Genomic DNA, 42,107 nt, shown 5'->3' on the forward strand with positions numbered 1-42,107 from the left:
CCGCGCAGCTGACCGGCGCGGACCATCCGCCGCCGCTGGAGGCGCTGTGCGACGAGGTGCTATACATGCTCGGCCCGGGCGACCGGGACGACGACATCGCGCTGCTCGCCGCCCGCTTCGACGGAATCGCGCCCAACGACGTGGCGTACTGGTTCCTGGAGCCGGAGGACGCGGCCCCCGGCCGGGCCCGCCGCCTGGCCCGGCGGGCGCTGACCCGCTGGGGCATGGAGGAGCTGAGCGACTCCGTGGAGCTGCTGGTCAGCGAGGTGGTCACGAACGCGGTGCGGTACGCCACGCGGCCGGTCACGCTGCGACTGCTGCGCACGGACGTGCTGCGCTGCGAGGTCGGTGACGACGTGCCGCAGCTGCCGCGGCTGCGGCAGGCACGCGCCACGGACGAGGGAGGGCGCGGACTGTACCTGGTGAACCGGCTGGCCCGGCGCTGGGGCGCGACCCGGCTGAACGCGGGCAAGGTGGTCTGGTTCGAAATCGACCGGGGAAGCGCCGGCTGACGATCTCCGGAGCCGAGCAATTCACCTTCACGGACCTGCCCGTCCTGGCCAGTCGGCTTGGCCTCTCGAATCCCGCGGCGCCGCTCTCGCGCGAGCGCTCATGGCCGCTGACGCGCGACTACACGGCCGCCTTCTTCGACGCGCACCTGCGCGGCAAGGCACGCACCCTGCTCGACGGTCCCGCGGCCGACCGGCCAGAGGTCGAATTTCCCCTGATGTGACAGCAGATGCCAGGGCGGCCTGGTGGAGCGGGCGCCAACCGGCTCTCCTCGACGGGTGGCGCTGCCGGCGTCGGACCTGTCCGTCGCCCAGGCATGCCGGCACGTCAGGGGCGCCTGCCGGGCCGATCAGCCCGGAGCCAGACGGCTGAGGTGCTCCCAGGACCGGTACAGGTCGGCTTGAACCCGGTCCATCTCCAGTACGTGGTCGAAGGACTGGCTGCCGACGATCAGGCGCCGGGGCGGGTCGGCGAGCCGGGCCAACTCCATGAGGACCGGGGCGGCGGTCTCCGGCTCGGGGGCGACGGCGTCGCCCCACATCGCCTCCATCTCGGCACGCAGGTGCTGATACGGCGCCCGGGGTTCGGTGTTCGTGGTGCCGGCGGTGAACAGGCCGGTGTTGTAGCCGCCCATCTGAACGATGGTGACCTTGATGCCGAACCCTTCGACCTCCATGGCGAGCGCCTCGCTGACCGAGTCCAGCGCCGCCTTGCCCGCGCCGTAGAAGCCGACCGTTGCCATACCTCCGCCGCTGCCCATCGAGGTGACCTGCAGGAGGCGCCCCCCGCCCTGGGCGCGCAAGTGAGGCACGACCGCCTGGGCCACCCACACCGCGCCGAAGAAGTTCACATCCATGTGCGCTCGGATCTGCTCCTCCGTGGCTTCCTCCACCATGCCGTAAAGCAGCGCTCCGGCGTTGTTGACGACCACGTCGAGCCTTCCGAAGGCTGCTGCCGCCTGCTCCACGGCCCTGAAGACGCCCTGCCGGTCGGAGACATCCAACCGCAGCGGAACCAACCGGCCTGGGTGCTTTTCAGTGAGGTCCTCGATGGGGTCTACGTTGCGGGCGGCGGCCACCACCCGGTCGCCGTCCGCCAGGGCGGCCTCGGTGAACGCCCGGCCGAGCCCACGGGACGCACCGGTGATGAACCACACCTTGGTCATGCTGTCTCCCTTGCCTCATTCGAAACGAGTCGACTCGTTTCGTTTCAAGAGGATAGGAGAGCCACGCCAGGATCGCAATACGAGTCGTCTCGTTTAGTTTCCAGGTATGCTCGCCCCATGTCCCACCCCACGGGGCCGGATCACTCCCGGCGCAAGGAACGATCGCGGCAGGCCATCTTCGCCGCCACCCGGGCCCTCGTTGCGGAACAGCCGTACAGCGAGGTCACCGTCGGAGCCATCGCGGCCCGCGCCGGCGTCGGCAAACAGACGATCTACCGCCGCTGGCCCTCGAAGAGCGCCGTCGTCTTCGCGGCCCTCCTGGCCCTGAGCGAGAACCCGGACGGACAATCGCTCACCCTGCCGGACACGGGTGACCTCGCCGCAGACCTCAAGCTCGTCATGCGCGCCACAGCAGAGGAGTTCGCGGACCCTTCCTTCGACCGACTCATTCGTGCTCTCAACACCGAGATCACGCACGACCCGGCCCTCGCCGCCGAGTACCACACACGCCTTGCTCAGCCTTTGGAGGAGGCGAAGAGGGCGCGCCTGCGTAGCGCTCAGGAAGCAGGTCAGCTAGGCGCCGAGGCTGACCTGGACCTCGCCCTCGACGTGCTCTACGCACCGCTCTTCCAGCGGTGGCTGCACCGCAGCGGTCCACTCGACGCCGCCTACACGGACTCGCTCGTCGACGCGATGCTGCGCGCCTTCAGCCCTTGACAAGGTGGCGGGACGAAGCCGAGGGGCGCGATCCCGCACCTACCGCACCCTGCTCACGGCCGGGTCCCGCCGCGGCGCCCTTAGGACGACGGTTCCGCGCTGTCGACGCCGTAAGCCGCCGCCTACGAAAACGGGGGCGGACAGGCGGGGCGGGCCCGTCAGCGGAGAAGTGGCGGCGGGCGGTCCTGGCCCTGCGGCCGAGTCCCCGATGTGGGCTGCCGCGTCAGGCGGGGCGCTGGGGTCGCCCTTGCCCGGACTCGGGCGGAGGCTTCGGGAACCTTGGTCAAATCCGAGCGACCGAGACACGGCGCAGCAGGACGGCGGCGGCACGCGCATCGTTTCCCGGCTTCCCGGTCGGCGACCGGCTCGGCCGGTCCGGTCGTTGGGTGCGGGGCGGGATCACGGCGTTGGTGCGCGGCCGACGGTTGACAGGTGCCGGGAGCGGTCGTCGCACCAGTACTCGCCGACCCGCCCCCCGCCCTGCACCGCGCGATGAGGTCGTCGCTCTGGTCACCCCACCAGCCGGAGGCGCTGTGGGCATACCCCGATCCGGACCTGCTGGCCCCAGGTGAGCTCCACCGTGTCCGTCTCGATCCCGTCGCCGAAGGCGACGAGGCGCTCCGACTCGACGGTGAGCGTCAGACGGTCGTCCTCCACCAGCTCGCCCTCCACCAGCGAGGTGCCAGTAGTGGGGGAGGGCCACGCCTCCCGGACGAACCACACCAGCCGCTTCTCCGTGGGGTCGGGCAAGCGCGGGGCGTCGTCCGCCCTGGAGCCGCCCCGCTCCTGCCAGACCGATCGGATCCAGCCGGTGGCCCCAGTGCCGGTGCCCACCAGCACTCCGGAGGAAGCCTGGGCCTCGACGGCGCCCTGGTCGCCGGCCACGCTCAGACGGTAGCGGGAGGTCTGGTGGCTGGGGGCGCCCAGGTAGATCTCGTTGAGCGCCAACAGCCGCTGGGTGTCGTCGGCTACGGCCTCGACCATGGTGAGCTCGGTCGTGCCGGCGCCGGAGGCGAGCGCCGCCGCCAGGGCCTTCCGCGCGTCGGCGGGCCGGTGGCGGACCAGGACGCCCGGGTTACGGCCCGGCTCGGGGTCTATGCCCACCACCGGCTGGCCGGCCAGGTACTTGCTGACGTTCGCCACCAGTCCGTCCTGGCCGACGACGACCACCACGTCCTCGGGGGCGAACAGGAACCGGTCCAGGTCCGCCCGCTCCACTCGGGTCTGGCGCCAAGCGAGCGGAACGGCGGCTGTCACCTCAGCGAGAGCGCGTCTCGTACGCCGGTAACGCTCGACGATCTCGTCGATGGCACGGCCCCGTGAGGAAAGGAAGAAGGCGGCCTGGCCGTGCGTGCCGTGCCGGGAGAGCAACTCCTCGTACTCCGTGGTGCGGTGGACCAGTACGGCCCGCGGGGGCAGGCTCATCCCCGGTCCCCTCCACCGAGTCTCGACAGCAGGCCGGTCACGACGTCCGGCGAGACGGTCACGCTGTCGATGTGCGGAAGGTTCTCCGCGAGCCTCGTTCCGGTGAGCGCGTGCAGCACCTCCACATCCACCTCGCCGTGCACGCGCAACCAGGCCGCCTGCGCCTGCGCCCGCGCCTCGCCGACCTCGCGCGCCGCTTCCGCCTCGGCTTGGGCGAGCTGGACCGTGCGCGCCGCCTCCGCCCGCGCCAGCCGCTCGGTGCGTTGCGCCTCAGCCTCGGCCAGTTTCACCGAGCCTGTGGCCTCCGCCTCCGCGAGCCGCACGGAACGCGTGGCCTCCGCCTCCGCCCGTACCTTGTCCGCGGCCGCGTTCTCCTCCGCCTCGCGCCGGGTGTTCGTACCCCGCTGCTCGACCAGCTGCTCCTCGCGGCGGGCCAGTTCGATCTTGCTTGACAGCTCGTTCTCCGCGATCGTCCGCTCCCGTTCGACCGCCACCGCCCGCCTCTCATAGGTGGCCCGGTCGGCCTCCTGCTGTATCTGCTCACGCGCGGGAGTGCGCAACGCACGCTCCACCTCCGGTTCGGGGCGCAGTGCGACTACCCGGACGGCCACGACCTCGATACCGGTGGCCGGCAGCCGCGGTTCGGCAGCCAGTCCCACTGCGACCCGTTCCCGTACCGCCGTCACACCGTCCGTCAGCGCCGACGCCAGCGACGTGTGGGCGAGGACGTCCAACGCGTGCTGCTGCGCCGCTTCCGTCAGCAGCGTGCCGAGCTGCTCCAGCGGTGCACCACGCCAGACCCCCGTGTCCGGATCGATGGAGAAATCCAGGCGAGCGGAGGCTACGGCAGGGTCGCTGATCCGGTACGTCACCGTGGCCTGCACCGTCACGTCCTGGAAGTCAGCCGTCCGGGCGTGGAAGGTCATGGCCAGCTCCCTGTCGTCGACCGGCACTTCGGAGAGCGCGGCGCTCAGTGAGCGGAACCAGAAGCTGAGCCCCGGTCCGTCGTGCACCAGTTTGCCCGAACGGTGGTGGCGCACATGTGCCGTGGGAGCACCGCGCAGGTGGCGCCAGCCCAGGCGTCGGGTGATGTCGGCCATGCGGACCCTCCTCGATTCTCGTCACTATGACGACAAGCGAAAGATAGGGGGCGCCCCCTCTTGTCGTCAAGTAGACGACAAAGGGGTAGTCGCTGCCCCGATCGGAGCGGGGCAGCAGACGGCTGGAAGGGCGGACGGTCCCACACGGGATCCCACGTCGCCCTAGTGATCACTGATCGGACGAGCATCTCCGATCAACTGATCAGCCCATCGAAGAGGCAGGCGCACCATGCCCAGGGTGCGGAACGCCTGCGTGGGAGCAGGCGTCGCCGACGGGCGCCGGTCACGCGATCATCCCCCGGTGCGCTGCCCCGGCCGCTCCACGGCGATTTCGGCGGGGAGGCCGGTATCTGCTTCGACAGCCGCCGCCCTCAGCTCTTCCGCTCGCTCAGGACGCAGAATTCGTTGCCCTCCGGGTCGAGAAGCGTGACCCAGTGCTGCTCGTCCTGCACGGTGTCGGCGCGCCGGGCACCGAGGGAGAGCAGCCGGGCGACCTCGGCCTCCTGGTCGTTGGGGCGGAAGTCGGGGTGGAGCCGGTTCTTCGACGTCTTGCCCTCAGGGACAGGTACGAAAAGGAGTCCCGGCATCTGGTCCGGCTCGCGCCGTATCTCGATGATCTCCTCGGATTCGTCGACCACTACCCAGCCGAGAGCCTTGGCCCACCAGCGCCCGAGAGCGATGGGGTCGGCGGAGTCAACGATGATCTGTTCCCATTCCAGTGCCATGGGCCTGAGCATAGATAGGCCAGCATGACCAGCGCGGCCAGCCTTCGTCCGGACGAACTCGTCAGCCACGTTTCAAGCTGCCGGCTGTCGGTCTTCGACTGGGGGAGCTTGTATCACCACCCCGGACGACACGGGGTCCCTTTAGTTCGGCTGCTCGTATGCGTCGATCGTCCCGTCTCCGTTGTTGTCGTGCATGTAGGTGTATGCATCGCTGTAATTGTGCATATAGCGCATACATGTGCCCTCGGCGCGCAGTTCGGCCTCGCCGGTGTACGAGTTGAGGTGAAGGGTTACCCGGATGCCGTCGTCGAGGGTGGCGGCGATGCCGTTGTCGACCTTCTCGACGGTGCGGCCCTCCTCACGCCAAGTGGCTCGAAGGGACGCCAGCGCCGCGCGGTAGTCGTCGTCGCCGGCGAAGTCCACCTCCCAGGTGAAGATCGGCTGGTCCCGGCTGACGCCGGTGTCGTCGAAGCCGAAGTCGTCCACGCACGAGGTACTGCCCTCCTGGGATGCGTACGGCTCCTCGGTTGGTGCCGGGGACAGCGCGCGGTATGCATCCTCGCCGGCCCGGGTGGTAGCCCGGACATGGTCACGGAGCTCCTCGATGCCGTGAATGGGCCCGCCGTGCATCGTCTGGCATGCCTTGGCCGTCAGCCCGAGGAGAGCCACCAGGGCGACACCGAGCACGGGGATCACGATCTTCGACTTCATGCTGTTGATCAAAGCCGCCGGGGCGGGACGCGGGGGAGCGCTCTGTTACTCAGTCTGTCTGAGCTGCAGCACCCAGACCGGCGTCCGGTCACTATGGGGAGCTTGTCGTACGTGCCGTCCGAGCGCGGGTGCAGCAGACTCCGGTCAGGAGCACCGCACGACGTCGACTCGATACCGGCCGAGCACCACCGCCTGCAGGAAGGCGGCACGTCCGTCCTCGATCCCGTCGGTACTCCACGATCGTCGGGTGGCAGTGCCCAGGTTTTACCTGGTGAAGTGGTGGGGTGGTTCCGGCCGGCGCCGGTGGCAGGGGTGCGAGCACTACCTGCAGATCAACGACGGGGAAGTCGCCTTCGGTGACACGGGCCGTCGGTGCGGCCGTGGTCGAACCGCGGAGCGCCGCCGCCATCAGCGGCCGGGATGCCGAGGACGGCTGACGGCGCCGCAGTACTCGTTTCACCGTGACGCCCTGGAGGCAGGTCGATGTTCACGGACATATCGTGTCGGGTTTGATCTTATATGCCCGATACCTTATGAGATGTGTTGGGCCAGGTCGGCGTCAGGTCGGCGTGGGGAGGTAAGACCGGAAGGGGCGTTGACCGCCGTGGTTCCGCAGGTCCGCCCTTAGCGATTTCTCGGTCGTATGCCAGTTGCGTGAGCGACAGCGGCGGTTCTGGACTGGGTCGGGTCGGGCCGAGGTTCGGGTCAGGATGGGATTTCGTCATTCGTGTGCACTGAGGACCGGGCTTGTCCGCTTCATCCGCTGAGAGATGTGCAGGTGGTGCACGGACATCAAAGCGAAGGACGGCATCCACAGCGTGGTCCGCAACCGACCGCGCACCGACGGTTCACCGAGTGGAGCCGGGCCCGGGTGGGGGGGCAAGCTCCACCGCCTGGTCGAGACATGACCGGCCCCAACAGCTCAGCCTTCTCTCCAGGCCGTGTGACATTGCAGCACCTCCCGATGTCGGCCGACGAACGGCCGGCATCCGACGAGATGACCTCCTACTGCGATGCGTTCGTCTTGTCGGTGGGCTGGACGACGTCTCCGCGCGGGGTGGCGGTCCGGGTCTGGAACGACCACAGGACGTACAGGGCCAGGCCGTAGCCGAGGAGTTGGACGCAGAGGTAGGTTCCGGTCCCTCCGCTCTCGACGACGGGGAACAGCAGCAGAGGCGCGACGAACATACCGAGGCCGTGCGCGAGCGATGTGGCGGCGGCGTAGCTCTCCACCGCCCCGGGCGGAGCGGTGCGGGTGACGAGTGGCTGGACGCTGGGGGCGATGAGGCACTGCCCGACGGCGAAGACGAGGCCGTACAGGACGCCCAGTAGCAGTTGTCCGCGCGGCGCGGGAACCAGGAGGGCGCCGGTCTGGAAGGCCAGCGCCACCATCCAGGACAGGACGGCCACGCACAGGGCGCCGGTGTAGCCGACACGTTCGACGACACGCAGCGCGAGCCCTTGGAAAGCGATGATCCCGGCGGTGTTGCACGCGATGACGACGCTGATCGCCACCACGGAGAAGTGCGCGTCGCGCATCACGGCGGGTACGACGGACTCGAACTGGCCGAGCCCGAAGATCACGAAGACCGACTGGAGCACCAGCAGGCGCAGGAACACCGGATCGCGCAGGGCGGCGAAGCGCCTGCCCCGCGCGGGGGCGGCTTCGGCCCCGGCGGTGCCGGACGCCGTACCCCGCAGCTCCGCCCGGGTCCGCCCGAAATGGACGAGAACCACTCCGTACGCGAGGTAGCTGGCGGCGTTGGCCGCGAGGCACAGGGTGTAGCCATCGGTACCGAGCCACTGGACGGCCTGGCCGCCCAGCAGAGCACCGGCCGTCATCATCAGCGCGGACACGCGGTGCTGCCCGGACAGGACACGGCTGAGCGCGGCGTCCCCGAACGTCTTGGTCAGCAACGGGGTCTGGACCGCGTAGTAGATGCCCGTGCCCGCACCCGACAGGCAAGCGGCGGGAACCGTGGCCGCCATCGCGTCCGCCGTCGTGAGCCAGGTGGCGCCCGCGGCCTGGAAGACCGTGGCGGCGACGGCGGTCGGGCCAGGGCCCCGGACGCGGCCGATCCAGGCGGCGAACGGGTTGACCACGAGCCCGGAGAGCGCGAACAGGGCGAAGTAGAGGGAGACGCCCGAGGTGGACACGCGCAGCGTCTCTCTCAAGTAGGCCACGATGAGGGGGAGTACCAGACCGCTGCCAAATGCGGTGGCGCCCCAGCCGGTCAGGAACCACCGGTAGCCGGCCGGCGTCGCCCGTGTGGATAAGGGCCCGGGAGCAGAGGGCATGCCGAGATGTCCAAGCGGAGGCAGAAGGGAACAACTGCGATTGTATCTACCCCGTTTGATGGAACGTCAGTCCTGTGTCATCAGATGTCGGGAGAACACCTAAGACGCGTGAGTGAACGGATAAAGACTGACCGGGAGGGTAGCAGGACGCCATAGCGACTCGGCGCCAGCGGGAGAGGCATGAGTGAGCAACTGCGTACACGTTCCCACCAGGGCTTACGGATGCGGGTTTTCGGAACGATGACCGCCTTACACGGGGCACGGGAGCTGTCGCTGGGACCCCCGCGCCACCGGGCGCTTCTGGGCCTCTTGACGGTCCGGCTGAACCAGGTCGTCCCCGTGCCCCAACTCATCGAGGAGCTGTGGGGCGACCGTCCTCCCCGACGCCCGACTGCAGCCCTGCACACCTACATCTCCCACATCCGCCGCGCGCTCAGCAGCGGCGCCGGGCCGGAAGGACCGTCCATGCTGGTGCGCTACCAGGCGCCCGGCTATGTCCTCGCCCTCGACCCGGACCAGGTCGACGCCTACCGGTTCGAGTCCCTGCTGCTCCAAGCGCGGCGCGACCTGGCGGCCGGGGACCACCGGATGGCGCAGGACCGGCTCAGCGACGCCCTGAAGTCATGGCGGGGCACCGCCTACCTGGATCTGGTCGACTACGCGCCGATGGCCGAGGAGAGCGCCCGGTTGGAGCAAGCGCGGCTGACCGCTGTGGAGCTGCACGCCGAGGCGTCCCTCGCTCTCGGTGAGAACGACACCGTCGTGGCGCGGCTCCATCCCGAGGCCCAGCGCTACCCGACGCGTGAGTGCCTGATCGGGTATCTGATGACCGCTCTGTACCGGCTGGGCCGACAGGCCGACGCCCTGTGGCTGTTCGAGCGGACGCGGGCGCAGCTGGCGGAGGAGCTGGGTGTGGACGCCGGCGCCGACCTCCAGCGGATCCACGCCGCCATCCTGCGCCAGGAGCTGCCGTTCGGCGACCGCTCCGCCACGCGTACGGACGTGATCACGGGCGAGGACCGGACCGGCGGGACGGCCTCCCCGCAGCCCGAGGCCCCCGCGGACGGCGACCACAAGGACACGACGGCGCGGACCGGGCCGGCTCCCGCTGGGCTCGGCACGCCCCGGGTCGCGTTCCTGGACACCGCGGGCGTCACGTACGGCATCGCCGTTCCGCGGGCTCCCGAGGTGCCCCGCACCTTGACATCGTTACCATTCGTCGGCCGCACCTACGAGCTGGCCGTTCTCGGCGCCTGGGCGGACGCCGCCCTCTCCGGCGAGGGCGGTCTGGTCGCGGTGACGGGTCGGTCCGGGATCGGCAAGACCGAGTTGACGGTCGAGGTCACGCGTGGCGTGCGGGACGCCGGGCAGGAAGTGGTCAGCGTCTCCTGCCGCGACCAGGACGGTCCGGCGTACGGGGTATGGGCGCGGATACTGCGGGAGCTCTCCCGCACGCGCCCCGAGGAGTTCGGCGCGGTCAGCGCTCGCTACAGCCGTCTGCTCAGCGGCCTGTTGTCCGACGCGCCGTCGGACACGGCGGCGCAGGACGTGCAACCGCTCCTTCGGGCGCCCTTCCTGGTCGAGGACGCGGTGTGCGCGATCCTTGTGGCCCTGGCCCGGCAGAAGCCGTTCCTGCTGGTGCTGGACGACCTCCAGGAGGCCGACCACCCCTCCTTGAGCCTGCTGTACCTGCTCACGTGCCGCTTGCCCGAGGTGCCGCTCGGCGTGCTGGTGACCAGCGCCGACCCGGACCCGGCGTCCGACGGCACGCCTCCCACCGCACTGGACCATCTGCTGAGCAGCGCCCGTACGTTGACCCTGCGGCTGGGCGGCCTCTCCGAGCAGGCGGTCGCCGCGCTGGTGGCCACGCACGTCGACGCGGAGGTCGACGCGGAGGCGGCGCTCGCACTGCACAAGCACAGCGGGGGCAGCCCGGACGCTCTGCGTCGGTTGCTGTCGCTGGCATGAGGACGCCCGCGCCCGGGGCGTGCCACTCGATTCGCTGGGGACGTTCGCGGCACGGGCCGGCACAGCGGGCGCGGGCCGGCCCTCTGGCCTCCGCGCCGACGTGGCGGTGAGGGCGACCAGCGGGGCCGGTACGTACGTCCCGGTCGGCGATCCGGCGGTGTCAGACCACGGGCGAGGCGCCACCGTCCATGTTGATCGCCGTGCCGGTCGTGAATGCCGCCCGGTCCGAGCACAGGAAGCAGGCCATGGCGGCGAACTCCTCGGCCCTGCCCATGCGGCCGACCGGGATGTCGGTCCCGGCCCTGGCGACGTAGTCCTCGAACGACAGGTCCGTTTCCTCGGCTTCGTAGCGTCGCACGATCTGGTCCGACACGATCCGCCCGGCGAGCAGCGCGTTGACCAGGATGCCGTGCGGGGCGCCCTCACCCGCGAGGACCTTCGTCAGCGCCATGCCGGCTGCTCGGGACACCACCGTGGGGGCGCCGTTGGCCTGCGGTGTCTTGGCCCCGGTGTTGAGCACGTTGATGATCCGGCCCCATCTCCGCTGCTTCATGCCGGGCCAGACGAGCCGGGCGAAGCGGATCGCCGCGAAGAGCTTCAGGTCCAGGTCCTCCTGCCAGATGTCATCGGTGATCTGGTCCGACGGCATGGACCGGGTCTGGCCGGCGTTGTTGACCAGGATGTCGATCCGTCCGAACGCGCCGACCACCGCGTCGTGGGCTTCCTGGATGCTCGCGGCCTCGGAGACGTCGCAGCTGAAGGTCTCGACCCGTCCGCGGGCACCGGCCGAGACCACTGCCTTGGCTTCGGCGAGGGTGCCGGGACGGCGGGCCAGGAGGGCCACGTCGGCGCCGGAGGCGGCGAACTCCTGGGCCATCGCGAGCCCGAGCCCCTTGCTGGCACCTGTGATCACGGCGGTGCGGCCGTCCAAGCGGACTTCCATCGGTTTCCTCTCGTGCGGTGGCGACCCGGCCGGTGGGGGCAGCAGGCGCATGCCCTCCGGCTGCGGGCTCGTCAGTCGGTGCGGACGTTCCCGGGGGCCGCGGCGTGCCGAGACGCGTCGCAGCCCGCGGCGAGGAGGCTTTCGCCGAAGTCGTGCGCGGGGCGGCGCCAGACGGAGTGGATGTGGTTGGCCTCGTTGAAGGTGTTGTCGTACTCGATGAGCAGGTGCGGGCCCTGGATGCGGTAGTAGTGGCCGTCTCCGCGGCGCACCGAGCCCTCCCAGGAGAAGTGCAGGCGTTCCTGGTCGATCTGCGCGAACTCGTGGTCGGCGAGTTCGTGCCTGAGCCGGTCGAGGTAGAGGCGGACGAGGTCGGTCAGCAGCTCACCGGCGGGCTTGTCGAGTTGAGCCGGTGTCACGCCGACCGGTTCCGGGGGGACGAGGCGCGGGGAGTTGCTGCTGCGGATGTCCTGTGGCGTCAGGTCCGACACGACGGCGAGGCGGCGGGCGGCGGGGCCCATGCGTTCGAGGAGTTCGCGGGCGAGTTCCTCCTCGAGCTGCAACGGCTGGCTGACGACGCGGCTGCGGTAGGTGACGCGGGCCGGGTTCGCGCCGAGGAAGAACGGCGTCACCGAGACGCGGCCGTCGGCGACGACGAGGTTCACCGACAGGTGGTGGCCTTCGATCCGCCACCCCCACGGCTCGTCGCCGTCCGGGGTGCCGAAGAGGACCGTCCAGTAGTCGCCGCTGTGGCGGTCGCGGTGCCCGCCCTCCTGGCGGTCGAGGACGTCCTCCAGCGCCATGACGGTCGCGGCCTGCGCGTAGGTGTGAGGGCTGAGTACCGTGGCGAGCATGCCGTGCACCGCCTTGCGCTGGTCCCGCCCGAGATCGCCGAGCGCCAGGCCGGGGCGTGGGCCGGGTGCGTACCCCCAGCGGTGCCGGATACCGTCGTCGGTGACCGGGCGCACCGCGAGTTCGAGCTCGTCGGCGGTCAGCAGTGTGATGAACCGACGCGTGGCGTCGGTGACGTCGTTCAGCACGTCTCGATCTCCCCTTCACTCGCTTCCGGGCATGTGCTTCGCCTCGTTCGTCCGCGCGTGCTCGCGGTCGGCCCGGCGGTGGACGCCGGCTGCCGGCCGGCGTCCACCGCCGGGCGGGCCGGCTCAGCCCGCCGGCGCGGACAGCGCGGGTACGGCCGCCTCGTGCCGGGCCGCGCGGTAGATGTCCTGGAGCAGGATCAGGGTGTCCAGTCCGGCCCGGTCGTCGGCGACCATCCGGTGCCCGTCGCGTACGGCCGCCGCGAAGTCCGCGATCTGCGAGCGGTGGGAGATGCCGTAGTAGCCGATGCCGGGCGGGGCCTGCTCCACCTCCGCCGAGGTGAGCGCTGCCGCTGCCGCGCGCAGTTCCTCGTTGCCGTCCGCCAGGTGCAGGGTTCCGGGGTGGTCGAGGTCGAAGAGCACCGACCCCCGGGTGCCGACGAGTTCCACGCGGGTGCGCCAGGTGATGCTGCCGGCCACGGTGACCTGGTAGGTCACGAGCGCGCCCTGCGGGCCGCGCAGCAGCGCCGCGAGGGTGTCCTCGGTCTCCATGCCGCCCCGCGGAGCCGTGTGTCCGGCGGCCGCGCCGACCACCGCGAGCCCCCCGGTCAGCCAGCGGGTCACGTCGAGCGCGTGATAGCCCTGGTTGACCATGGCCGAGCCGCCCTCACCCGCGTAGGTGCCGCGCCAGTCGCTGCCCGCGTAGTACGCGTCGTCGCGGCCGCACTGGAGGCTGACCACGCCCGAGACGAGACTGCCGAGCAAGCCGGCCCCGAGCCAGTCCCGGACGGCGGTGACGACGCGGTCGTAGCGGTGCTGGGAGACGACCGACAGGACCCGTCCGGTGCGCTCGGCGAGCGACGTCAGGGCCATGCCGTCCTCGACGCTCAGGGCGAGAGGCTTCTCCACGAGCACGTGCTTGCCCGCTTCGAGCGCCGCCGCGACCAGCCCGTGGTGCGTGGCGTGTCCGGTCACGACGGAGACGCTGTCCACCTCGGGGTCGGCGAGCACCTCGCCGACGTCCGTCGTGACGCGCGGCAGGCCGTACTCACGAGCCAGCGACTGCGCGGCGGTCGCATCGCGGTCGCAGGCCCAGCGCAACTCCACGTGGGGCAGGGCGGAGAAGCCGTCGACGTGGTTGGGGGCGACACGGCCGCAGCCGACGACGGCATGGACGAGAGGCCTCATGCGGTACTCCTCGCATGGCTCGAAGCAGTGAGGGACGGGGGTGACGGTGCGCCGGCCGCCCGGTCGAGGTGCACCGGGGTCAGCCATTCGTCGTGGTCGCCGGTCACGGCGCGTACGGTGTCGTGGTAGCGGGACTCGATGGCCCGCGTGATCTCGCCCGCCGTCCTGCCGTCGCCGACGGGAAAGCCGTCCACCTCGACGGCGGGCAGCACTTCGGCCGAGGTGCCCATGAGGAAGACCTCGTCGGCGAGGTACAGCTCGGTGCGCTCGACCGGCCTGGTCTCCACGTCGAGACCGAGCTCTTCCCGGGCCAGCTGGACGAGGGTGCGCCGGGTGATGCTGTCCAGCACCCCGTCGGACAGGGGAGGGGTGATCAGTCGACCGCGTTTGACCAGGGCGATGCACGCCCCCGACGACTCGGTGATGTGGCCACTGGCGTTGAGAAAGACCGGCCAGTCGGCCCCGCGTGCGAGGGCGTCGATGTTGCCGAGCCGGCCGTTGTGGTAGTTGGAGAACACCTTCATCGACGCCGGTGAGGCACCGGGGTGGAAACGGGGCCACGAGCTGACCGCGAGCGTGCAGGTACGGCCCTGGCCCAGTTTGCTCTCGAACTCCCAGGTCTCGATGGCGATCTCGGCCGGGGTGCCGCGCGGCACCATCTGCTGGCGGTGCGTTCCGGCGGCGAAGCCCCAAGGGCGAATGTGCAGGTCCTTGCCCGGAGCCTGCCAGGACGCCAGGAGTTCGACCGTCGCGCCGACGAGCGCGTCCGCGTCGAACGCGGACTCCATCCAGCTCATCCGCAGCGAGTCGAGCAGACGCTGCATGTGCTCGCGCAACCGGAAGCCGTGGAGCATCTCCCGCGTACTGCTCCAGTAGGCGTGGACGCCTTCGAACGCCGCCGAGACCGAGGCATGTCCCACCGAAGAGATGTGGACGGTGGCCTCCTCCCACGGCATGAAGACGCCGTCGCGCCAGATCAGCCGCCCGTAGCCAGCAGACATGGATGTTCCTTTCCAGAAGGACCGGGACAGAGGACGTGACTCAATTCCTGGCACATGCCGATCGATTCGCATCGGACCTGTGGTGATCATCGACGCCGTGACCCATGGAAACACGGTGGCCAGGGGCTGTCCACGTTTTCAGGGCGCCGGCAATGCTTCCTTTAGATGAGGTATAGGTCGACGTTTAGAGCGCATTTACATCGCTGGCGACCGGGCGATCCGGTCTGCTACAAAAATGTGGCACGTTCCTTTCGGACCCCGAGAGCTGACCCACGGCATTCCGCACGGAACCTGTGGCGGCTTTCCTGTTCCCGTAATCCGAACGGCTCCCCCCTGCGTTTATCCGGCACATTCCGACCCCGTTCTCGCGAGGAGTTCTCCTTATGTCGAACGCGGACGAACTGGCCAGGCGGGCCCGACTCCGCGTCGTCGAACTGGCGGCTCGCAAGGCCATCCACCTGGGTCCCGCGCTTTCCCTGATCGACGTGCTGGCCGCGCTCTACACCCGGGTCCTGCGTCACGACCCGGCCCGCCCCGACTGGCCCGGCCGTGACCTGCTCGTCCTCAGCAAGGGCCACGGCGCCTACGGCCTGTACGCCGTGCTCGCCGAACTGGGCGTGCTGACCGCCGAACTGGACGACCTCCCGGGGCACCCGTCGGACGGCATCCCCGGGGTCGAGGCGGCCACCGGGGCGCTGGGCCACGGCCTGTCCCTGGCGAGCGGACTGGCGCTGGGCGCGCGGCTCGCGGGCAGCGACCGCCGGGTCTACGTGGTCACGGGCGACGGCGAACTCGACGAGGGCAGCAACTGGGAGGCGGCCCAGTTCGCCGCCCACCACCAGCTCGGCAACCTCGTGGCCGTCGTCGACCGCAACCGCCTCCAGCAGGAGGGCGACACGGAAGACGTCTGCGCGCTGGAACCCCTGGCGGACAAGTGGCGCGCCTTCGGCTGGCGGGTCGGTGAGAGCGACGGCCACGACGTCGCGGCCGTCGCCGAGGCCGTCACCGCGCTGGCAGCCGGGCCCGGGCCGGCGGTGCTGATCGCCCACACCACCAAGGGCAAGGGCGTCCCCTTCGCGGAGGGTGACCCCGCCTGGCACATGGGAGAGCTGGACGCCGCCCAGCACCACACCGCCGTCGCCGCACTGACCGCGAAGGCGTGAGGAGAACGCCATGACCACACCATCCATCGCGCCACGGCCCGCATCCGCCGCACCGCTGAGCATGCGCGCCGCGCTCGCCCCGGTACTGGCCGACGCCGTGGCCGCGGACCCCGGCCTGATCACCGTGGGCGCGGACGGACGGGCCCTGTTCGGCCAGGTCATCGAGCGGGACCCACGCCGCTACGTGGACGTGGGCATCGCCGAGGCCAACATGGTCGGCGTCGCCGCGGGCCTGGCCCGCGCCGGCCTGCGCCCGGTGGCCGCCGCCATGGCGCCGTTCCTGGTACGCCGGGCCTACGAGCAGATCCGGCTGGACGTGTGCGTGCCCGGCCTGCCCGTGGTCCTGCTCGGCGTGGGCGGTGGCCTCGGCTACGGCCCGCTCGGCCCCACCCACCACGCCACGGACGACATCACCCTGATGTCGGCCATGCCCGGCATGGAGGTGTACTGCCCTGCCGACGCCGCCGACGCCGTCCGCGTGGTGCGGACGGTGCTGGCCGGCACCCCCGGACCGGCCTACGTACGGTTGTCGGCGCGCCCTGATCCCGTGCTGTCGCCGGTGGCTTCGGAGGGTGACCCGCGCCGACCCCGGCTGCTGCGGGACGGCGACGACGTCCTGATCCTGGCGGCCGGACGGTGCGTGGCCGAGGCGCTGGACGCCGCCGACGGGCTGGCAGCGGACGGCGTGGCGGCGGCCGTCGCCTCGGTGACCGCCCTGCGCCCCTTTCCCGCCGCCGCGGTCCGGGAGCTCGTCGGCCGTCGGCCGCTGGTCGTGACCGTGGCGGAGTCCCTGCCGCCGGGCGGCCTCGGCCCGTGCACGGCGGAGGCGCTCGGCAGCCGTGGGCCGGCGCTGATCAGCCTGCACACCGACCACCGGTACCCCCCGGTCGCCGCCCACCAGGACCTTCTCCGTTTCTACGGCGTCGATGGCCGAAGCATCCGGTCCGCCGTACTGAGCCACCTCAACCGGAAGACGAGGGAAGCGTGACGATGAGGATCTTCTCCAGCGCCCAGGCCTGCGGCTTCGGCCCCATCTCCAAACTGGCCGCCCTCATACCGCTGTTCAAGGGCGCCACGATCGACTTCACGGGCCGCGACGTAGCGCTGGACTTCGCGCGGCGCCACGTGCACCGCTTCACCCGCATCGACGAGGGGGACACGCAGCGGTACCAGGACGTCGCGGCCGGCTTGGCCGAGGCTGACGTGGTGGTCAGCGTGATGGACGCGGAACTGGTGTTCTGGGCGGTGCGCGCCGAGGTGCCGGTGCTGTTCTTCGACAGTCTGCTGAGCTTCTGGTCCACCGAACGCACCATCGAGGACCTGGCCGCCCGCGCCCAGCTCGTCCGCTGGTCCGACGACGAGACCGCGCGGTTCGTCTTCGACATGCTGACGCCGCACGAGCGCATCCTCGTGGCCCATCTGCTGGCCACCAGGTCGTACGCGCAGAACTTCCCCGGCGTGCCGGCCCGCATCGACTCCCTGACCAGGGCGGGCGCGAGCCACCTCCAGCTGTGCGGTCCCATCGTGGATCGGGACGCCCTGGAGTCCGCGCTGTCCGCGCCCCCACCGGACGACCCTCCCGACCTGCTGATCAACCTGGGCGGCTTCCAGAACTTCTTCCTGGACTACGAGTCGCACAACGCCTATCTCGACCTGCTGCGCCGGTGGGTCACCGAACTCGCTACGGCGCAGCCGGAGTTGCGCCGCATCCTGGTCTGCTGCGGTGCGTTCCGCGAACCGGTGACGGAGACGCACGGGGACGTCCGGATCGAGTACACCATGCTGCCGCACAAGGACTTCCTGCGACACCTGGCCCACGCCCCGCTGTACGCGGTGCCGCCCAGCCTCACCTCCCTGCACGAGGCGGTCATCCTGCGCAGGCTCCCCCTCCTGCTGCCCGAACAGCACTACGGGCACGTCACCAACCTGCGGTCCCTGCGCGGCACGGCGATCGCCGACCACGCGGCGAGCCTCATCGACCTCGGCACCCGGTTCGAAGTGCCGGAGGACGACCTGGGCGGGACGCGGGCGCTGGACCGGCTCACCCGCGAACTCCTCGCGGACGAGGCCGAGTACCGCTCGTTCGCCGACTACCTGAGCAAGCGGCTGGCCGACTACCGGCAGCTGACGGACGAGGAACGCGCCGCCGCCGTCGACGAACTGGGCGAACTCCTCGACGGCCCCACCCCGGCCGGCCTGCTGGAGCACATCGGTGACCGCCTCGTTCCCACCGGGAGGACGTCGTGACCGCCGCCGACCTCGCGGAGCGCACCGTCGACACCGACGAGATCACCCGGCTCATGCTGGCCGCCCACCTGGAACGCACCGGGCAGGCCGAGGTGTCGCCGGAGCGCGTGGAGACCAGCACCTGGACGCCCGCGAGCGCCCGCAAGTCCCGCCGCCGCACGTTCGTCCGTCTCGACATCGACGGCGAGGCCGTGGCGGTGGCCAAGATCCCGCTGTCGCACAGCGACCCCAAGCTCGCCGGCGAGCTGGAGGTCCTGCGCTCCTTCAGGCAGCCGTCGCCCCTGGGCTGCCCGGTTCCGCTCGACGCGCTGGCGGGCGGGTTCACCATGAGCTACCTGCCCGGCGTCGACCTGCCCACCGCCGCCGAGGCCGCGGACACCCCCGACGGCCTGTGGCGGATACTGCGTCCGGCCGTGGACCGCGTCGTCGAACTGCACCGCTCGGGTCCCGCGGTCCCCGCCACGCCGGAACTGGCGCTGGAGACGGCCGCCCACTACGTCCGCACGCCGGAGTTCGGCGTCCGGTACGCCGACGAGGCGCTGCGCTCGGCGCTGCTCGCGCCGACCCACGGCGACCTCGGCCCGTGGAACGTCCGCTGCGACCCGCGTGACGGCACCACCAGGGTGCTGGACTTCGAGGACTACCGCACCACCGGTATCGCTGCCATGGACGTCGTCAACCTCCTCGTCACGACGGCGCTCGCGGTCTTCCCCGACTACCAGGAGCGCGGCTTCGACTGGCTCTACGACCAGGTCTTCGGCGGTGCCCACTGGTTCGGCTCCGTGCTGGCCCGCGGCCTCGACCACTACGGTGCCCGCACCGGCCAGCGGCCCGACCGCGTGCTCGACCTGCTGCCGTTCACCTGCCAGTGGCTGATCGAGCGCATCGAGGCCGAAGGCCGCGACACCAGCCGGCTCTTCTACCGCACGTTCGTCGAGCGCTACCTCGAAAGGCGCCCCACGGTCGACGGGAGCACCCATGTCTGACACCCCTACCGACACCGCACCGCTCCGCACGGACGCCGTGGTCATCGGCGGCGGCCCCGCCGGACTCTTCGCGGCCCTGACCCTGCTACGGGCCGGCCGCCGCGTCGCCCTGCTGGAGGCCGGCGGCGACATGCGGGAGAGCCTGTGCCCCCGCCTGGTGGCCCGCATGGACGGCCGGTCCGTGCGGGACGCCGAGAAATTCCGCCTGCAGTGCCCGCGCTGCACCTGCCTGACGGGTCTGGGCGGGGCCGCCTTCCACTTCGACACCAACCTCGGCTACATCTCCTCGCTCACCCGCTCCAAGATCGAGTCCGCGCCGGACGGCACGGTCCGCTCCTACAGCGGGCTGGAGCGCACCCTCGGCTCGTTCGACCGCGCCGAGGAGCTGATCGCCGAGGTGTACCGCACGTTCTACGAACTGGGCCTGCCGCCCGCCGAGCCCGTCCACGCCGATCGGGACGCCTCCTTCGGCACGGTCTTCCAGCACGTCGACACCGCGCTCTCGCAGAGCGTCACCGTGGACGACTCCCTGGTCGTCATCGCCCGCCTCAAGGCCGAACTGGAGGAGAACGGCGGCCGCGTGCTGCTGCACCACCGCGCCGAGGACATCGAGCCGTTGCGCGGCGGCGGATTCGAGGTACGCGCGGCCACTCCCGGCGGGCCGGCCGTCCTTCGCGCCGACGACGTCGTGGTGGGCGTGGGCAAGCTCGGCCTGCCGTGGGTGCGCGAGCTGATCGACCGGATCGGCGTGCGCCACCGGCCCAGCCGCCGCGTCGATCTCGGTGTCCGCCTGGAGACGCGCAGGGAGGACCTGGCCCGCCTGCTGGACGGCTGCCACAACCCGAAGCTCTCCTTCCTCAACGAGGAGGGCCACTCCGTGCGGACGTTCTGCGTCTGCGGGGGCGGCCGGGTCATGCAGTACGGCTTCCTGGACGCCGTCGCCCTCGACGGGCAGCACTGCCTCAACCAGCCCACCAGCAAGTCCAACCTGGGGGTGCTCACCACCGTCGACCTGCCGGAGGGGACCGACGGCACCGAGTACGCCGCCGCGTTCGCGGCCAGGGTCGCCCACCATGGCGGGGGGCTTCCCGTCGTCTCCACCGTGGACCAACTGGCGGGCCGTCCGGTCCCGGAGGGGCCGCTCGCCACCAGCCTGATCAACTACCACCACGGCGACCTGCGTGAGTGCCTGCCCCCGTGGCTGGTCCGCGACGTACTCGCCATGGTCGAGCGCCTCAACGCCCTGCATCCGGGACTCGTCCCCGGTACGGCGACCGTCGCTGCCCCGGTCGTCGAGCGGCTCTTCCCCGACATCGAGCTCTCCGACGACCTGGAGTCCTCCGTCCCCGGCCTGTACTTCGTCGGCGACAGCTCCTCGAAGATCATCGGCATCACCTACGGCGCCGCGACCGGCATGGCGGCGGCCCGCTCCGTACTGCGCCGCCGGGCCGGCACGGCGGCCCTGACGGGTGGGGGGCTGTGATGATCACCCTTCCGCAGCGTGTTCCCGAGTGCGGCGAGCCGCAGCCCCGGCATGCCACGGCACAGCTGAGCGCTCCGGCCGCAGCCCTGCTGCGGGGACCCGGCGGGGTGGCCCGGCTGGCCGCCCTGAGCCGTCTGCTGCTCCACCGCTACGGCGTCGGCTGGGACGTCGTCGGAGTCGCCGACGACGGCCGCACCGCCGTGTGCCACGACAGCGACGCGGACCAGGAGACCACCCCGCTGGGCGAACTCGCCCACGCCGTGCGGGCGCGGCCCGCCGCGCCGCCCCCCGAGGGCGAACCGTACGCGGCCGTCCTTGCGGCCCCCGCCGAGATGCCGCCGGCCGTGCTCCGCCGGCCGGTCTGGACGCTCTCCGCCGACGGCGGCGTGCTGCACCTGGCGCACGACGCCGCCGTGCTCGACGCCGGCAGCGCCGACCGGATCACGGAACACCTGTCCCTGCTCGCACACGAGACCGCCGAACACCCGGACCGGCCCGCAGGCGACGTGGAACTGTTGCTGCCGGCGGAGCGCACGCTCCTGCTGGAGACGTGGAACGCCCCGCACACCCCGCACGCCGACACCACCCTGCACCGCCTCTTCCGCGAGCAGAGCGCCCATACTCCGGACGCCGTCGCGCTGCGGTACGGCGACACCGACCTCTCCTACGGCCAACTGGACGCCGACTCCGACCGGTTCGCGCACGCCCTGCTCCCGTACCTCGGAGCACCCGGAGAGCTCGTGGTGCTGACCGGAGAGCGCGACCTCGACCTGTTCACCGCCGTCCTGGGCATCTGGAAGGCGGGCGGCGCGTTCGTCTACCTCGACCCGCAGCTGCCCGCACCGCGGGTCGCGGACATCCTGGACCTCACCGACCCGGCGGTCGTGCTCACCACCGCCAGCGGCCACACCGCGGTCGGCGCGCGGGCCCGGAAGGTCGAGGCCCTGCTCGCCCTCGACCAGCCGTCCGGCCCGCCGCCCGACACCGCACGGCCCGACACCACGGCCTACGTCCTCTTCACCTCGGGCAGCAGCGGCATCCCCAAAGCCGTGGTGCGCCCGCACCGGATGCACACCTCCCGCATCCGGCTCGAACAGGACCTCTACGGGCCCGGCCCGACGGAACGGCACTTGCTCAAGTCGCCCATCAGTTTCAGGGAGTTCGTCCGCCCGCTGGCCGGCGGCGGCACCGCGGTGCTGGCCGAGCCCGGCCGCGACCTGGACGACCACTACCTCGCCCGGCTCATCCACGACGAGGGCATCACCACCGTCAGCTTCGTGCCGTCGATGCTGCGGCTCCTGCTGACACAGCCCGCGTTCCGTACCGCGCCCGCGCTGCGGCACGTGTTCGTCGGCGGCGAGGCGCTCCGGGAGGACCTGGAGGACGAACTGCGGTCGCTGGGCTTCGAGGTGCACAACACCTACACGCTCAGCGAGGCCGACTACGTCTGCCACCGCACCGCGGCCCCGGCCGCGCCCGGGAGCGGCGGCCCCGGCACCAACATCGGTGTCCCGCTCGACATGCGCGTGTACCTGTGCGACCCGGCGGGCCGTCTGGTGCCGCCCGGCATCCCCGGTGAGATCCGGACCGGCGGGCCCGGGTTGTCCGACGGCTACCTCGGCCAGCCGGACCTGACCGCCGAGCGGTTCCTGCCCAACCCGCACGATCCCGGTCACCCCCCGGTCGTGTTCCGCACCGGGGACCTCGCCCGCCATCTGCCCACCGGCGAACTGGAGTATCTGGGCCGGATCGACGACCAGGTCAAGGTCCGCGGTCAGCGGGTGGAACCGGCGGAGGTCGAGACCGTGCTGCGGGGACACCCGGGCGTCGCCGACGCCGCCGTCGTCAGCGCTCCGGACCCGGACCAGGGGGCCACCCTCGTCGCCTACGTGGTGCCCGCGGGGGAGGAGATCCCCGTCCAGCGGCTGCGCGAGTACCTGGCCGGGCGGCTGCCGGACTTCATGGTGCCGGCGCGGCTGGCCTCGGTGCCCGCACTGCCCCTGCTGGGCAGCGGCAAGATCGACCGGAAGGCGCTGCGGGTCGTGCCCCGCGGCCGTCCGGAACTCGACGTGCCCTACGTCGCACCGGCGACTCCCGCGCAGCGCACGGCCGCCGAGGCCGCGGCCCGCGTCCTGGGGCTCGACGAGGTCGGCCTCGACGACGACTTCTTCGCCCTCGGCGGCGACTCCCTGCGCCTGATGCTGCTGCGCGGCGCCCTGGAGACCGCGGCGGGCCGGCAGTTCGCGCTGGCGGACGTGTTCGCCGCCGGCACCCCGCGTGGCTACGCCCGTCTGCTGGACACAGGGGAATCCGCCCGCCCACCCGCCCGGCGGCCGTCCGACCGCCGACCGCGTCGAAGGAGGTGATGTGAGGTGTACGAGCTCGACCACGAAGACGCCGTCGCCGTCGTCGGCCTGTCCGTACGGCTACCGGGCTGCGACACCGTGGCGCGGTACTGGTCCCTGCTCGAAGCCGGCGAGGACAGCATCACCCGGCGGGACACCGCCGGGGACGCCACCTTCGTGCCCGCCTACGGATCGGTGCCGGGCCCCGGCCACTTCGACCGCGACCGCTTCGGGATCGCCGCGTCCGAGGCGCTGCTGACCGACCCGCAGCAGCGTCTGCTGCTGGAAGCCGTCGACGAAGCGCTGACCACGGCCAACGTCGACCGGGCCCGGACGACGGCGGTCAGCGTGTACGCCGGGGTCGGCCACAACGACTACGAACGGTGGGTCGGCAGCGCGCTGGCCGGCCGCCCCGGTGTGGACGCCCAGTCCCTGGAGGTCGCCAACCGCAGCGACTACGCCGCCACCCGGGTGGCCTACCGGCTCGGCCTCCAGGGCGCCGCCGTCACCGTGCAGTCGGCCTGCTCCACCGCGCTGACCGCCGTCCACCTCGCCGTGCAGGACCTGCTCGGCCGTGGCAGCGACCTGGCCGTGGTCGCCGTGTCCTCGGTCCGCGTTCCCGCCCCCGGCGGCTACGACGCCCCGCTCGGCGGTATCGGCTCCCCGCACGGGGTGTGCCGCCCCTTCGACGCGGCGGCGGGCGGGTCCGTACCGGGCGACGGGGTCGGCGCCGTCGTCCTCAAGCGGCTGGCCGACGCGGTGGCCGACGGCGACGAGATCTGGGCCGTGGTGCGGGGCAGCGCCATGAACAACGACGGCTCCGGCAAGTCGGGTTTCGCCGGGGTCGACGCCGCCGCACAGGCCGAGGTGATCCGAGCCGCCCTGGACGTGGCCGGACTGGAACCCGAGGACATCGACTACGTGGAGGCGCACGGCAGCGGAACCCGGATCGGGGACTCCACCGAGTGGTCGGCACTGGCCGAGGTGTTCGCCGACGCCCCCCACCCCGTCCACGTCGGGGCGGCCAAGGGCGGACTCGGACACCTGCGGGAGGCGGCGGGCCTTGCCGGCTTCGCCAAGGCGGTGCTCTCACTGCGCCACCGGCGCCTCGTCGCCACCCCGCACTTCGAGCGGCTGCCCGCTGACCTGGCGGCCGGCTCCGGCCCGCTGCGACCGCTGGGAGAGGCCATGGACTGGCCCGCGGCGCCCGGCCGGCCGCGGCGGGCCGGCGTGAGCGCCTTCGGGCTGGGCGGCACCAACTGCCACGTGGTGCTGGAGGAGGCGCCCCCCACCCCGGAGACACCGCCCTCCGGCGACGCCGAGTTGCTGCTCGTGTCCAGCCACCACCCGGACACCCTCGACGCCGACCTGGCCGCTCTCCGCGACCACCTCGGCCGGAATCCCGCGCGGCTCGCCGACGCGGCGTGGACGACCCAGACAGCGCGCCACCGCCATACCCACCGTGCGTACGCCGTGGTGCGCTCCCCGGAGGAGGTCCCCGGGGCGTTCGACGGTGACCTGCTGCGCAGACAGCGCGGGCACGCCGTCGGCGGCACCCCGCAGGTCGTCTTCGTGCTGCCGGGAATCGGCAGTCACTACCCGGGCATGGGCGCCGAACTGGCCCGTACCGACCCGCTGTTCGCGAGCCACCTCCAGGCCGTCGTGGCCGTGGCCGACACGCTGACCGACGGCGCCGTGGGCCGGTCGTTCGCCACCGAGCCGGCCCGTTTGGACCAGCGGGGCGACCGCGTGGACCTGCGCGCCCTGCTGCGGCGCGGCGGCCCGGCACCCGCGCCCCGGGAACTGCGTGAGGTGCACCTGGCACTGTTCTGCATGGAGTACGCCATGGCCCGCACGCTCATGGACCTCGGGGTCCGCCCGGCCGCGCTGCTGGGCCACAGCCTGGGGGAGTGGGTGGCGGCGGTGCTGGCCGGGGTCCTCGGACCGGAGGAGGCGATGACCGCCGTCGCCCGCCGGGCCGACCTGGTCGGGACGGCCGGGCCGGGCGCCATGCTCGGGGTGCTCGCCGCCGCCGAGGAGGTGGAGCACCACGCCGTGCAGGACACCTGGATCGCGGCGGAGAACGGGCCGAACCACTGCGTGTTCTCGGGCCGGCCGGAGGCCGTGTCGGCGCTGGCCGACCGGCTGCGCGCCAAGGGGTTCACCACACTGCCCGTGGACGCCGCACATCCCTTCCACACACCCCAGCTGGCGGGCGCCGCCGACCTGCTCGGCGAGGATCTGCACCACGTCGACCTGGCGCCGGCCCGTATCCCCATCGCTTCGAGCGTGCTCGGCGCGTGGCTGGACGGAGAGGTGCCCGACCCCGGTTACTGGCGCGACCACATGGTGAGCCGGGTGCGGTTCCGCACGGCAGCCGGACTGGCCCTGTCCCGGCACCGGGTCCTGGTCGAGGTGGGACCGGGGACCGCCCGCCCCTGGATCGCCCAGGCCGACCCGGACGCCGTGTGCGTGCGCACCGTACGGAAGTCCTACGAGAACGCCGGCGACCGGCAGATCCTGCTGGAAGCGCTGGGGGAACTGTGGACCCACGGGGTCGAGGCCGACTGGCCGCGCCTGCGCCGCGCCCCGGCGCGCCGAACCGTCCTGCCGCCGCGCGCCCTGCTGCGCCGCCGGTACCTGCCCGACACCGAGCCGCCCGCCGGCCCCTGGCCGACGCCCGCCGCCACGCGCCGGGCCGAGCCGGAGCTCGACGCCCCGGCGCCCGCGTCCCCGGACGAGGAGGGAGGGTCCACCGTCGGGCAGTTCCTCGCCCACCGCTTCCGGGTCCTCCTGGGACTGCGCCGGGTGCACCCCGACGACCACTTCTTCCACCTCGGCGGCGACTCCCTGATGGGCGTGCACCTGATCGCCGGTCTCAAGGAACTCACCGGACGGTCCGTGCCCTCCTCCGTCGTCTTCGCCTCCGCGACCCTCGGCGGCATGACGCGTGAGATCGAGAACTGGCTCGCCACCGCCGAGCACGAAGCCGGCCACGAACCGGAACCCTTCGACCCCGGGAGCCCAGCGTCATGAGCACACTCACGCTCGGAGTGATCGGAGCCGGCGTCATCGGCTCCAGCGTCGCCCACGCCGCCGCGGCGTCGGGCTGCGCCGTCATCCTCGTCGACACCGACCCCACCGCGCTGGAGGCGGCCCGCGCGGCCGTACGCCGGCACGAGAGGCTGGCCGCGCTGACGGGCGGCCTGGGACCGCGCCCGCTGGACATCCGTTTCAGCTCCGAGCTGACGGACGTGGCCGGCGCCGGATTCGTGGTGGAGAACACCACCGAGTCGGAAGCGGGCAAGCGCGAGCTGTATCCGCTGCTGGAGAAGGTGCTGGCTCCCGACGTGACCATCGCCGCCAACACCTCCGCCATCCCCATCACGCGGTTGGCGGAGCGCCTCACCGACCCCGGCCGCGTGGTCGGCGTGCACTTCATGAACCCGGTCGACCGCATCGCCATGGTCGAGGTCGTCCGCGCCCCGTCCACCTCGGACGGTGCGCTGGCCGACGTCGAAGACCTGCTGGCCCGCATGGGCAAGGAGTCCGTCGTGGTCAACGACGCCCCCGGCTTCGTCATCAACCGCGTGCTGATGCCGGTGGTCAACCTCGCGGCCGCCGTCGTCGCGGACGGCGTCGCCACCCCGAACCAGGTCGACGAGCTGTTCAAGGGCTGCCTCGGGCACACCTCCGGGCCACTGCGCACCGCCGACCTGATCGGTCTCGACACCGTCGTGCGCACCCTCGAGGTCCTGCACGAGCACTACGGGACCGACGAGTTCGCCACCCACCCGCACCTGCGCCGCATGGTCACCGAGGGCCGGACCGGCATCAAGAGCGGCCGCGGTTTCTACTCCTACGACGGGAACTGACGATGACTGTTCGGAACACGCCCGCAAACGACGAGATCACCTCCGTGGTGCGCGAGTTCATCGCCCGGCTCAGCGGCCGCCCGGACATCGAGGACGACCGGCCGCTGATCTCCGGGGGCGTGCTCGACTCCCTCGCCGCGGTCCAGATGGTCGACTTCGTCGAGCGCACCTTCCAGGTCGAGGTGGGCCACGAGGACCTGGAACTGTCCAACTTCGACTCCGTGCAGGGACTGGCCGACCTGATCACCCGGCGGGTGGCCGCGTGACCGCCGGCACGCCCGAAGCGGTCCTCGAAGCGCTGCGGGACGGGTGGTTCGCCGACCGGGCCACGGCCTGGGAACAGGCGGGGGCCGTTCCCCGCGAGGACGTCGAGCGCTTGGCCGGACACGGACTGCTCGGCATGACCATCGGCACCGCCCACCACGGAAGTGACCTCCCGCTGGTGGACGTCACCGAGGTGCACCGGCTGGTGGCCGCCGCCTCGCCCAGCCTGCACAGCCTGTTGGTGGTCCACACCATGGTCTGCCACGCCCTGCACCGCTGGGCGGTGGGGGAGACCCGCGACGCTCTCCTGCCCGAGCTGGCCGCCGGACGGGTCCTCGCCGCCTTCGCCCTCACCGAGGCCAGCGGCGGAGCCGACGCCGGGGCGCTGGCCACCACCATCGACCGGGACGGCGACACCTTGCGCGTCACCGGGGAGAAGCGCTGGCTGTCCTTCGGCCGGATCGCCGACGCCTACCTCGTCTTCGGGCGTACCGGGGGCCTGGACAGCTGCGCGCTGGTGGACGCGGGCAGCGCGGTGCGGGTCGATCCCGAACCCCTCACCGCGGGCCTGCGGGCCGCGCAGCTGGCCCGGGTCACCTTCGACGGCGCGACCGCCCCCGCGGCCCGGGCGGTGGGGCGGCCGGGCACCGGCATCCCGTTCGTCGCCACATCGTGCCTGACCCTGGGCCGGCTGTGCGTGGCGGCGGGTGCGGTGGGCATCGCACGGGCCGCCCTCGACCTGGCCGTCGGTCACGTGGCCACCCGGACCACCGGGGGACGCCGGCTCGGCGACCACCAGCTGGTGCGCGGACTGCTCGCCGACGCCGCCCTCGCCACCGAGTCCGCGTCCCACTACGTGCGGTCGGCGGCGCGGGAGGTCGAGGACCGTGCCCCGACGGCGGCGGTCACCGCCGCCGGCGCCAAGCTGCTGGCCTCCCGGGCGGCCGGCAGCGCGACCGCCGCCGCCTCGCGTCTGCTGGGCGCCGAGGGCCAGACCGAGGACCACCCGCTGGCCCGGCTGGTCACCGCGGCCCGGGTGCACGAGGTGATCGAGGGGCCCACCGAGGTGCTCCAGGACGTCGTGGCCGCCGCGCTGCTGCGCGACCCGGGCGCCCCGATGGATGCAGGGCACCCCCGTGCCGGTGCCCGACGACTCGGAGGGCTTCCGCAGCGCCCCGCCGCCACGGAAGCCGCACCCGGCTCCCCCCGTCCCCGCACACCCGCGCACGGCTGGGGCGACCCGAGCAGGAAGGTGGAGCAGCGATGACCCCGGCCCCGGCCGAGAACACCGTCAAGTGCGTGGTCTGGGACCTGGACGACACCCTGTGGGACGGCACGCTCCTGGAGGGCGACGAACTCCGTGTCCCCGAGGCCAACCGCACCCTCGTACGCGTCCTGGACGAGCACGGCATCCTCCAGTCCGTCGCCAGCCGCAACGAGCCCGGCCCCGCCGGGGAGCAGCTCCGCGGCTTCGGGCTCGACCGGTACTTCCTGCACCCGCAGCTCGGCTGGTCCGCCAAGTCGGTCGCGCTGCGCACGCTGCTGGAGGTCCTCAACATCGGCGCCGACAGCGTGCTGTTCGTCGACGACTCGGAGTTCGAACGCGCCGAGGTGGCCGCGGCACTGCCCGAAGTCCGCTGCGTGACACGGGAGGAGCTGCACGAACTGGTCGCCGGCGGCCGGGTCCTGCCGCGTCGGGTGACCGCCGACGCCGCCCGCCGCCGGGAGATGTACCAGGCCGAGGACCGCCGCCGCGGGCACCAGGAGGCGTTCCAGGGCCCGCCCGAGGAGTTCCTGTCCTCACTGGAGATGACGTTGCGGGTGCGCGACGCGACCGAGGACGACCTGGACCGCGCGGCGGAGCTGACCCGGCGCACCCATCAGCTCAACACCACCGGCATCACCTACGACCGGGACGAACTGGCCGAGCTGGTCCAGGACCCGGGCCACCGGGTGATGGTCGCCGAACTCGACGACCGCTTCGGCACGTACGGCACCATCGGGCTGGCGGTGCTGTCCACCGGCCCCGAGTGGACGATCCGGCTGCTGCTGATGTCCTGCCGGGTCATGGGCCGCAACGTCGGCACCGCGCTCATCGCGGCGCTCGCCCGCACCGCCGCGGCGCACGGCGCCCGCACCGTGGCCCACTTCCGGCCCACCGACCGGAACCGGCAGATGCTCGTCACCTACCGGTTCGCGGGATTCGCGGTCACGTCCCGCTCCGAGGACCGCATCGTCCTCACTCTGCCGGACGACCGGGTCCCGGTCGTACCCGGCTACGTCCGCCTCGTCACCGAGGACGCCGCGGCTGCGCCCAGCCGCCCGACCCAGGAGGTCACCCGATGACTGCCTTCACACAGAGCTGGACCGACACGTTCTCCTCCGCCTACGCCGACGAACCCCTGGCCAACCTCTCCTGGTTCAACGCCTCCCCGGGCCTGGAGCTGATCAAGCGGGTGATCGACGGCACGCTCAAGCCGGGGCAGCGCCTGATCGACCTCGGTAGCGGCCCCGGTGTCGACGCCGTCTTCCTGTCCGTGCAGGGCCTGGACGTCACCGGCGTCGACCTGTCCCCGGACGCCGTCGCACGAGCCGGCCGCTGGGCCGAACTGGCGGGAGCCGACGTCGAGTTCATCCAGGGCGACGTGCTCGACGTCCCGCTGCCGGACTCCTCGGCCGACGTCGTCAACGACTCGTTCGTGTTCCACAACATGCGTGACGACGCCAGGTCGCGCTACGCGGACGAGGTGCACCGCCTGCTCAAGCCCGGCGGCCTGTTCCTGCTGAACTCCTTCTCCGACAAGATGGTGCCGGGCACCGGCCCGCGCCGCATCACCAGCGAGGACATCCTCAGCACCTTCACCGCCGACCGGTTCGAGTGCGTGGCGCTGTACGTGTACCGCAACGTGCCCACCCGCACCAAGCCGGACCAGCTGCACTGGTTCGGCGAGTTCCGGGCCCGCTGATGCGGGTCGTGGTCACCGGCGGCGGCCGGGGCATCGGGCGTGCGGTCGCCCTCGGCTTCGCGGCGCAAGGCGCGAGCGTGGCGGTGCTGGCCCGTACCGGCTCCCAGGTGGAGTCGGTGGCGGGCGAGATCGAGGAACTCGGCTGCGAGAGCATGGCCCTGGCCGTGGACGTCGCGGACGAGGCGGCGTTGTGCGAGGCGGCCGAGCGCGTGGTCGGAGGGTTCGGCGGCGTGGACGTCCTCGTCAACGCCGCGGGCGTCTTCGACCTCGGTCCCACCGCCGGCTTCCCGGCACAGTCCGCGCGGGCCCTGCTCGAGACCAACGTCATGGGCACGTTCCTGGCCTGCAAGGTCTTCGGCAGGCACCTGCTCGACCAAGGTCACGGCAAGATCGTCAACTTCTGCTCGCTGCTCTCCTACACCGCGTTCCCGGAACGGGCGCTGTACGCCGCGAGCAAGGGCGGCGTGCTCCAGCTGACCCGCAGCCTGGGCGTGGAGTGGGCAGCGCGCAACGTCAACGTCAACGCGGTCGCCCCCGGAATGATCCGCATCGAGACCCCGCATCCGGCCGCGCTCGACGAGGACGCCATCGTCGGACGCATCCCCTCCGGCAGGCGCGGCCGGCCGGCCGACATCGTGGGACCCGTCCTGTTCCTGGCCTCACCCGCAGCCGACTACGTGAACGGCCAGACCCTAGTCGTCGACGGAGGCTGGCTCAGCTATGGATACCTGTGAGAACCCTTTGGCACTCGGAGTCTTCTGCGGCTTCTCCGCGGGGCCCTCGGAGCGTTACGTCGACACTGCCACGGCGCTCGGCGCCGGCCTGGCCGCCCGCGGCCACCGGCTGGTCTACGGGGCGGGCGGGGTCGGCCTGATGGGCGCGGTGGCGCGCGGCGCGGCCGGCGGTGGCGCGCCGATCCTCGGGGTCATTCCGGAGTTCCTGCGTGCCAAGGAGATGGGCGACCACCTGCCGCCGCAGCAGATCGTGCTCACGAAGGACCTCCTGGAACGCAAACGCGTCATGATCGACCGCGCGGACGCCTTCGTCGCGCTCCCGGGCGGCTACGGCACGCTGGACGAGGTGCTCGAAGTGGTGTCCATGGCCGCACTCGGGCAGGACGTCGGCCCGCTCGTGCTCCTGGACGTGGACGACGACTGGTGGCCCCTGCTCGACCACGTGGAGCGGCTGGGCAGACGGGGCTTCGTACGCGACACCGGCATCCTCCGCCTCGCGCGGACACCGGAGCAGGCGCTGGACATGGTGGCCGAGGCCGCGGCGGCCCGTGTGCCGGTGCCGGCGGGCGATCACCAGCACGCGCGGGCGGCCCGATGACGTCCGCGGCGCTCGCCCGGCCGCAGCGGCCGGCCCCGTACCGTTCGCCGCGGTGGCCGCGGCGAACGGTACGGGGAGTCATCCCCGCACGTCCGGTGTCAGGTCCCCACCGGCGACCGGTGCGAACTGACGCGCGTGGCGACGGCGCTGGAGACGGCCCGTTTGGCACGGCCGATGTCGTCGGACCGCACGATGTCGTGCACCTTCATCAGGTCGCCACCGGGCTCCACACCGAGCCTGTCCGAGAGCGTCCGGCAGGCGCTGCCGAACACCCGCAGCGCCTGGGCCCGGTGGCGGGACAGGAGGAACGCCAGCATCAGCTGCTGGTGCAGGATCTCGTTGAGCGGGTTCCGCGGCACCTGCTGCGTGAGAAAACCGATCGCCTCGTGGTACTGGCCGGCGCTGAGCTGCGCCCACGCGGTGAGCTCCACGCACTCGGTGCGCGACTGCTGCAGCCAGGAGTCGAACGAGCTGAGGATCGGTCCCGAGTACACGCCCCCCGCCAGGCTGCCCCGGTGCAGGGCCAGGGCCTTGCGCCATGCCCTCGCCGCCCCTTCGTGGTCACCGTCGGCCAGCTTGAGGTGGCCGTCGGCCCGGTACCGGCCGAACAGCTGCACGTCCAGCTGCTGCCCGCGGACCAGCATGCTGTAGCCGGGGAACTGGCTGTCGACGGCCTCGTTCCCGATCCGGTCCCTCAGCTTGGAGATGTAGACGTAGATGGCGTCCCGTGCCCGCCGCGGCGGCTGGTGCCACACCTCACCGATCAACTCCTCGACGCTGACCACGCGGCCGCTCCGCACGAGCAGGGTGGTCAGGATCACCGACAGGTTCCGCGAGCGGATCGCGTGCGGGCGGCCGTCGAAGACGAGCCGGGGCGGACCGAGTATCTCGAAGCGCACGTCGCGGGTCATGACTCACGCTCCTCAGAGGTCGACACGGGAGCGGGAGTCCGTTCCGGCATGAGGTCTCCCGGGGTCCCCACCGGTGCGCCGCGGCTGCGTGGGGTCCGCCCCTCGGCACCGGTCGGGAGGCGCGTCTCCACCGAGGACGAGCACGTGAGGGAATCTGCTGACCGTGTTCATGCCTTCGCTCCTTCGTGCGGCGCTCAACGCTCTGGGGGGTGGCCGGGCAGGTCACGCGCGTGCCGGACGGCGCCGGAAGGGGAGTCGGCACCAGACCCCCTCCTCCCTTCGCTTCCACGCCGCACGGCGACGCGCGCAATTCCTGAACTCTCCACGACGCGTCTTGTGATCGTCTCGTCCGTCGGCTTGTCCCCGCCTTGTCCGGCCTCTTTCCGGACTGCTGCGGCCGCCCGGCCGGCATCCGACTCACCGAAGGACGACCGATACGAGGACAAAGCCCCCACAAGAAGCCCGCAAGGAGTCGGACAAGTCCGTGGACAAGGCAGCCGCAAGGAGCGTGACGGAGACTTCCGGCACTGGACCGGGCACGGACCGATCAGGCCGTACCGGCCATGGCGACGGTATCCGTCCTCCCGGCCCGCCCCCCACCCCGTCGCCCCGCATCCCTCCTCCTGTGAGGGACCCCCGGCCCCTCGGGACGTCGTCGAGGCACATCCCACCGTGGAGACGACCGGGCACCCTCCCTCCCCCAGCAAGGAGTTCGCGTAGTGAAGCCGCCCCCCTCCCCAGCACCAGCGACGTCGTCCACCCTCCTCCTGGTCGGCTCCGGCACCCACCTGCGCCAAGGGCACCTGCTGTCCCACCTGGCCGCCGCCGCCGGCGTGGTCCTCCTCGACACCGCGGCACCGACCTGGCAGAAACCCTGGATCCAGGGCGCGCAGGAGTACGACCCCCGGGAAACACCCTTCCCCGTGGAGCAGGCCCGCCGCCTCTGCCGGGACCACGACGTGCGAGCCGTCGTCTCCTACAGCGAGTCGGAGATCATCCTGGCGGCCGAACTCGCCGAGGCGCTCGGTCTGCCCGGCCTGCCCGTCGAGGCGGCGCGGCTCAGCAGGGACAAGCACCGGCAGCGCGAGCTGCTCAACCGTACGGGCGTCTCACCCACCGCCTCCGTCCTCGTGCACGACGTCCAGGAGGGGCTGCGGGCAGCCGCCGAGATCGGCTACCCCGTGGTCGTCAAGCCGCGAGGCCTGTCCGGGAGCCTCGGCGTCGGACGCGTCACCGGCCCGGCGGACTTCACCCGGTTCTTCGAACTGGCGTCGGGCGTCGACACGATGGGGCTGGCCAGCGACGGCTTCCTGGTCGAGGAGTACGTGACGGGAACCGAGTTCCTGGTCGACGTCTGGAGCAGCGGGGGAACGGCCGAGGTCGTCTACTCCGGCCGCAAGTACATGGCGAACGACCCGTACCCGATCGACACCGGGCACATCATGGGGGAGGGCGCGCTGCCGGACGCGGAGTACGCCGCCGGCCTCGCCCTGGCCCGGGACGTCGTCCTGGCCGCGGGCATCGACCGTACGATCGCCAACCTGGACGTCGTGCTGACGCCCGACGGCCCCCGCGTCATGGAGATCAACGGACGCCCCGCCGGGGACCTGGCCTCCGTGATCGCCCACCTCGGCACCGGACTGAGCGTCGGCGGCCTGCTGGCGGACGCGGCCCTCGGGCGCCCGCTGCGCGCCGAACCCGTGCCGAACCGTGCCGCCGGCATCAAATTCCTCTACCCCGCCCGCCGACAGCGCTTCGAAGGACTGGCCGAGGCGCCGGAGCTGAGGGCTCAGCCATGGCTCCACGAGGTGGGTGAACTCCCCGAGCGGGGCTCCGTGGTGGAGCCCCCGCCCGACGACTACTTCGGCCGGGCCGGGTGGGTGATCGCGACGGGCACCCACGCCGACCAGGTCCACGAACGCCTCACCGAGGCCGAACGCGCCCTGACCGTCCAAGGGCCCTATGTGTGACCGACGAAGGGAATGCACGATGAACGAGACAGAGGCTGCCATCAGGTCGATCGTCGTGAACGACCTGTTCTGCGAGATCCCCGAGTCCGAGATCGGAGTCGACGACGGCCTGCGGGACGTACTCGCACTCGACTCGCTCGGCTTCCTCGAACTGCGCGTCGCCTGCGAGCAGAAGTTCGGCGTCGAGATCTCCGAGGCCGACTTCACCCCCGAGCACTTCGCCAGTATCCGGTCCGTCGCCGAACTGATCCACCGTCTGCGCCGGTCCCGGCTCGAGACGGCCTGAGCCCATGGCGTCCGCACAGTACCTCCCGCGAATCGAGCTGCCTGAGATGACTCACGAGAACCGCAGCGGAACGACCGAGTCCTGGTTCGACCGCACGATGCACATGGACCAGTACGGAGCGCGGCTGCCGTTCGGCAGCCTCGGCGCCAAGGGGCTGACCCACCGCTTCGTGGAACTGAGCGGTGCCGACCGGGGGCGGGAGCTGGACGTCCTCGACGCGAGCGGCGGCTACGCCAGCGCGTGTCTGGGAGCCGGCTCGCCGGTGGTGAGCGCGGCCCTCACCCGCGCCGTCGAGCAGGCGGGCTACGTCACCGACGAGATCCACTCGTGGGAACGTGCGCGACTCCTCGAATTCCTCTTCGGCGAGGACGGGTTGTGGGCCGAGCGGTTCCCCGCCGACGCGTACCACGTCGCCGGCCGCAACTCCGGGTCGGAGGGGATGGAGCTGGCGCTGCGGCTGGCGCTGGAGCACCGCTTCGACCACCGCCGCCTGCGGCCGGCGCAGGGGCGGGGGCAACGGGACATCGTCCTCGCCTTCGAAGGGGCGTGGCACGGCTGGACCGGTGGCGTGCTCCCCCTGCTGAACAAGAGGCACTACCGGGTGGGACTGCCCTCCGTGGCCGCCGAACCGTACGGCTTCACCGTCCAGCACATCCCGTTCGGACAGGTCGACGCGGCCCGCGACTTCTTCGCACGTCACGGCGACCGCGTCCTCGCGGTGGTGATCGAAGCCGTCCAGGGCGACGCCGGGATCATCGTGCCGCCCGCCGGCTATCTGCGCGAGGTCGCCCGGCTGTGCACCGACAGCGGGGCGCTCCTCGTGGCGGACGAGGTCCTCACCTTCGCCAAGACCGGCCAGTTCTTCGCCATGTCCGACGAGCAGGGGCCGATCCCGACCGACGTGACCGTGGTGGGCAAGAGCCTCGGCATGGGCGCGTTGTCCACGTCCATGGTCATCGCCCGCCGCGACCTGACCGTACGGGCCACCGGCGCCATCTCCACCTCCGACCTCCGCCCCCTCACCTGCGCCGTGATCCGGGCGGGCCTCGAACACATCCAGGCCGAGGGGATGCTGGAGAAGTCGCGGGAGCTGGGCGAGCACCTGGCCAAGCGGCTGGACGAGGAACTCGTCACCGCCTACCCGGACTTGTACACGGAGAGCCGGGGGGCCGGCGTCATGCACGGTGTCGAACTGACACGACGCGCGGCCGACCGGCTGGGCGAGTTCCGCGAAACCATGATCCGCAGCGGTGTGTTCGTCGAGTTCATGGGCGGTGCGGGGCGGCGTTCGGGGAACCTCCGCTACGTCTTCCCGACCATGCGTGTCGCCCCGCCCCTCATCGCCACCACCGCGGACGCGGACGCGATCGTGGAGCGCCTCTCGGCCGGTTCCCGCCGCTTCCTCGAGACGCCCGCATGACCGCCGCGCACCCCGTACCGGCAGCACCCGTGCCCAGGGAGTGGACGGAGGTCCGCCGACGCGTGGAGCACGTCGACACCGACGCATCCGGCGTCGTCCACTTCTCCCGGTACGCCTCCTGGCTGGAGACCGCCGTACTGGAGAATCTGGACCGCCTCGGTGCCGGGCTCGGCGCCCTGGCCCGCGCCAACCTCGAACTGGCCGTCGTGGAACTGCGCATGCACTACCACGCACCCGTCCGCTTCCTGGACCGCGTCCGCGTCACGGCTCGTGTCGAACGGGTCGGGCCCGCGCGCGTGCAGGTCTCCGGGGAGATCTCCCGGGAGGACCCCGACGACGCGACGCGGTGCGCGACCGGCAGCCTGCTGCTCGGCGCGGTGGACCTCCGGACCGGAGCACCCTCCCTGCTCCCCGAAAACGTCAGGACCACACTGAAGGAGTGCAGTGTCCGTGCACAGCGTTGATTCCGACCGGACGACAGAGCCGGCGACGAAGCGGACCATGGGCTTCACGGAGCTCAAGAGCTGGCTCCGCCACCGCCACCCGATGGTGTACCTGGACCGGATCCTCGACTACGAACCCGGCGTCCGGCTCCGGAGCACCCTGTCCGTCTCCGGCACCATGGACGTGATCGCGGGGCACTTCCCGGAGCGCGCCGTGTACCCCGCCAGCCATCTGACCCAGGCGTTCGCCCAGTCGGGCATCATCCTCTACCAGCTCAGCACCTCCCGCCTCCGCGACGACGAGATCACCCTGATCGGCTCGGTGCGGGCGCGCTTCACCCGCGTCGTGGTCCCGGGCGACCGCGTGGTCTTCGAGGTGCGGAGCGATCGCCTCCAGGGCAACACGTTCAGCTTCTCCTGCAAGGCGACCGTGGACGAGCGCCCCGTCGCGGCGTTCAAGGGCACGCTGGTGCGGTCCAGGATCGCGGACCTGGGGGAGCAGCTGTGGTGACGCCCGGCCCGCGTCCGCGACCGGCGCCGGCTCCCGCCCCGGCAGGGGAGGACGCGGACGTGTGGGTCACGGGCATGGGATGGACGACGGCGCTCGGAAGCGGCCTGGACGAAGTCTGGAACGCCCTGCTCGACGGCCGCACCGGTGTCGACGCGGTGCCCTCCGAGCACCGGTTGCGCAACAGCGCCGCCGCGGTCGTCCACGACCCTCCGCTGTCCGTGCCCCCCGCCGAGCGCCAGCACCTCCTCACCCGCGACACCCTGGCCGCCGCGGTGCGCGACGCCGGACTCGATCCCACCGACGCGCGCCTCCTGCCCGTGCTGGGCACCAGTTACGGGCCGCACCTGGACACCGTGGACGTACCGGCCCTCGACCGCTGGGCCACTGACGCCGCACGGGCACTCGGCACCGCCAGGGCCCCGCTCGCGGTCACGACCGCCTGCTCATCCGGCTCCGACAGCATCCTGGTCGGCGCGGAGCTGATCCGCAGCGGCGCGGAGGACCTCTGCGTCTGCGGGGGAGCGGACGTCCTCACCCCCGCCAAGAGACTCGGGCACTCGGCGCTCGGGACCATGTCGCCCACCGCGCTCCGCGCCTTCGACGCCGACAACGACGGCACGATCCTGGGGGAGGGTGCCGCGTTCCTCGTCCTGGAGTCCGGCCGGTCGGCCCGCGCGCGCGGGGCCCGTGCACACGGCTTCCTCGTCGGCACCGGCTCGGCCAACGACGCGGAGAGCCCCGCGGCTCCCGACGCGAGCGGTGACAGCGTCGTACGGGCCGTCAGCAAGGCACTGCGCGGCGCCGCGCGCGGTCCGGCGGACGTGAGCGTGGTCAACGCTCACGGCTCCGGCACCCCGGCGAACGACACTGTCGAATCCGTCAGTTACACCAGACTCTTCCGGACGGGCACGGGCACGGGCACGGGGACAGGGACAGGGAAGGGGACGGGGAGGGGCTGCCGGGCGTCGGACGGCCCCACGGTGTTCGCCACGAAGGGGGCGTTCGGCCACACCCTCGGCGCGACCGGTGCGATCGAGGCCGTCACCGTGCTCCTGGCCCTCCGCGACGGCACGGTGCCTCCGGTCCACGGCCTGCGCACGCTCCGTCCCGACTTCCCCCTGCCGGTGCCGAAGAGCCGCCCCGCCGCGTTCACCGGCCGGCTCGGGCTGAGCGTGACGCTCGGCTTCGGCGGCTTCAACACCTGTCTGGCCTTCGAGGGAACACCATGAACACCTTCCCGGCCTCCGAGCCGTACGTCATCTGCCCGCCGGACACGGCGGACGTCGCCGTGGTGGGCCACGGGGACGCCTACCGCGAGGAGCTGACGGCTGTGCGCAGCCGCGTCCCGTCCCTCTATGCCGACCCGCTGGCCTGGCTGGTGGCGGACGCGGTCGAGCCCGCGCTCGCGGAGTGCGCCGCCGACGTCCGGGCCGCCCGCGAGGACGTCGCCGTCATCCTGGTGAGCGCGCACTGCACGCTGCACACCATGGACGCGGTGGCTCGTTCGCTTCCCGCCCCGCGCGTGTCCCCGCTGCGTTTCGCCGGCGCGAACCCCGGCAGCGCGGGCAGTCTGCTCTGCCTGCTGCACGGCTTCAGGGGCTCGTCCCTGACGTTCTCCATGACGCCCGAGGACGGTCTGCCCGCCGCGCGCACGGTCGCCCGTTCCTGGCTGCGCTCCGGCTCCGCCTCCTACGTGGTGCTCTGCGCCCACCAGAGGCACGGGGAGAAGGGGCACTCGGTGCGCTGTGCCGTGCTGGCCCCCGCCGTCGGCGACACGCGCGCCGGGGACGCGGACCGCGTCGCGGCCGGCCGGAGGTGAGTACCGTGAAAGCAGCTCTCCTCCCGGACGCGGACGCGATCGAAGCGTTCCTCGACAGCACGGTGGACGTGCACGGGCACGGCCCGCTCCGGCCCCTGGCCGCCGCGCTCGACGACCTCGCGGGTACGCCCCTGGTCGAGGGGGAGCCCGTCCTGCTCGCCATGCCCAACGGCACATCCCTCCTGACGGCCTTCTTCGCGGTGCTCCTCCACGGCGGTGTGCCCGTCCCGCTGGCGCCGGCGTCGAGTTCCACCCGCATCACCGAAGTGGCCCGCCGACTCGGCGCGAGCGCCCTGATCACGCCGAGGGCCGACGCACGGCGCTACGGAGCACCGTCCCCGCTCCCGTTCGGGGACGCCGACCTGCTGCTCCTGCCGTGGAGCGAACGACGGCGCCACGCGCGCGGCGACATCATCCTGATGACCTCGGGTACCTCCGGCATCGCCAGCGGGTGCCTGCACTCCTTCGACTCGCTGCTGGAGAACGCGCTGCGGCACGCCGATGCCGTCGGCCAGCGGGAGTCCGACACGGTGCTGGTCAACCTTCCGCTGCACTACTCGTACGCCCTCGTGGCGCAGGCCCTCGCCGCGCTGGTCCGCGGCTCACGCCTCGTCGTCACAGGGCCGCCGTTCACCCCGGGAACCTACGCCGAGGCGCTGCGCACCCATCGGGTCACCCTCTCGTCCCTGACACCGGCCGCGGTCGCGCGGTTCCTCGAACACGACCCCACCCTGCCGGGCACACTGCGCACCCTGACCGTCGGCGGGGACCGGCTGCCCCCGGACCACGTGCAGCGGCTGCTGGCCTGCAGGACCGGGCTCGAGCTCTACCTCACGTACGGCCTCACCGAGGCCGGCCCCCGGGTCACCACCCTGGCGGCCCACCGCGAGCCACGCCACCGGTATGCGTCCAGCGGCCTCCCGCTGGACGGGGTCCGTACCCGGCTGCGGCCGTCCGGCCTCGGCGACGGCTCCCAGGAACTCCTGGTGGAGTCCAGTACGGTGCTCCGCCGCAGGGTGCCCGACGACCGGACCAGCCCGCTGGTCGCGCCGCAGACCATCGCCACCGGAGACCTCTTCACCATCGACGAGGACGGATACCACTACATGCGGGGCAGGCTCTCCGACTCCGTCGTCGTCGAGGGCGAGAAGGTCTGGCTCCCCTCGGTCCGCGCCGCCGCCGAGGCCATCCCGGGCGTGCGCCGGTCCACGAGCCGGGTGTACGCGCAGGACGGCGAGCACCGCTACGACCTCGACGTGTACGTGGATCACCCGAGTCCGGGGCTGGCCGCGGACGTCAAGCGAACCCTCCACCGCCTGCTGCTCCGCCACGAACGGCCGCACCGCCTCACCGTACGGCAGGCGCGGTCCATCGACTGGTACAAGTGACCGCCTCCGGCGGCCGTTCGGTCCCGAACCATGGGCCCGAACGGCCGCCCCCGCGCGGGCGACGGTCCGAGCGAGACGGGGAATGACCGTGTGGACCGCGGTACATCCTGCCAACGTCTGCGACATGGAGCGCGCTGCCATGACGACGACGCCTTAGAGTGTCCCGGCGCGCTGACAGACGACCCGAGAGGCCCGCCTGGTTCCCTGCCAAGCCGTCATCGGCGCCAAGGAAGCGGCTGACGACCTCGTCGCACTGCGCCTGCGTGACGGACGCCGACTCGGCCCGCGGCCGGTCAGTGACGCACTCACCCACATCAACACTCTCATCAGGGCCCACAGCACCGACCGGTGGGCCGCGGTGACGGTGCCGTGGAAAACTGAGGCCGGCTTGTCTTCTGAATCCGGTTGAAGGTCCGCTCGATGTCGTTGCGGCGCCGGTAGCGGCGATCTCGGCGGGTGTTGTATGCCCGGTGTCGCTCGACACGACGCGCAGGCGCCGCCGGCAGATGAGTGCGGGGTTCTAAGGCCGGCCTCAGGCTGACCGGGGAGAATGAGCGGCAAAAACACCGACTGGAAGGGGGCGGGCCGGCGTGCGGATCATGATCGCGGATGACGAAGCGGCCATCCGTGAGTCGCTGGAGCGGGTGCTCCAGGTGGAGGGTTACGACACCAGCACCGTCGCCAACGGTCTCGCCGTACTCGACGGGGTCGGTAAGAGCGACGGTGACACGCTGGATCTGCTGATCCTCGACGTGATGATGCCCCGCCTCGGTGGGTTGGAGACGTGCCGGCGGTTGCGGGCCGCGGGTCGGGATCTGCCGGTGCTGATGCTGACCGCCCGTGACCAGGTCTCCGACCGGGTCACGGGGCTGGACGCGGGCGCCGACGACTATCTGCCCAAGCCGTTCGCCACCGAGGAGTTGCTGGCCCGGGTGCGGGCCCTGCTGCGCCGGCGCGCGCCGACCGACGGGGAGTCGCAGATCCTGTCGTTCGCCGACGTCCGGCTCGATCCCGACAGGTTCGAGGCGTGGCGGGGCGGGCGGCCGCTGCGCCTGACCCGGACCGAGTTCTCCCTCCTGCAGGTCCTCGTGCGCAACGCGACCCGGGTCCTGACCCACGACGCGCTGTTCGAGGCGATCTGGGGCTTCGACATGAGCGCCACCGCCAACAACCTCCAGGTGTACGTGAGCTACCTGCGCCGCAAGATGGAGGCCGAGGGTGAGCCGCGATTGATCTACACGCTGCGCGGCCTGGGATACACGTTGCGGGAGACTCCTCCGTGAGCGGGCCCGCCGGCCGGGGGCCGCGCCGGCTGACCCGATGGTGGCGCCGGAGGTCCCTGCGGACCAGGCTGACGGTGATCGCGGCGACGGCCATCGCGGTCAGCGTGTTCCTGGCCTTCCAAGTGGCCAGCGAGCTACTGGACTGGGAACTGCGGGACACCGCCGAGAATCAGCTCCGCGCCGACTCCCGCGTTCTGGCAGCGAACGCGCAACGCGCCGGTCTGGCGCAGCTCCAGCTACCGCCGTATCCCGGATCCGGTCGGCTGGTGCGGGTCATCCTGCCCGACGGATCGACCCGGACGCCGGCCGGCCAACCCGCGCTGCCTCCCGTCAGTGAGCACGCCGGGCGAGTGGCGCAAGGCGTGTCGGCCGACCTGATGGAGTCGAAGGACAGCGACGACGAGGGCTACGTCATCTACACGCTGCGGGCGGGTGACGGCGCGGTCCAGGTGGCCGGTGTCGCCGACGACAGCCCGATCAACCGGTTCGGGGCGGGCATGCTGCTGATCGGGCTGCTCTGCGTGGTCGGCGGAGCCCTCGTCGGGCGGACCGTGGCGCGGACCGGGCTTGCACCGATCGACCGGCTGACCGCCGCCGCGGTACGTGTCGCACACACCCGGGACCTCGATG

37 protein-coding genes and 2 pseudogenes are annotated in these 42,107 nt (G+C 71.9%); 28 read left to right on the top strand and 11 right to left on the bottom strand.

The annotated features are described in order from the left end of the window. Window positions 1–512: ATP-binding protein (locus tag IE118_RS32875; RefSeq protein WP_189561761.1), on the top strand; the 512-nt coding region annotated here is incomplete at its 5' end. Window positions 513–859: 347 nt separating this feature from the next. On the opposite strand, the gene IE118_RS32880 is transcribed toward IE118_RS32875, so the two are convergent. Beyond that, the gene (locus IE118_RS32880) at window positions 860–1,675 is read right to left on the bottom strand and encodes an SDR family NAD(P)-dependent oxidoreductase (RefSeq protein ID WP_189561762.1); all 816 of its coding nucleotides are present in this window, start codon (window positions 1,673–1,675) and stop codon (window positions 860–862) included. 117 nt (window positions 1,676–1,792) lie between these two features. Here IE118_RS32880 and IE118_RS32885 point away from each other — a divergent pair, with 117 nt between their 5' ends. Further along, window positions 1,793–2,392, top strand: coding sequence for a TetR/AcrR family transcriptional regulator (locus IE118_RS32885; protein ID WP_189561763.1), 600 nt, complete (start codon window positions 1,793–1,795; stop codon window positions 2,390–2,392). Between the two features lie 510 nt (window positions 2,393–2,902). Here the strand turns inward: IE118_RS32885 and IE118_RS32890 are convergent. The 5 genes from IE118_RS32890 to IE118_RS32910 all read right to left on the bottom strand — a co-directional run bounded on the left by IE118_RS32890 (window position 2,903) and on the right by IE118_RS32910 (window position 8,651). Next, the gene (locus IE118_RS32890; protein WP_189561764.1) at window positions 2,903–3,817 is read right to left on the bottom strand and encodes an NAD(+)/NADH kinase; all 915 of its coding nucleotides are present in this window, start codon (window positions 3,815–3,817) and stop codon (window positions 2,903–2,905) included. Continuing rightward, window positions 3,814–4,917 carry an SPFH domain-containing protein gene (locus IE118_RS32895; RefSeq protein ID WP_189561765.1) on the bottom strand — a complete coding sequence of 368 codons (1,104 nt, stop codon included), beginning with the start codon at window positions 4,915–4,917 and terminating at the stop codon, window positions 3,814–3,816. The genes IE118_RS32890 and IE118_RS32895 overlap by 4 nt, the downstream gene beginning before the upstream one ends. Before the next feature lie 371 nt (window positions 4,918–5,288). Next, window positions 5,289–5,642, bottom strand: coding sequence for a VOC family protein (locus tag IE118_RS32900; RefSeq protein WP_221345336.1), 354 nt, complete (start codon window positions 5,640–5,642; stop codon window positions 5,289–5,291). A gap of 141 nt (window positions 5,643–5,783) precedes the next feature. Beyond that, entirely contained in the window at window positions 5,784–6,353 is a 570-nt protein-coding gene (locus IE118_RS32905) for a hypothetical protein (RefSeq protein ID WP_189561767.1), read from the bottom strand. Window positions 6,354–7,358: 1,005 nt separating this feature from the next. Beyond that, complete coding sequence (locus IE118_RS32910) at window positions 7,359–8,651, bottom strand: MFS transporter (RefSeq protein ID WP_268248991.1); 1,293 nt, start codon at window positions 8,649–8,651, stop codon at window positions 7,359–7,361. 240 nt (window positions 8,652–8,891) lie between these two features. Here IE118_RS32910 and IE118_RS32915 point away from each other — a divergent pair, with 240 nt between their 5' ends. Continuing rightward, the gene (locus IE118_RS32915) at window positions 8,892–10,619 is read left to right on the top strand and encodes an ATP-binding protein (RefSeq protein ID WP_189561769.1); all 1,728 of its coding nucleotides are present in this window, start codon (window positions 8,892–8,894) and stop codon (window positions 10,617–10,619) included. Window positions 10,620–10,779: 160 nt separating this feature from the next. Here IE118_RS32915 and IE118_RS32920 read toward each other — a convergent pair whose 3' ends face one another. The 4 genes from IE118_RS32920 to IE118_RS32935 form a co-directional block, all read right to left on the bottom strand. Further along, complete coding sequence (locus tag IE118_RS32920; protein WP_189561770.1) at window positions 10,780–11,562, bottom strand: SDR family oxidoreductase; 783 nt, start codon at window positions 11,560–11,562, stop codon at window positions 10,780–10,782. 71 nt (window positions 11,563–11,633) lie between these two features. Further along, window positions 11,634–12,599: a DUF3500 domain-containing protein gene (locus IE118_RS32925; RefSeq protein ID WP_189561771.1), complete on the bottom strand. Its 966-nt coding sequence runs from the start codon at window positions 12,597–12,599 to the stop codon at window positions 11,634–11,636. A gap of 123 nt (window positions 12,600–12,722) precedes the next feature. After that, the gene (locus IE118_RS32930) at window positions 12,723–13,784 is read right to left on the bottom strand and encodes a Gfo/Idh/MocA family protein (protein WP_189561772.1); all 1,062 of its coding nucleotides are present in this window, start codon (window positions 13,782–13,784) and stop codon (window positions 12,723–12,725) included. Then, entirely contained in the window at window positions 13,781–14,785 is a 1,005-nt protein-coding gene (locus tag IE118_RS32935) for an aminotransferase class IV (RefSeq protein ID WP_189561773.1), read from the bottom strand. The genes IE118_RS32930 and IE118_RS32935 overlap by 4 nt, the downstream gene beginning before the upstream one ends. 383 nt (window positions 14,786–15,168) lie before the next feature. On the opposite strand from IE118_RS32935, the gene IE118_RS32940 reads away from it, so the two are divergent. The 14 genes from IE118_RS32940 to IE118_RS33005 are packed head-to-tail and all read left to right on the top strand — an operon-like array spanning window position 15,169 to window position 31,446. Beyond that, window positions 15,169–15,948: a transketolase gene (locus IE118_RS32940; RefSeq protein ID WP_189561774.1), complete on the top strand. Its 780-nt coding sequence runs from the start codon at window positions 15,169–15,171 to the stop codon at window positions 15,946–15,948. Between the two features lie 10 nt (window positions 15,949–15,958). Continuing rightward, the gene (locus IE118_RS32945; RefSeq protein WP_189561775.1) at window positions 15,959–16,936 is read left to right on the top strand and encodes a transketolase C-terminal domain-containing protein; all 978 of its coding nucleotides are present in this window, start codon (window positions 15,959–15,961) and stop codon (window positions 16,934–16,936) included. Window positions 16,937–16,938: 2 nt separating this feature from the next. After that, complete coding sequence (locus tag IE118_RS32950; protein ID WP_189561776.1) at window positions 16,939–18,195, top strand: hypothetical protein; 1,257 nt, start codon at window positions 16,939–16,941, stop codon at window positions 18,193–18,195. Then, window positions 18,192–19,181 (top strand): aminoglycoside phosphotransferase family protein, encoded by a 990-nt coding sequence (locus IE118_RS32955; RefSeq protein WP_189561777.1) that lies wholly within the window; start codon window positions 18,192–18,194, stop codon window positions 19,179–19,181. Before IE118_RS32950 ends, IE118_RS32955 begins: the two co-directional genes overlap by 4 nt. Continuing rightward, window positions 19,174–20,664 carry an FAD-binding protein gene (locus IE118_RS32960; RefSeq protein ID WP_189561778.1) on the top strand — a complete coding sequence of 497 codons (1,491 nt, stop codon included), beginning with the start codon at window positions 19,174–19,176 and terminating at the stop codon, window positions 20,662–20,664. The genes IE118_RS32955 and IE118_RS32960 overlap by 8 nt, the downstream gene beginning before the upstream one ends. Next, window positions 20,664–23,030: a non-ribosomal peptide synthetase gene (locus IE118_RS32965; RefSeq protein ID WP_189561779.1), complete on the top strand. Its 2,367-nt coding sequence runs from the start codon at window positions 20,664–20,666 to the stop codon at window positions 23,028–23,030. Before IE118_RS32960 ends, IE118_RS32965 begins: the two co-directional genes overlap by 1 nt. Before the next feature lie 6 nt (window positions 23,031–23,036). Next, on the top strand, window positions 23,037–26,045 hold the full coding sequence (locus tag IE118_RS32970) for a type I polyketide synthase (RefSeq protein WP_189561780.1): 3,009 nt from the start codon (window positions 23,037–23,039) through the stop codon (window positions 26,043–26,045). Then, window positions 26,042–26,884, top strand: a complete 843-nt coding sequence (locus IE118_RS32975; protein ID WP_189561781.1) for a 3-hydroxyacyl-CoA dehydrogenase family protein — start codon at window positions 26,042–26,044, stop codon at window positions 26,882–26,884. The genes IE118_RS32970 and IE118_RS32975 overlap by 4 nt, the downstream gene beginning before the upstream one ends. A 2-nt stretch (window positions 26,885–26,886) precedes the next feature. After that, complete coding sequence (locus tag IE118_RS32980; RefSeq protein WP_189561782.1) at window positions 26,887–27,150, top strand: acyl carrier protein; 264 nt, start codon at window positions 26,887–26,889, stop codon at window positions 27,148–27,150. Further along, entirely contained in the window at window positions 27,147–28,415 is a 1,269-nt protein-coding gene (locus tag IE118_RS32985) for an acyl-CoA dehydrogenase family protein (RefSeq protein ID WP_189561783.1), read from the top strand. The genes IE118_RS32980 and IE118_RS32985 overlap by 4 nt, the downstream gene beginning before the upstream one ends. Further along, the gene (locus tag IE118_RS32990) at window positions 28,412–29,494 is read left to right on the top strand and encodes an HAD-IIIC family phosphatase (protein WP_189561784.1); all 1,083 of its coding nucleotides are present in this window, start codon (window positions 28,412–28,414) and stop codon (window positions 29,492–29,494) included. The genes IE118_RS32985 and IE118_RS32990 overlap by 4 nt, the downstream gene beginning before the upstream one ends. Beyond that, complete coding sequence (locus IE118_RS32995; RefSeq protein ID WP_189561785.1) at window positions 29,491–30,114, top strand: class I SAM-dependent methyltransferase; 624 nt, start codon at window positions 29,491–29,493, stop codon at window positions 30,112–30,114. Before IE118_RS32990 ends, IE118_RS32995 begins: the two co-directional genes overlap by 4 nt. Then, window positions 30,114–30,848, top strand: a complete 735-nt coding sequence (locus IE118_RS33000; protein WP_189561786.1) for an SDR family NAD(P)-dependent oxidoreductase — start codon at window positions 30,114–30,116, stop codon at window positions 30,846–30,848. Before IE118_RS32995 ends, IE118_RS33000 begins: the two co-directional genes overlap by 1 nt. Before the next feature lie 7 nt (window positions 30,849–30,855). Then, window positions 30,856–31,446, top strand: a complete 591-nt coding sequence (locus IE118_RS33005) for an LOG family protein (RefSeq protein ID WP_189561787.1) — start codon at window positions 30,856–30,858, stop codon at window positions 31,444–31,446. Window positions 31,447–31,544: 98 nt separating this feature from the next. Here IE118_RS33005 and IE118_RS33010 read toward each other — a convergent pair whose 3' ends face one another. After that, window positions 31,545–32,357, bottom strand: a complete 813-nt coding sequence (locus tag IE118_RS33010) for an AfsR/SARP family transcriptional regulator (protein ID WP_189561788.1) — start codon at window positions 32,355–32,357, stop codon at window positions 31,545–31,547. Between the two features lie 719 nt (window positions 32,358–33,076). On the opposite strand from IE118_RS33010, the gene IE118_RS33015 reads away from it, so the two are divergent. The 11 genes and pseudogenes from IE118_RS33015 to IE118_RS33060 form a co-directional block, all read left to right on the top strand. After that, complete coding sequence (locus IE118_RS33015; protein ID WP_189561789.1) at window positions 33,077–34,327, top strand: ATP-grasp domain-containing protein; 1,251 nt, start codon at window positions 33,077–33,079, stop codon at window positions 34,325–34,327. A gap of 19 nt (window positions 34,328–34,346) precedes the next feature. Next, window positions 34,347–34,613 (top strand): cispentacin biosynthesis acyl carrier protein AmcB, encoded by a 267-nt coding sequence (gene amcB, locus IE118_RS33020; RefSeq protein ID WP_189561790.1) that lies wholly within the window; start codon window positions 34,347–34,349, stop codon window positions 34,611–34,613. A 46-nt stretch (window positions 34,614–34,659) separates the two neighbouring features. Beyond that, window positions 34,660–36,033, top strand: coding sequence for an amipurimycin biosynthesis protein AmcC (gene amcC, locus IE118_RS33025; protein ID WP_189561791.1), 1,374 nt, complete (start codon window positions 34,660–34,662; stop codon window positions 36,031–36,033). Next, window positions 36,030–36,497, top strand: coding sequence for an acyl-CoA thioesterase (locus tag IE118_RS33030; protein WP_189561792.1), 468 nt, complete (start codon window positions 36,030–36,032; stop codon window positions 36,495–36,497). The genes amcC and IE118_RS33030 overlap by 4 nt, the downstream gene beginning before the upstream one ends. Continuing rightward, a complete protein-coding gene (amcE, locus tag IE118_RS33035) occupies window positions 36,484–36,987 on the top strand; it encodes a cispentacin biosynthesis cyclizing decarboxylase AmcE (RefSeq protein ID WP_229847072.1) in 504 nt (167 codons plus the stop codon). Before IE118_RS33030 ends, amcE begins: the two co-directional genes overlap by 14 nt. A 59-nt stretch (window positions 36,988–37,046) precedes the next feature. Beyond that, window positions 37,047–38,216, top strand: a complete 1,170-nt coding sequence (gene amcF, locus IE118_RS33040; protein ID WP_268248992.1) for a cispentacin biosynthesis acyltransferase subunit AmcF — start codon at window positions 37,047–37,049, stop codon at window positions 38,214–38,216. Beyond that, window positions 38,213–38,806, top strand: a complete 594-nt coding sequence (amcG, locus tag IE118_RS33045) for a cispentacin moiety biosynthesis protein AmcG (protein WP_189561794.1) — start codon at window positions 38,213–38,215, stop codon at window positions 38,804–38,806. Before amcF ends, amcG begins: the two co-directional genes overlap by 4 nt. 5 nt (window positions 38,807–38,811) lie before the next feature. Beyond that, on the top strand, window positions 38,812–40,194 hold the full coding sequence (gene amcH, locus IE118_RS33050) for an adenylate-forming 2-oxoglutaryl-ACP ligase AmcH (RefSeq protein WP_189561795.1): 1,383 nt from the start codon (window positions 38,812–38,814) through the stop codon (window positions 40,192–40,194). A 184-nt stretch (window positions 40,195–40,378) separates the two neighbouring features. After that, window positions 40,379–40,603: pseudogene (locus IE118_RS34325) on the top strand (hypothetical protein); the annotation flags it as partial. A 181-nt stretch (window positions 40,604–40,784) separates the two neighbouring features. Beyond that, on the top strand, window positions 40,785–41,477 hold the full coding sequence (locus tag IE118_RS33055) for a response regulator transcription factor (RefSeq protein ID WP_306430410.1): 693 nt from the start codon (window positions 40,785–40,787) through the stop codon (window positions 41,475–41,477). After that, window positions 41,474–42,107: pseudogene (locus tag IE118_RS33060) on the top strand (HAMP domain-containing histidine kinase); the annotation flags it as partial. The gene IE118_RS33055 and the pseudogene IE118_RS33060, both read left to right, overlap by 4 nt.

The organism is Streptomyces pilosus, from assembly GCF_014649835.1.
Lineage (GTDB): Bacteria > Actinomycetota > Actinomycetes > Streptomycetales > Streptomycetaceae > Streptomyces > Streptomyces pilosus.

Bases quoted from the DNA above. Each gene is read 5' to 3' on its own strand.
- IE118_RS32915 (WP_189561769.1), top strand. From the start codon at position 8,892: ATGACCGCCTTACACGGGGCACGGGAGCTGTCGCTGGGACCCCCGCGC.
- IE118_RS32890 (WP_189561764.1), bottom strand. From the start codon at position 3,817: ATGAGCCTGCCCCCGCGGGCCGTACTGGTCCACCGCACCACGGAGTAC.
- IE118_RS32980 (WP_189561782.1), top strand. From the start codon at position 26,887: ATGACTGTTCGGAACACGCCCGCAAACGACGAGATCACCTCCGTGGTG.
- IE118_RS32920 (WP_189561770.1), bottom strand. From the start codon at position 11,562: ATGGAAGTCCGCTTGGACGGCCGCACCGCCGTGATCACAGGTGCCAGC.
- IE118_RS32940 (WP_189561774.1), top strand. From the start codon at position 15,169: ATGTCGAACGCGGACGAACTGGCCAGGCGGGCCCGACTCCGCGTCGTC.
- IE118_RS32905 (WP_189561767.1), bottom strand. From the start codon at position 6,353: ATGAAGTCGAAGATCGTGATCCCCGTGCTCGGTGTCGCCCTGGTGGCT.
- amcC (WP_189561791.1), top strand. From the start codon at position 34,660: ATGACTCACGAGAACCGCAGCGGAACGACCGAGTCCTGGTTCGACCGC.
- IE118_RS33010 (WP_189561788.1), bottom strand. From the start codon at position 32,357: ATGACCCGCGACGTGCGCTTCGAGATACTCGGTCCGCCCCGGCTCGTC.
- IE118_RS33030 (WP_189561792.1), top strand. From the start codon at position 36,030: ATGACCGCCGCGCACCCCGTACCGGCAGCACCCGTGCCCAGGGAGTGG.
- IE118_RS32910 (WP_268248991.1), bottom strand. From the start codon at position 8,651: ATGCCCTCTGCTCCCGGGCCCTTATCCACACGGGCGACGCCGGCCGGC.
- amcB (WP_189561790.1), top strand. From the start codon at position 34,347: ATGAACGAGACAGAGGCTGCCATCAGGTCGATCGTCGTGAACGACCTG.
- IE118_RS32945 (WP_189561775.1), top strand. From the start codon at position 15,959: ATGACCACACCATCCATCGCGCCACGGCCCGCATCCGCCGCACCGCTG.
- IE118_RS33000 (WP_189561786.1), top strand. From the start codon at position 30,114: ATGCGGGTCGTGGTCACCGGCGGCGGCCGGGGCATCGGGCGTGCGGTC.
- IE118_RS32950 (WP_189561776.1), top strand. From the start codon at position 16,939: ATGAGGATCTTCTCCAGCGCCCAGGCCTGCGGCTTCGGCCCCATCTCC.
- amcG (WP_189561794.1), top strand. From the start codon at position 38,213: ATGAACACCTTCCCGGCCTCCGAGCCGTACGTCATCTGCCCGCCGGAC.
- IE118_RS32885 (WP_189561763.1), top strand. From the start codon at position 1,793: ATGTCCCACCCCACGGGGCCGGATCACTCCCGGCGCAAGGAACGATCG.
- IE118_RS32895 (WP_189561765.1), bottom strand. From the start codon at position 4,917: ATGGCCGACATCACCCGACGCCTGGGCTGGCGCCACCTGCGCGGTGCT.
- IE118_RS32960 (WP_189561778.1), top strand. From the start codon at position 19,174: ATGTCTGACACCCCTACCGACACCGCACCGCTCCGCACGGACGCCGTG.
- IE118_RS32990 (WP_189561784.1), top strand. From the start codon at position 28,412: ATGACCCCGGCCCCGGCCGAGAACACCGTCAAGTGCGTGGTCTGGGAC.
- IE118_RS32880 (WP_189561762.1), bottom strand. From the start codon at position 1,675: ATGACCAAGGTGTGGTTCATCACCGGTGCGTCCCGTGGGCTCGGCCGG.
- IE118_RS32975 (WP_189561781.1), top strand. From the start codon at position 26,042: ATGAGCACACTCACGCTCGGAGTGATCGGAGCCGGCGTCATCGGCTCC.
- IE118_RS32995 (WP_189561785.1), top strand. From the start codon at position 29,491: ATGACTGCCTTCACACAGAGCTGGACCGACACGTTCTCCTCCGCCTAC.
- IE118_RS32965 (WP_189561779.1), top strand. From the start codon at position 20,664: ATGATCACCCTTCCGCAGCGTGTTCCCGAGTGCGGCGAGCCGCAGCCC.
- IE118_RS32930 (WP_189561772.1), bottom strand. From the start codon at position 13,784: ATGAGGCCTCTCGTCCATGCCGTCGTCGGCTGCGGCCGTGTCGCCCCC.
- IE118_RS32935 (WP_189561773.1), bottom strand. From the start codon at position 14,785: ATGTCTGCTGGCTACGGGCGGCTGATCTGGCGCGACGGCGTCTTCATG.
- IE118_RS32900 (WP_221345336.1), bottom strand. From the start codon at position 5,642: ATGGCACTGGAATGGGAACAGATCATCGTTGACTCCGCCGACCCCATC.